Genomic DNA, 57,671 nt, shown 5'->3' on the forward strand with positions numbered 1-57,671 from the left:
TTGCCAGAAAGACGATCTGTTTTTCCAAGACTGAGAAGATGCATGATACTGTGATTGGATTATTCATCAATCGTCATGAGTTCGGGCGAGCAGTATAACGTTATGCCCACACATCTAGAACACTACCCATCAGGGTTACAAAACAACCCCGATCGTCCGATATGCTGTTGAGAATAGTTCTTAGTTAATAGCTATCAATATTGTGTGGTGGCAGAGTTATGGCAAACTATCGATCAATTCTTTTGGCTGGAAGTATAGTTCTACTCGCAACTCCTGGAATTGCAGTCGAGCCAGAGGTTAAAACGTTATCGGAATGGCAGCAACCTGCCACTACAGTTCAGGAATGGCGATCACAGATTCAAGCACAGCAACCAGAGTCTGAACAAGAGCTAGAAGAAGAAATCGTGATTACAGGAGATCAGCAGCCGAGCGGCTATCGCGCTCCGAATGCGTCAACTGCGACTAAAACAGACACCCCAATTCGCGATATTCCGCAATCGATTCAGGTCATTCCGCAAGAAATCCTGAGAGATCAGGGGTTAAATGCAACGAGCAACTCTTTAGGAAATGCAGTTCAAAACGTGAGTGGGGTCAATAATTTAGGGCTTTATCAGGGGTTTGAAAATAGTTTAAAGATTCGAGGATTTAGAGTTTCGGCTTTTGATGGTAATTACTTTCGAGATGGAATTCGATACTTTACCTTTGGTGCTTTAGAAACGGCTGATTTAGAGCGCGTCGAAGTGTTGAAAGGTCCAGCTTCAATCTTGTTTGGAGAAGCAGAACCAGGCGGAATCATCAATCTCGTTTCCAAGCAACCCCTCCGCAATCCCTACTATTCGCTAGAGGGATCAGCAGGGAGCTATCGCGCTGTTCGAGTTGGGGCTGATTTTTCGGGTGCGCTAAACTCAGACAAAACAGCTCTTTACCGATTCAATGGCTATTACAAAGATGCAGGAAGCTTCCGTGATTTTGTGTCGAGTGAAGGGGTGTTTCTCTCTCCTGTCGTACAGTTAGCATTCGGGAAAAACACAACGCTAACGCTGAACGCAACCTATCGGAATGAACGTCGCACTGCGGATGATGGCTTTTTAGCGATCGGGACTGGGATCACAGATTTACCACGCAGTCGATTTCTGGGCGAACCTTTTCAGGAGTTTAGTGTCAATGATTTTAGTGTTGGCTACCTGCTGACCCACCAGTTTAATGAACAATTGACTTTAAGAAACGCATTTCGTGCTCAATGGGTCAATCCAGAGCGATATTTTCCGCTCCGCAATTCATTCGATGAAGCAACGGGTGATCTAGAACTTGCAACCTATTTTGCTGCAGGGGAATATCAGACAATCACGACTCAGACGGATTTGATTGCTAGGTTTTCGACAGGTTCAGTCAATCATCAACTGCTTGTTGGCGTAGACTACGGACGACAGAGGGATAAACCAAAATTCGCGATCGGTGATCCTTACCGCACAATCAATATTTTTGATCCCACCTACGATGGTGTGGAATATCCCAAAGAGGAACTTTATAACTTCTTCCGCGATGACACAATCAACAAACTAGGGATTTATGTCCAAGATCAAGTTGAACTTGCTTCTAATTTGAAACTGCTCATCGGTGGGCGCTATGATAGCTACACTCAAAACCGAAGTACCGAAGGCTTTGGAGAACCAAGACAAGAGTTTGAGCAGCGTGACAGTCGATTGAGTCCTCGATTTGGGATCGTCTATCAACCGGTTCCAGCGATTTCACTTTATGCCTCTTACACGACTGCATTCAAAGCAAACTCTGGAACAAATCGCAATGGAGACGGCTCTCCATTTAAACCGGAAATAGGTCAACAGTTAGAAGCTGGCATCAAAGCTGATTTAGCTCGTAATTTGACAGCGACCTTAGCATTTTATGATTTGCGTAAGAAAAATGTGACTACCGATGATCCCACCTCTAGCGATCCGAACGACCAGCTACAGACTGGGGAACAGCGCAGCCGAGGAATTGAATTTGACCTAGTTGGGGAGATTGTCCCAGGCTGGAAGGTGATTGCTTCCTACGCGCATACTAATGCGTTTGTGAGCGAGGACGAGTCAGACTTCCAGGATAAACGCTTGGACAATACGCCCAGAAATGCAGCGAATTTATGGACGACCTATGAACTTCAGCGCGGCAGTTTGAAGGGATTAGGGGTTGGTTTTGGGATGAATTTTGTGGGCGATCGCTTTGGTGATTTGTCGAATACTTACGAAATTCCAAGCTATGTTCGCACAGATGCTGCTATCTTCTACAACCAAGATAAATGGCGTGCGGCAATTAACTTCCGCAACTTGTTCAACACAAAATACTTTACAGGTTCAGATGAGAGTCGTCTAGGTGTGTATGTTGGCGAGCCGTTCACAGTCACAGGCTCATTGTCTGTTGTATTCTAGGAGAATTGGATGAACCGCGTTGCGAAGCATTTTCCTCAGGGTCACTGTATCTTTTACTTATGCTTGGGGTTAGTTATAAGCGTATTAGCTGTAGCTTGCAATTCCGATCGCTTTGCGATACAGTCACAGGCTCGCGGCTCCTTGGCGGCTTTTCAACCTGCATCAGAGTGCCGTCTAATCCAACATAGTGCAGGGGAAACCTGTGTCCCGCTCCATCCTCAGCGAGTGATTACGCTCGGTTCGCTGAGTTTGGAGAGTGCGATCGCGTTAGGGATTCAACCGATTGCTACTGTCGATGTTGATTTAACATCCCCTCAGCTCAAACGACAAGCAGGCTCAATTCTCAGTGTAGGAAGCAATGGTGAACCGAATCTAGAAAAGATTTTGGCGTTGAAACCTGACTTAATTCTGGGGTATGATTACCAATCTTCCATTTACCGCCAAGCTTCTCAGATTGCACCAACAGTATTAACCAAATTCAACCATAGCGGTGAGTGGAAAGATATGTTCACCTTCGTTGCTAGAACGTTGGGGCGATCGCAGCAAGCTGAACAAGTCATGGCGAACTACTATCAGCGTTTAGCAGAATTCAAAGCGAAAATGGGCGATCACGCGCAACCGCCTAAAGTCTCGATCGTCTACCTCTATCCTGAAATGATTACGGTCTATACGACTTCAGGCTTTAATGGCAGCATTCTCAAAGACGCAGCCCTCGCTCGTCCTGCCTCACAGGATATTGATACAGAAGCAACACAGCGTAAAGGCGGGATCAGTCCCATCCAATACGGAATTTCTAACGAACAATTCGATGCAGCCGATGGAGATGCAATTTTTGTGATTGTTGACCCGACTGATTCTAAAATTGGTAAAACCCGCCAGCGCCTGTTGTCTGATCCGCTCTGGTCAAAGCTGCATGCCGTACAGCAGGGAAAGGTCTATGAGGTTCTAGATTACTGGATTGGCAGCGGTCCTTTAGCGGCAAATGCGGTGATCGACGATCTGTTCAAGTATCTTCTTCCTTGAACTGGGCGTTCAAGCCGTAAAGTGCGATCGCAATCATACTCAGTGAACAACTTGTGTAAATCAAAGCAAATCCTGATCCAGGGCTAGAACCAAACATCCACCGAACTAAACCTGTTGAAGAAGTCATTGCAGGTTCGACAATCTGATCGCCGAGTGGTCCTGCAATCAGTGCCGCGATCGCGGATAAACACTGCCCCAACAATGAATTTGCAGCAAACACTCTGCCTTGCTCTCCTGGTTTCACATTGGTCATCCAAATCGCTGTTTCGGAACTTTCCATCAGTGGAAAGTTACTAGACGAGCAGAACTGAGCCGGGAGCCAAACCTGCGCCGATCGCCCTAGCCCGACGGTCATTTTGCTCAATCCTGCGCCTATCATCGAAACGAGAACGCCTCGTATCGGTTGCCGGAAGCCCCCCCAAAGTGTGACTGCGATCGCACCTGTGACTCCGCCAATTCCTGCTGCAATCCCAATCTGTCCTAAAACTGCTGCACTCCCGCTTGTTCTCGCTAGCACCATTGGGGTATAGAGATTTTCCCCTAAGTCATGCACAAATCCAAACGGCAACGTCAGCAGTAGTAAATTCCTTAAAGGAGGATGACTCAAGAGAAGCCGAAAGCCCGCACTCAGATCTTGCCAAAGATCAACCGGAGTCTCAGCTTGCTCGGGTTGGGGAATTCGGCGCGGCAGTAATGTTGCGAGCGCGATCAAAAACGTGAAGCAATCTATTCCTAAAATGCCATTTATGCCGATGATTGGATAAAGACTAGCTGCGATCGCGGGTGCAATAATCAAGGAACCATAGTGTAATGCGGAACCCATACTACTGACGCGAGTATACTGCTGCACTGGCACAAGTAAGCTAATGGATGCAGAGTACGAAAGTTCTTGTAGTTGGCTGAAAATACTCACGATCACTGTTGTGAAATATAGATGCCACAGTTGCAACGTGTGAGTGAGCGATAGTAAAAGTAGAAACATGCTAGAGAGAACAGCGATCGTATCTCCGAGCAGCATGAGGTGTTTCCGATGAAAGCGATCGACAATTACGCCAGAAACCAAGTTAATCAGAATGCGAGGAGCTTGGAAAAAGAAGCCAATCAAAGCGAGAGGAGTTGCAGAACCAGTGAGTTCCCAAGTCCACAGTTCGAGAGCAAATCCGGTCATGTAAGTCCCGATCGTTGAGACAAGTTGACCCAACCAGAGAATAATAAAAGTACGCACAGAGAAGTCGTTAGTGAATCAAATTGTCGGCTTTGCAGAAGAAAAAGAGCGTTAATTCATAGACTTGGATTCGGGGTGAGCAAAAGAGATGGCAGTTGTTCCAAAATCAGAAAGTTAGCGATGGGTGGCATTGTTGTACCAATCCAGAGGTAATAGTCTACGAAGTAAATGCGCTTTTCTTTCCAGGCTTGCGAAGCGTGGAGTAGAGGTTGATTTGCCCACCTGCGCTGGAGATTTTGGAAAGAGACGTTATAGGTCGATCGACCATCCCAAGGTAGCCAACTATTGACAAAAATGATATCCGCATCAATTTGAGCGAGGGTTTCTAAATCAATTTGGCTCCGTTCTGCCGATGAGGGATCAATCGTGGAGGGAGCCACAGGTTGAAAGCCGATTTCTTGTAGCAACTGGATCGCGTTACCTTCGTAATCCAGACTGATGTGATCCATCGTCGGACTGGTGATCACACTCAAAACCTTGGGATGAGTTTCAACCAATGAAGACAATTGAGTTCGGACTCGATCGAGGGCTTGCTGATGGGAAGTTAAAACAGCTTCAACGTTTTTCTCGCGATCGAGCGCTTGAGCGACGATTTTGAGATTACTTTGCCAAGTCTTTTCGATGTCGATCGAAATGGTTGGCGCGATCGTTGACAGCAATGGATTTTTCCGCCAACTGACATCCAAAATCAAGTCCGGTTTGAGTAACTTCAGAAGTTCTAGAGAAGGCGTATCGCGATTGCCTAGGTTGATCGGTTGACTGGTCACAAATTGACCCGCATAGGGGATTTGCTGGCTCGGATTATCGAACCGGGGCGATCGTACAAGATAGTAATCAGCATAAGCAATCGGCTGAACGCCGAGTGCTAACGCCATACTTAGTAACTTGGGTTCAAGAATGGCGACCTTCTGAGGTTTGCCACAGATTTGAGTCCGACCACCCTCATGTTCGACGTTGCGACAATCGGCTGAAATTGCCGACTGCGGTGTATTTTGCACAACACGAGGCTGGCAGGCAATCAGGATTGTGACCAGAAAAAACAACCCTAGCGATCGCAGAATATGACGCATTACCAACTCCAGCGATAGGTTAGCGTATACGCTCGTCCTCTAGAAGCAGCCCCAAAAGAATCATCAAACCCTGCACTGAGTTGATTTCCAATATTGAGATATTGATTGTTGAGGAGGTTTTTCACCCCCAAACTCAGCGTTCCATTGCCTAATTTGAGGCTGCTGATCAGATCAACGACTAGATAGCTCTCGATCCCAACTGGATCAATGCCTGCATTAAAGGCGCGGTTACGGCGACCGATATAGACTGCCTGAAGTCGATTGTTCCAGCCGGGTAAAGTTTCATTCTCAAGATAAGCAGAGAGCTTTAGCGGCGAGACTTCGTATCCTGTAATGGCGAGGAATTCCTGTGTTTCTGGATCTTCGCGTTCTCCTTCGCTCCAGGTCAACGTGCCGCCCAGTTTCCAGCGATCGCTAGGCTGCCAATCCACCGCGAGTTCTACCCCATAGTTGCGCTGAGGAGAACGAATCACTCGAAACTCATCACCAATATCTGTAAATTCGACGGTCGTCCCTAAACTCGAATAGCTATAAAATCCAGCCAGAGAGGCTTGAACATTCCTCCACCGACCGCGAATTCCTAGTTCATAGCTATCGACTTTTTGCGGTGCAGATAACGTTACATCTTCAGCAAAATTAAACCCTGCTGCGGGTTGCTGTAAAATTCGGGACAGATTTGGAAGAGAAAACCCTTGAGCAAAGTTCGTAAATAAACTCACTTGCGGAGTGAGCTTATAGACAATCCCTGCATTAAACACAACATCGCTGAGTGTCTTGTCTCCACCTTGGGCTGCAAACCCAGTTTCGCCATCAATCCAATTATCGACGACAGAAACATTAAAGTTGTCGTAGCGCACGCCACCGCTGAGAGAAAGCTTTTCGCTCACATCCCATTGAAGTTGAGAAAAGAGTCCCAAATTCTTAATTGTAAAGGGGGCAATCCGAATCGCTGAGCCAATTCTCCGCGCTCTTCTCCCGCCACTGCTATCAAACTCATCGACATCAAAGACATCGTAATTTCCTTCGCTATCTTCGCTAGAGTAGTCTGCACCCCAAAGCAGACTCAGATTAGAAGCTAAGGGCGTTTCTAGCTGCAATCGTCCGCCAAATCGCTCTGATGTGACCACCGATCGCCCAAGTACTAATGGACTATCTGCATCAAAGACGCGGTTATCAAACAGAGAGGCTGCGGTTTTGGTTTCTCGATAGTAGACTTGCGCCTGCAATTTACTATTCAGCACTCGATCGTGGCGATAGTCAAATTGAAAGAGGGTTCCCCGATTAAACGGATCGCTGCTATCAATAAATTCAACGGGTCTATCCAAAAACCGTGCTTTCTGAATCCCAGGGATCGCGCCTACAGTTAGATCGTAGTCTCCATTCTGGCTTTGTGCATCGTTGAAGTAGTTCGCCGTAATCTGGAATCGCTGTTGTGGATCGAGCTGAACTCCTAATTTTCCGAATAGATTCACCGAAGTACTATTCGCTTCGGAGTCTGCAAAGATTGGTGGGCGATCGCCTTCTGCATCAAATGGTGTCCCAAAACTATCGCGAGTAATCGAAGCTGCAAAATCGACATTACCCTGTTGTCCAGAAAATCCGTACTGAAGCAGGTTGCCAAAACTCCCCGATCGCAGATTGCCGACAGAACGCACTCCAATTTCCGCAGTCGAGACAATCTGATTCTGACCCGCGCGTCGAGTAATAATGTTGATTACACCACCGGCTGCGCCATCTCCATAGATTGCGCTAGGTCCGCGCACAACTTCTACGCGATCGATTGAGGCAATGTCAATCCGGCGGAGGTTCGCAACGGAAGTATCGTTATCAATGTTCGAGCTAATCGGCACACCATCAATCAAAACGAGCGGCGGGCGACCTCGCAGCGTTTGCGTAAAGCTTTGCTGAGCTTCGGAGCTTGCCCCTAAGCCTGGAACTAAGGTGCCAAGAATCGAAGTCAAATCTCGATTGACGTTAGACTGTGCCTGAATTTGTTCACGAGTGACCACTGTGACCGATCGCGGAACATTCTGCACCCCTTCCTCTGTCCGAGTGGCGGTCACGACCACTTCTTCTTCTTCGGATTCTTCTTCTTCGTTCAGGGCATAGCTCTGCTGTCCTGTTCTCAAAGTAACGAGCGTTTGAGGCAGAGCATTCTTACCGATGACGAACACTCGAATTTGATTACTCTCTTGGATAACCTGAACCAAGGCAATATCTGCTGTTGGGTTCTCTGCTTGAAAGCTCTGTCCTTCTGGTAATGCCAATCGTGCATTCGGAATTTCAGCAATTAAGCGATCGCGCTCTGCACGAATCGCACCGATTTTAAGAGGGTTGCCATCTGTGGTTTCGAGGATAATATCAAGCTCATTCTCACTGCGCTCTACTTTTACCGCGCTCACTTGAACTGTCGCCGCTTCAATTTGAGCCATCCATTCCGTCACACTTTTTGCAGGTTGACGCGGATCTAGATCGATTTTCTCCGCTGCACGAACAATCTGAGGTGTTGCCAAGATCGAAAGAACACTCCACCCAGCGATCGCCAATAACTGTAACTTCATAACTCACACCATAAGAACATGTCAGATCGCTGCTGCACCTGAACTCGTTTTAGCAGGAATCACTCTCAATAACATACCGAAGTAGGAGTTTATGCCGAAAGCAAAAAACTCCCAAATTCGGATTATTTTCGACCCAAATCCGGATCAGCGAGCTAGGCTGACGACTCCACACTGCTGCTGATACACTTTGGGAGTGCTGCCAAAATGCCGTTTGAACACGTCTGAAAACTGACTTGCTTTGCAATATCCCAGAACCTCTGCGACATCCTTCACCCGCATCGCAGAATCAATCAACAGCGATCGCGCTAATTTCATCCGCTCCGCTTGCAAATAGCCCAAGACCGTTGTACCAAAACAATTCCGGAATCCAGACTTCAATTTATAGTCATTCAGCCCAACTTGACGAGCTAACTCCAGCAGCGAAGGAGGATCACTCAGTTGTTCTAGCAGAATATCTCTTGCCCAATAGATTCGGTCAATCTCGTCTGATTTGAGGGGAGCTTGGGGGATCGGCTTCAATGGCTCACCTAGTGTTGCGAGACGCATTGCAATCAGTTCGATCGCTTTGGCTTCCAAATACATTTTGCGCGTTACGCCCTGATACGGACAATCCAGAATTTGCCGCAGCGTCGTCTGCATTTCAGGAGTCGTCTTTCCCATCTGCCAAAACTCGCGATCGCTCGGTTCTTGCAAAATTTGCACTAAATCGATCGGTAGCAAATCAAAGTCTTCTTCCACCAAACGCTTCAAGAATGTCGAACTGAAATGGATGTCAAACTTGAGAATGCGATCGCCCCCTTTCCACCGCATCATGCTGCCATCAAAAACATCCCAGGAGATACTCAAAAAATTTTGTCCAGCCCGAATTCCTTCATTTCGATTCATTCCCAGTAGGCAAAAACTCAATTCCAACTCCGGTTCAGCACTGTGATCGCTGGCGGAATACTCTACAACCAAATCCTCGACCAGTTGATAGTCATCTACTAACAGATTGAGTCCTTCGCATAAATTACTATCCCATCGGTAAACCCTGCCACATTCAGGATTGTCAAGGCTTAATTCGCGGGTCGTTGGACTAATGAGAGGTACATCATCAGCAGAAATGAGCAGAGGCATGAATCTAAACCGCAGTGAACGTCTGTAGGTTTGAAACAGTCAGCAGAATTTGTACAGGTTAGTGTAGAGTTAAATGCAAATTATTGTCAAATAGTTTGTCAGAAAAAGACTGCAAAGTAGCGGCGATTGCAGTCGAAAAAATCTGAGGGAGAAATAGACACAAAGCCCAATTGCGATCATACTCAATGCATAACTCGTATAAGGCAGTTCTCCTAAATCTGGTTTAGAAAATCCGTTTAGGAGCCAAAAAACTCCCGTTAGCAGTCAAAATCATCTTTCTGTCGCGATCTCAACACGGTAGACTATGCTGTGTTCTTTTTGGCTGTTCCGTTAGTGCGACGATGCAGAATGCTCTTCAACAATACAAACTCCTGCTCGCTGACTATCTCATGCCTCAATGGAAGCGCGTTTTGGGATTAGCGATCGCACTGCTCACCAGTATCGCCCTCCAAATCATCAATCCTCAAATTCTGGGTTACTTTATTGATACTGCTGTGCAAGGCGGATCGCAGCAAGCTTTACTGACTGCAACGATCGCGTTTATTGCGATCGCGCTTCTCACGCAAGGCACTGAGATCGCGGCAACCTTTCTCAGCGAAATTGTCGCATGGACGGCAACAAATGCACTTCGAGTGGATTTAGCAGAACATTGTCTGCGATTGGATCTATCTTTTCACAAAGCACACACGCCCGGAGAAATGCTTGAAAGAATTGATGGGGATGTGAATCTACTTTCTAAATTCTTTTCTGAGCTAGTAATTCATGTACTCGGTAACAGTCTGCTTCTGTTTGGAATTCTCATTGTTTTGTGTTTCGAGAATCGGCTAGCAGGAATGAGCTTGACGGCTTTTGCGATCGTGGCTCTGATTGCGCTATTGGCACAAAGATCAATCGCGATCGCGCCTTGGGCAGAGTATCGCCAAATTAGTGCTGAGTACTATGGCACGATTGGAGAACACATTGCTGGGCGAGAAGACATTCGCGCAAATGGGGCTGTGAACTATGTGATGTTTCGCTTTTATGAACTGCTGCAACGCTGGCTTCCGGTTTATCAAAAAGCGAGATTTGCTAGCACAGTCCTATGGTTTACCAGCGTGGGATTATTTACGATTGGCAATGCGATCGCGCTATTTCTCTCTGCTTATCTTTGGTCGAGAAATGCGATTACGATCGGAACGGCTTATCTCATTTTTCACTATACAAACCTTCTTGCAAAGCCAATCGAACGAATTCGAGAAGAACTTGAGCAACTCCAACAGGTTGAAGCAAGTATTCAGCGGATTCATCAGTTGCTCAACATAGAGGCAGCATTCAATGATTGTGGGCAGGCTGTTTTAAGTTCTGGTGCTTGTGCGATTTCTTTTAAGCAAGTGTGTTTTCGATATGAGTCTGAGAACTGGACATTGCAAAATCTATCGTTTCACCTGCCAGCAGGGCAAATTCTTGGAATATTAGGGCATACAGGCAGCGGTAAAAGCACGATCGCTCGGTTGCTTCTAAGACTATATGACATTCAGTCCGGTGAGATTCGTTTGGGAGATTTTGCGATCGCTGATCTCTCACTTTCAGACCTGCGATCGCGAGTCGGATTAGTAACACAAGATGTGCAGATCTTTCAAGCGAGTGTACGGGATAATCTTACTTTTTTCAACGATCAAATCTCAGATGCCTACATTTTAGAAACGCTTGAATTATTAGGCTTAACACCATGGTTACGATCGCTGCCGGATGGGCTAAACACTCAATTGGGAGCAGATAGCACAGGTCTATCCGCAGGACAGGCGCAGTTACTTGCATTGGTGCGTGTTTTTCTGAAGAATCCTAGTCTCGTAATTCTAGATGAAGCGTCTTCTCGGCTAGATCCGCAGACTGAAAAAATGATTGAAGGAGCAATGGATCGACTGCTTGAACATCGGACAGGAATTATTATTGCGCATCGCTTACCCACACTCCAACGCGTAGATCAGATTTTGATACTGGAACAAGGAAAAATTGTCGAATATGGCGATCGCGAAACGTTAACCCAGCAAGCGCACTCACAATTTGCTCGCTTGCTGAGGATGAGCGCGAATTAGAACGATTCAGCATGAAGTCGATGAATTTGCCGCAGACTCTTACAACCCACATCAAACAATATATCTATGTCAAACAGGACAGGCTCTATTCTTGAGCTTTTGTGATAACTCGACACATGCGCGCTGCCATAGCTAAGAATTAATGGCAAGTATATAGGGGTGAAATTATAATCAGACGCTCGGAACACTTGCCTGATTGACCGGGTTCACAAAAGAGCAAAATTCTGATTAAATCAGACTTAGTTCAATCTAATGACAATTTTTCTCATGTCAAATCCTGCGACACTGATAGCTCGCGATCTTTCTCTTGCTTATGACGGAACAGTGATTGTCCAGGATTTAACTCTTGCGATTCCTACTGGCAAGATCACCGCTTTAATTGGCGCAAACGGATGTGGTAAATCCACGCTTCTACGTGGATTAGCAAGGTTGTTGAAGCCTGTGAGCGGGGCAGTGTACTTAGATAGCAAGTCAATTTTTCAACGACCCACAAAAGAAGTCGCGCAACAGCTAGGATTACTGCCGCAAAATCCGGTTGCTCCTGAAGGACTCACGGTCAAAGATCTGGTGGCTCAAGGACGCTATCCGTATCAAAATTGGCTGCAACAGTGGTCTCCTCAGGATGAAAAGATTGTTCAGCGTGCATTAGAGATTACGGATTTAACCCAATTTGCCGATCGTGCATTAGATACGCTCTCCGGTGGACAACGCCAACGCGCTTGGATTGCAATGGCACTCGCGCAAGATACTGAGATTTTGCTGCTAGATGAACCAACAACATTTTTAGACTTAGCCCATCAGATTGAAATTTTAGATTTGCTGTATGACCTAAATCAGCGGGAAGGAAGAACGATCGTGATGGTACTTCATGATCTCAATCAAGCTTGTCGGTATGCAGATTACCTCGTCGCAGTTCAAGCAGGGCGAATTTTTGCAGCCGGAGATCCTGAATCTGTGATGACCGCAGAGATTGTACGGGCGGTATTTGATTTAGACTGCCAGATCTTTAGCGATCCGATCGCAGGAACGCCCATGTGTGTTCCAATTAGCCAGAAAGCGAAAAATATTGCGCGATCGTAAGCTCTAGCGCGATCGCACATATTTTTCGTAATAATCCTGCATCACTTCACTGATAGAACGATTGAGTCATCGAATGCTCAGTCGTTCTATCAGCAAAATTTGCTACCAGGTGAAACCATAGCGCACACTGAGAGATCGCCCGCGCCCTGCTAAGTATTGGGTGTCGCTCGTTTGCAATTGAGAAACGACTGGGAAGTAATCTGCATTCAATAGGTTCTCGATCGCAACCTGTAGAGTGCCGCTTCCAACTTTGATCTGACTAACAAAATCTACAGTGATGTAATCGTTAACCGCTTGACGACCAAACGCAGTACTATTGTTGAACTGGTTGCGAGTACCAGAGTACAGCAGTTGTAAACGATTGCGCCAGCCTGGAAGCGTTTCATTTTCCACATAAGCTGTGAGCTTCAAAGGTGGAATGCGGAAACCATCTAGGAAGTTTTCGTAATCCCCATCATTGTTAGCATCAATCCGACCTTCTGCTAAACTTGCAGTCAGTCCTAGATTCCAGTTTCGGCTGGGTTGCACATCTAAGGTTGCTTCTACGCCATAAATTTGTTCAGGAGCACGGATAATGTCAACAAAACTGGCAGCGAATGTAGTCCCTAGGTTTGAGGTACTATAGAAGCCCGAAATAGAAGCTTGAACGTTGCGCCATTCTCCACGCAGACCAATTTCATAGTTATTCACTTTTTGGGGTTCAGGTTGCACTCGCTCGAACTGGAAATTGTTGGGTGCGGCTCTTAAAACTCGTCCAATATCGGCAAGTGAGAAGCCTTGAGAAAAACTAGCAAATGCACTGACTTGCGGCGTAATTCGATAAACGGTTCCCAGATTAAATAAGGTTTCATCATAGTTCACCTTGCCGCCTGTGACCGAATTATTTGCAATTGTCGCAAAGTTATCGACACTCACCGCAGCCCGTTCATGCCTGATTCCTCCCCGCACAAGGAGACGATCGCTGAGTCGAGCTTCGAGTTGTCCGAATAACCCCAAGCTATTCGTTGTAATTGGCGGTGTCCAAGTGCGATCGCCTAACTTCCGAAATGCTAAGCCATTGCTATTGTCAAAGGTGGCGGGATCAAAAAACGATACAGGCTGCCGAGAATTTTCATGACTAAAATCCAGCCCCCAGAGTAAGTTTACGGCTTTGTTCGCTGTGAGTGGAGTTTCAACATCAAAACGAGTTCCAAATCGTTGAGATTCAACTCGTGACTGAAAAATCAAACGTCCTAAGCTTGCAGTGTTGCGAGCATCGAAGGGAAAGAAGCGTGCTAAAACATCCCGATAGTAGATTTGTCCACGTACTCGACTCCCCAACACATTTTGATGAGTGTATTCCAAATTGAAAATCGAGTTTTTAGTTCCAGGTTCATCTTCCAGATTCAGCCCCTCTAGAACTCGCGCTCGTTGGCGACCTGCTAGGCGAGCGACGATCGGATCACTGGTAAATGCGGGATCTTGTTGATATTCAAAACGACTGGCTGACAGCACTAAGCGTTGATTTTGGTCTGGCGTGTAAACGAACTTGCCAAATAAATTGATCGAATCTGCATCGGATAGTCCTCCTTGTCCAGTCGGATCGAGTGCAATACGATCGCCATTGGCATCAAAGAAACTACCAATGTTTGCGATTCCAGCACTGAGCACATAGCCAACATTGCCTTCTGTTCCGGAGAAGGTTTGCTGCACGGTTTGACCCCAAGCATTTTCTGATCCCGTCAGCGATGTATTCACTCCAATTTCGGTCGTAGCTGTGAGCCGATTCTGGGCAGGAGTGCGAGTAATGAGATTGATCACACCTCCGGTTGCACCATCTCCATAAAGAGCCGTTGCACCGCGCAGCACTTCGATCCGTTCGATGACACTTGGATCGATCGTTTGCAAATCCCGAAAAACATTAGGGGTCGTTGCTTGAGGAATCCCATCAATTAAAACAGTAACATTCCGTCCTCGTAATGTTTGCCCAAAAATATTGTTTCGCTCGTTGGGTGGCGCAAGTCCCGGAACGAGTTTGCTCAACGCATCAGAAACATCACGAGAGACTGCAAACTGTTGCTGAAGTTGATTCCGATCGATCGTTGTAATCGATTGGGGAACATCGCGACGGGTTTCCTGAGTTCGAGTGGCTGTCACGACAACTTCTTCTTCGTCTTCTGCTGTTTCGGTTGGTGCGACGATCGCTAGTGTAATTCCAGCTTGGCTTGCTCGGATTGTTGCGGTCGGAGTCTCGTTTGCGCTCGTGATGCTTACTTGTACCCGATTCGGGGCGATCGATTGAACAGTGACTCGCTGAATGCCTTCTGCTGGAGCGTCTACCTGATAGGTTTGACCTTGAGGAAGTGCTAAAACTGCATTCTCAAACTCAGCAATGAGAGTCCGATCGCTTGTTGTTAACACAGGTGGAGCAAGAGGTTTTACAGCCTCCAAAACAACATCAACCCCGGTTGCAGTGGGCACGAATCGTACATCTGTAATCTGAATTCTATCGGTTTGGAGTTCTTCAGATGACTGCGATAGTAGTGTTGCCGATCGAGAAACCTGCTCAAATTCTTGAAGCCGTTTCACTGGAGATTCTGCGATCGCAGTTGACTGACACACTAACCAAAACAGCGGAAAACTAGAGTACCACAACGCCCGATTCATACCGCCTCACACAAAACTTTAGTGCGCCCTTATTAGGATTTAGTTCTAATAGTGAGCTAAAAATTAGCTTATCAAAGTCGCTAGAAAAAGTCTTACGCAATCGGGAGCTGACTTAATCAAAACGGAGCAATATTTGCAATAAATAGTGATTGAATCTCGATTAAATAAACTGCGGTTTAACTACGTCGGAATTTGTGTGGACTCATTCCAACTTGTCTGTAGAATGCGTTACTGAAAGCAGGTAAGCTGCTGTAACCAACCTTGGCAGCAATGTCCGTAATATAAAGATCACTTTCTCTCAACAATTGTTTGGCTCGTTCCATCTGGCAAGCTCTCAGATAGCCAAACACTGTCGTTCCGAAGAGCTGACGAAAGCCCTGTTTGAGTTTGCAGTCATTCAATCCAACCTGTTGCGCTAAATCGACCAGTGAAGGAGGATATTCGATCGAGCATTGTAGAATCTCTTTTGCCCGCTCAAGCTTTTCCAAATCCTGAGATTTCCAGGCTGTTGATGGTATGGGTTGTTGTTCATCTTTTGCCCAACGTGCAAGCTGTAAGGTTAGCAGTTCTAGAGATTTACTTTCTAAAAACATCTGCCGCAATGCACCTTGATAGGAACAAGACAAAATCTGCTGAATCATGGGCTGAATGGTACGAGCCGCGATCCCAAAGGTTTGGTGAAAGGGGTCAATCGGCTGTCCGTCTAAGAGTCGCCGAATCAGGAGGGGAAATGTTTGATCGAGAGCGTACGATCGTAAAAATTCAAGACCGACACTCAATGTTAGGCGTTGTAGCGGTTTTTGGGCTGGATAATATTCGATCGAGCGAACATCAGGAAGATAGCAAATACAGCTTTCTCCATTCTCTTCAGAGCGATCTTCCTCTTTCGCTAAACCAGGATTCACAATCCGAAAATCACCGGATAGATAAAACGTTAGCGTGAGTTGAGGAAGTTGATACACATAATCTAAATGAATGGGTCGATCGTAGATCACGTTATCTAACCAAAGCTGAAATCCTTCTCGGAAAACCGTTAATCGTCTTTGCCCTTGTCCCAATGCTTGCGGTAATTGGCGCAGTCCTTCGTGACCTTGCCACGTCCAAACTTGATCTGCTTCTAGTGCAGCTTGCCACAGATCATTGAATTCGCCTTGCGTCACGATGTCCATTTTGATCGCCACAAACTTTGATAGGAACTTAAACGGTAGGAACTTCAACAAATTTGGTTGTTTAGTCTCTCGAAGATTTTAGCTTGTTTTGAGATACTATTCATATTAATTCTCAATAATTATGAAGTCTCAGCCGATTATTACATGTTCCAAGATTGTTTTTATGCCATTTTTGCTCGTTAAACTAACGAAGTGAGTGATTTAGAGTGAGATCAGAATAGATCACATTAATTCTCAAGAAAAGAGAGTAGTGACATGTTTAATCCATCACGTAGCAGAGTAGTTTGACTAGAATTCGGGGAGAAGTCAATGTCTCAGTTTAGTAGGCGGCAGTTTCTTGTTACAGCGCTAGCTTCTGCCGCCGTAGTTTCTTGTACACGCCAAAATCAATCTCGCTCCAACATCTCAACAACTGCAAGCCGTATTGTCGCGCTCGAATGGGTGTATGTCGAAAATCTCTTGGCATTAGGAATTCAACCGATCGGAGTCGCAGACATTCGAGGCTACAAAACCTTTGTAGATATAGAACCAAAGCTAGCAGAATCCGTGGTAGATGTGGGTACTCGTCAAGAACCGAGTTTAGAAGCGATCGCTCAACTCCAACCCGATCTGATCATCGGCACTCAACTCCGGCATGAGACGATCTACGATGCTTTATCCGCGATCGCGCCAACACAGCTTTTTAACCCTTATCCAGACTCTAATGCTCTGTCCCAGTTTGATGAGATGCAACAGACGTTTAGAGCGATCGCACAACGAGTCGATCGGCGGGAAGCTGGTGAAACGGTGTTACGTCAAATGCAAGATACTTTTCAGGCAGCCAGCGATCGTCTGCGTTCTTCAAAGCAACCCACTCGCTCTTTTATTCTAGGGCAGTTCAACGAAGCAACTCCCCAGATTCGGCTATTTACAGATAATGCAATGGCAGTACAAATCCTCAACCAGATTGGATTAAAAAATGCGTGGAAAGGACAAATCGATCGCTTCGGGTTCAATACTGTCGGAATTGAAGCATTCCCCAAAATTGAGCAAGCAAGCTTTCTCTACATTGCTGGAGAGAATAACACTCACCTCAAGCAATTGCAGGAGAATCCAGTCTGGAAAGGATTAAAGTTTGTCCAGGAGCAACGGTTGTACCCTATTGGCGCAGAAACTTGGGTATTTGGTGGCCCTAAAAGCGCTCAATTATTGGTTGAAAAAGTGACTGCTACACTCACTGGAACATGAAGATTCAAATCGTTTCACCTCTTAAGGTCTTTGGTTTAGGAACCATGCTGTTGCTGGTGCTATTCATGATTCACATTACCCAAGGACAAGCAAACTTAGATCTTGCTACCGTGATCGAGGCTATTTTTTCACCCAATGATACGCCCGAACACAACATTGTTCGCTATCTTCGGTTGCCTCGCGCCACACTTGGCATTCTTGCAGGAGCTGCTTTAGGAATGGCAGGCACTGTTTTACAAACGATGACTCGTAATCCTTTAGCTTCACCTGCGACTCTCGGAATTAATGCAGGTGCTTATCTTGCTGTTACGCTGGCTGTCATCTTTTCACCTGGATTATTTTCAATCTCACCCACCCTGATCGCTTTAGTTGGGGGATTATTTGCTGCAAGTTTAGCTTATGTGATCGCAGGAGCAGTCAGAGCCACTCCCATCCGCCTAACACTTGCAGGAGTAGCAGTCTCTCTCGCATTGTCCGCCTTCACTGCTACTCTACAACTCATCTACGAAAATGAAACCAGTGATTTATTCTTCTGGGGAGCGGGTTCTTTAGTTCAAATTGACTGGAGTAAAGTTCAGTATGCGGCTCCTAGAGTCGCAATTGCCGCAATTTTATTACTGGGAATGGCAAGATCCTTAGATGTGTTGTCTCTTGGGGAAGAAGTCGCCCGATCGCTCGGTAACACAGTCCAACTCACCCGTATCTTCAGTACCTTGCTAGCTGTATTCTTAGCCGCGATCGTCGTCAGTATATCCGGCCCGATTGGCTTCGTGGGGCTTGTTGCTCCACATATGGTCAAACTCATGGGATGTCGAAAACACAAATTATTACTGCTCGGTGCGGCACTATGGGGCGCAATTATGTTAGTCGGATCGGACATTATTGCTCAAAGTTTGACCACCAACTTGAACGATCTCCCAACCGGAAGTATTACCGCGCTCATCGGTGCTCCTTTCCTCATTTGGCTAGCTTCTACGTCAAAACAATTAGGAGGTGATACGCCTTCTATCTCTACTCAGCAGCAAACTTCTTCCCGTCGATTCTCCTATCCGGCGTTGCTGTCGGGTTTGATGGGGCTACTGTTCATCATTGCGATCGCAGGACTCCTACTCGGCAATCGCACGATCGGTGTTGACCAACTCATCGATCTGGTATCCGGTCAAGGCACTGCCTTATCTCAAACCGTGATTTTAAATCTTCGTTTACCTCGATTGTTAGTTGCGATGGTTGCAGGTGCAACATTAGCGGTGAGTGGATTGCTGCTTCAAGGAGTCGTGCGAAATCCGTTAGCCGGACCTGAAATCGTTGGCGTAACATCAGGGGCAGGATTAGGAGCAATGATTGTTCTGGTTTTCGTTCCCAATGCGACTCCTGAGAGTCTTTCATTGGCTGCAATCGTTGGGGCTGTCAGTGCTTTTAGCTTGGTCTACTTACTATCTTGGAAAAAAGGAGTACTGCCAGCGAGGTTAGCACTTGTTGGGGTCGCCGTTTCTGCATTTTGTTCTTCTGGGATCAACGTGCTAATAGTCCTAGCGAAATTACGAGTTGCACAAGCGATCGTGTGGCTGTCAGGGAGTACTTACGCTCGCCAGTGGGATGAACTGTGGCGATTGATCGTCTTACCTGTTTTACTCTTGCCGATCGTATGGTTGTTTGCGCGCCGATTAGATGTTTTGGCGCTAGGAGAAGATGTGCCTCGAACTCTAGGAATGTCTCTGCAACGAGTTCGTGCAGCCATGATTGCGATCGCAGTGGTTCTGTCAGCCGTTGCCGTTTCCACAGTTGGCACAATTAGCTTTGTGGGATTGATTGCACCTCATGCAGGTCGGCTATTAGTTGGAGGTCGTTACCGTCAACTTGTCCCTTTAGTTGCCATTTTAGGCGCAATTCTAGTCAGCCTTGCCGATGTGATCGGAAGAACTGCGATCGCGCCTAGAGAGATTCCTTCAGGGCTAGTAACCGCCATGATTGGAACACCTTATTTTTTGTGGTTGATTCTAGTCAAGCGAACAAAGTAGTCCCATAACTTATCTCATCAATTATGGTGTGGACGGCTCCGCAGGCGGTTGCGCAGGCGGGGCTTCTGCGGGAGCAGGTTCGGGGGGTGGAGCTTCTACGGGTGGGGCTTCTGGAACAGGTTCGGGGGGTGGAGCCTCTACAGGCGGGGCTTCTGGAACAGGTTCGAGTGGAGCTTCTACGGGTGGAGCTTCTATGGGTGCGGGTTCAGGGGATGGAGCAGCAGGAGTCGGAGAGGGTGAAGTCGTTGGGGGTGGTTGGATGGGTTCAGTTGCAGAAGCAGGGGGTTGTTGCTGTTGGGCTTCGCGTTGAATACGCTCTCGCTCTAAGCGTTCTTGTGCCGCGCGTTCTGCTTCTTGTGCCGCGCGTTCTTGTTCTTCTTGGCGACGACGACTAGCATTTTGCCGCTGGAAATCGGAGCCTTCTTGTTCAGAGGTGACGCGAATGCGTTGACCTTGAAAACCACTTTCTGAAGCTTCATATCTGCGCCGACGAATGGCTTCTTCCGCTTTACGATCGACTTCTGCATTCCCGCTCGATTGTCTCAAGCGGACATTGGTCACATTGCCATCTTTATCAACATCAAAATCAAATCGGGCTGAACCTTCTGCCCCAAGATATTCATCTAAGCCGCAGTTGTTTTTGCACTTTGGACGATTGCGGCGAGAACGAGCGGACGGGTCAGAGTCTTCACGCGGCGGAGCTTGGCGAATCGCAACAGGTTGAGGTGAAGGACTCGGGCGACCTTGCTGTCCGGAGCCTGTACTGTTGCCAGTTCCGTTACCCGTGCCATTGCCGATCCCGTTACCCGCACCCCGATTTCCGATCCCGTTACCCGTGCCATTGCCAGTTCCATTGCCAGTTCCATTGCCGATTCCGGTGCTAGTTCCAGGCGTTTGCTTGCTTGCTTGTGTGGTGGGTGAGGTCGTTGGACTCGATGCAGGACTTGCAGAGGTGCTCGGAGTCGGGGTTGAACTCGGCGTTGGACTCGGACTGGGTGCAGGGGTCGGAGTTGGACTGGGTACAGGAGTCGGTGTTGGGCTTGGTGTTGGGCTTGGCGTTGGACTTGGCGTTGGACTTGGCGTTGGACTCGGTACAGGGGTCGGAGTTGGATCAGGAACGGGAGTCGGTTCTATAATTTCTGGCTCTACGGTCGGAGCAGGCACAAGAACAGGTTCGGGGATCGCTTGTGCAATTTCATTCGGTGGAGGGGTACTAGGATTTGGGTTAAAGAGTGAGAACTGTTCTGAACCACCTCCACTCCCTCCTGCTTCTACTGATGTAGAAGCATCTGTTTCAGGGGGAGCTTCATCAGGTTGATCCTCAGCAATGATTTCAATTTCCTGTTCTGCAATCGTCGCTTCTAAATTTGGTTTCCAAAACATCACCAACAACGGGATCAAGATAAGATGCAATGCGATCGCGCCCGTAAAACTAAAGGGCAAAAACCGCTTCAGTCCTAGTGCTTCTTTCTGACGCTGCTCGGCGATTTCTGGAACAATGCTCATAAAATATTGACAATAAATTGCATCAGATGATTTTTCTGATCTCAGGCTAGTAGCTCGCCTAACATCTGTCAATGGTTGATCAAGAATGAAATCATACTCTAAGAATGCCTGTTTTCAAATAAAATTTGGCGGTTTTCAGATCCGCAAGCAGGTAAAAATACTTGACAATTAGTTTCATTTGGTTCTACGCTGCTCTATGAATATTTTGCCGCTTCAGCACAGTTTTTCGCATTCACAAGCCTTTGAACAGTTATCAGAGTAGGTTGGAGTTTAGGAATGAGTAACGCGATCGAGATTCTGAAAGCAGGCGGGGTTGTTATGATCCCCTTGCTATTGTTTTCCATTACGGCGATTGGCTTGATCATTGAGCGATCGCGCTATTGGAGTCGCATTATCAAACGTCAACCGAAGATGATGCAGCGCGTGTTGATGCTCTATCAGGAAAATGATGTGGCAGAAGCGATCGCGGTTTTGAAAAAGAACCTTGATCTGCCTGCGGCTCGGATTTTGCTATCGGCACTCTCGCTTGATCGTCCTACTCCAGAACAGTTTAGTTTGGCGATGAAAGCAGAAGCACAGGCAGAAGTGCCAGGAATGAAGCGATTTACCAACATCTTCGATACGATTGTGGGCTTATCTCCATTGTTTGGATTGCTCGGCACAGTCACGGGATTAATCGTTTCCTTCTCGTCGCTGAACATCGGCAATGTTGGCGGGAGCCAAACCGCAGGCGTAACGGGTGGGATCAGTGAAGCTCTAGTTTCGACTGCATCAGGACTGATTGTCGCGATCTTTAACTTGTTTGCAGTTAGCATCTTTCGCGGGTTCTTTACTCGCCAGACAGCGCTGATTGAGGAATATGCCAATCGATTTGAACTCATCTACGATCGCCGCTACGAAACCCGCCGAGTCTCCTAACTGAATGAAGTCTTATGCTATTTCCTGAAGAAAACGATCAACCGCCTCAGATCAATATTGTGCCGATGATTGATGTGGTGTTTGCACTACTCACTTTTTTCATTGTTTCGACTTTGTTTTTAACCCGATCAGAAGGCTTACCGGTGAATCTTCCCCAAGCAGCAACCGCTAAGATTCAGCAGCAAACAAGAATTGCTGTTAGCATTCAGCCGGATGGAGAAATTGCGTTAAACAAGCGCCCTGTCCAGATTTCAGACCTCCAAGTCGGGGTAAAAACTTTGGTGCAAGCGAATCAGCAAGCGGTGGTCGTGATCAATGCCGATGAAAAAGTGCAGCATGGTCAACTTGTGGCAGTCATGGACGAAATTCGCAAAATTGATGGGGTAAAAATGGCGATCGCAACGAAGAAGAAGTGAACTTGATCACAGATTGTGAATCTACTACGCTGCGTCGTTTGACAGTCAGTATGCTCATCCTCTATATAGACAATAGTTTTCGATTGACTGACGTTAAAACTTAATTTTTAGGTACGGCGATCATAGATTCAATCACGAGCATCAGGCGATAGTCCGTCGATTCAAACATACTGATGCTGTCTTGTCTCACCAGTTCTAAGATGCAAAATAGAGCAAGCCTCGCAGTTATAGTTTTCTAGCGTTCTAGGATTTCACACAATTAGCGATCGCACAATTAGCAGATTCGCCAATTGTGCGATCGCTAATTGTGCAGACCACCTTACGTACAGATCTACTTGAGGGTTGTTTTCATGAATTTCAGACCGCTCTGAAATTCTGTAAAAGAATTCGGTGCTGGCAGAGTTGCTGAATTTTTCCGGCTCGTCTTAACTCGCTTAAAGACCGGGTCACAGTTACCCTCGTCGCGCCAATTAACTCGGAAATACATTGGTGGGTAAGCGGAATATCAATAAGATATCCCTGCTCATCCAATCTGCCAAATCGTTGTGCTAACCATTCTAAAAGCTTGACCAATCGAACCATCGTCTGCTTGATGCTCGTCACATTCAGCAAGGTCTCTACCTGGTGGAGGTGAGATAGAAGCAAGTGAGTGCAATCATCCGACAAGGGAATTTCTCTGACTAGCACTGGAGTCAAACATTCAATCTGGTAAGGAGTAATCGTTGAGAGCTGATGCCCGACAACCTCTCCAGTTCCCCATATCCCTAAAGCAGAGATCGTCCCTTCATCATCCCAAGTAATCGTTCGGACATAGCCTGATTCAATTCTCCACAAACCATCCCGAGTAAAGGGCAAGTGTTCTCGATACCGAAACGATCGCGCTTGAGTGACATCACAGGGAGGGATCAAGGAGAAATACCGTTCTTCAGAATGGGTCTTAGCGGTAGCGGTTGAAAGAGTAAAGAGCATGTTTCTTAGGTCTGGAAATAGCTGGACTCACAAAGCAGGGTTCAAAATCTCGACACTGGATAGCAGCCTCAGTCAGAGCTTCACAGGGTCGAACTGTGCATTTCAGGTTGTAATCTCCGGTGAAGTAAGCACAGCGACTACAAGGAATTCGATGCAGCCTCCTCAATCGCCTCATTCCGTCTTGTCCTGCCCAACTAAGACTAAAAAGGAAACCCGTTAACAGTGCAAAAATGCAAAAGCAGCAGAAGAAAACCTGGCAAAGTTGAACGAGATAGTTCATGATGGCTGTGTTCCTGACTAGCATTCACCCACTCAATTTTCGGTCTATGGTTCATCGGGTCTTCCTAAATCATGGCTGAAGTACGATCGACGGAAGAGGAACAATCCTCCTCCATCATCAGAAATCAAGGTCTAGACTTGCACTGAATTCAATGCTTTCTCAATTCGCTTGAAGTCGAAGCCCATGGCTCGAAGGGCGTGCCAGAGATGCCCTTGTAAGAAGAAGAACGCCAAGAAGAAATGAGCATTTGCTAACCAAGAGCGGGGAGTATGAGCGCCCATGGGTAACTGAACGGTATCCGCAAAGTAAGGCGTGATTCCGAGCTTAACTTCGAGTGCAGGTCCGTAGAACTCAACCGGATAAGCAAGTGTATTCACTGCACAGAAGTAAGCCGCAACAAATCCAGCAAGCGCAATTCCACCCAAAGAATACGAGAGAATCGCCTCACCCGAAAAGATCAACAGATTTCTTGCCCACTTTAATGGTGGAACAAGAATATGCCAGATTCCACCGCCGATGAGCAGCAATCCAACATAGACATGTCCTCCGACCAAATCTTCCAAGTTATTTACACTAGCAAAATGCGTTTGATATCCATAGATGATTGCTGGATTCAGCGTTGGCTCAGTCACGACACGAACATCTTGAATCGTCGCATCATAGATTCCACCGAAGAACATTGCTTTGGTAACGAGCAACAATGCGCCGATCCCTAACAACAAGAGATGATGACCTAAGATAAACCCGAGGGTTTCAGGCTTTTCCCACTCAAAGTGGAACTTCCGTGCTTGTCCTGTTGCTTTTTTGAGATCTTGCGGCGCTCTGAAGGTGTGGAACAATGCTCCTGCTCCCAATACCGCAGAAGAAATCAAATGAACTGCACCCACAACAAAGTAAGGATAGGTATCGACGATTTGTCCCCCTTTACCGACTCCTAACCCCAAAGTTGCAAGGTGCGGCAGTAAGATCAATCCTTGTGCACCCATGGGAAGCTCTGGCGAATAGCGCGAGATTTCAAATAGCGTAAACGCTCCAGCCCAAAACGTAATGAGGGCAGCTTGAGCAACGTGAGCTGCAATGAATAAGCCCGATAGATTGGCAAACCGGGCATTTCCTGCCCACCAATCATATTGAACTTCCGAATTTCCGTAACTTTGCATGATTTATTTTTCTCCTAAGTTAGAGTGTGCTGAGATCTTCAGCATGAACAACGGATCACTCGACTAAATGCCAAAGTCTGTTTTCAGTTGAGTGACCCAAGCTTGAACGCGATCGTCTGTGAGATCGGATGGGTTATCTTCATCGATTGCGAGTCCGCAGAACGGATTCCCTCTCACCGCTTTCGATTGACTATGCTCATAGCCTGCGTTAGAAATATCCAAATCCACAACTGAATCGCCGCCAAATTTCTTTGAACTGTGATGCTAGTCATTCCATCTACCTCATTGAGGAGAGTCAAAAAATGTCAATTTATTGACTATAAGTCTCAATAATTTCAAAACAGAGTTTAGCATTTTTACTGCGATAAATCCTCAATAGTTAATCATTAAATAATATTAAGATGGGTAGTATAGCAGCGAATAAATACAAAAAAGCTCCGGTTGTAGCGTGAGGGAGGAGAGTACCCTACAACCGAAGTGAAATTAGATTGAGCTGAATATGCTCATCTACGGTCAAATCAGTTGGGTTGGATTCTTGTTCCAGAATCAATAGAAATTTGCGTCTGTGCCTTTTCTCCTTAAATAACGAATTGCGAATGAACGATCGTCCGCACAAATTCAATAGCAAGCTATTGAGAATTAATCTCAGATTAAATGAGAGACTGTAGAATGACAAGTATTGAGTGTGACAATTTCAGTTAGCTGTTGCAGTCAGAGTCAAAATTGAAGATTAAAAGTTGGAGATGGACTGTTTATGGTTAAAAAGGACTTGCGAAAAGGGGAGCCGAATTCTGCTAATTCGCGAGCTTTTCAGCACCATTCTGCTACGTTTAGAGCGCTCTTGCTCACCCTTGGACTGATCATCGCATTAGTTCTCACCATGATTCTTGCCCTGTCCCAAGGCGCTATCAAACTGAATGTTATTGAACTATGGCAAGCTTTATTCCGACAAGGTGAGGCAACACAGCAAACAATCATCTGGGATTTGAGAATTCCTAGGATTATGTCAGGCGTGTTAGTTGGTGCTTCACTGGGTATGTCGGGAGCGATGCTACAAGGAATGCTCCGAAATAGTTTGGCAGACTCCTTTGTGTTAGGCATTTCATCTGGTGCTGGTCTGATTGCTGTTATTCTGATTACAGTCTTGAAAGCGCAGGCACTCGTTCCCATGGGTGCTTGGATAGGTGCGCTCATTTCAGTGACGATCGTGTTTGCCCTGGGCTATCAAGGAGGACGAATTGTGAGTGAGCGATTGATTCTGGGCGGAATCGCGATCGCGACTCTATCCGGTTCTGCTCAAACGTTGCTGCTGCTATTCGCAGATGAAGGACAGGTACAAGGCGTTCTGAATTGGTTAATCGGAAGCTTGAATGGGCGCGGCTGGGCAGAACTTCATCTGGTTGCGCCCTACGTTGTGATCGCGCTGATCAGTGGATGTTTACTGGGTAAGACGATCAACTTACTCAATTTAGGGAACGAGATGGCAGTGAGTTTGGGCGTGTCATTAGTTCGATCGAGAATTTTAATTGGAGCCACTGCAAGTCTACTAGCGGCAAGCGCAGTGAGTATTTCGGGATTGATTGGATTTGTCGGATTAGTTGTGCCGCATGGGGTGCGATTGATCATTGGCAATGATTATCGTTGGGTGTTGCCAACGAGCGCAATCGCGGGTGCATTAGTTCTGACATTGGCAGATTTACTTTGTCGAATTGGCTCGATTGAATTTCCAGTCGGTGCTGTGACTGCCTTGCTCGGCTCCCCGTTGTTCATTTGGTTACTTTACCGCCGTCGCCAAGGAGTATTTTGATGCAGATTCCACTTTTAGAAACTCAGCAACTGACCGGGGGATATGGTGATCGCACGATCGTACAGGATATTCACCTGTCTCTGATTGCGGGAGAATGGTTAAGCTTAGTCGGTGCAAATGGTTCAGGTAAATCTACTCTATTACGGCTGCTCAGTCGAATTCTTACACCGACGCATGGAGCCGTTTTGCTTGATGGTAAAGCAATTCATCAGCAACCACCGCGTATCGTTGCTCAACGGCTTTCTCTCTTGCCTCAACAACAAACCATTCCCGAAGGACTGACCGTAGAACAATTAGTCGCACTAGGACGTGCTCCCCATCAGGCTTGGTGGCAGTGGGAGCTAAACGCTTTAGACCAGCAAAAAGTAAGAACTGCGATCGAGCAAACTCAGCTTCAAGGTTTTATCGATCGTCCCGTCGAAGAACTTTCAGGTGGAGAACGACAACGCGCTTTTTTAGCCTTAGCATTGGCACAAGAACCTAAGATTTTACTGCTAGATGAACCAACCACTTATCTCGATGTCCACTATCAGTTAGAACTATTAGAACTTTTACGCAGGTTGAACCGTGATCATCAAATTACAATCATCACGGTTCTGCATGAGTTGAATCTTGCAGCGAGATATAGCGATCGTATTGGTTTGCTGAAAGAAGGTTATTTGAATGCAATGGGTCAGCCGAATCAAGTGTTCACTGTCGATCGCTTAGCAGAAGTGTTTGGGATTCAAGCTCTGATTTTAGACACTCCTGTAGGACTGCAAATCTGCCCATTGCATTCTCTATCACCGGAAAACAGTCTCTTTTAGTTTTTTGCAAGCTTCTTCGATCTCGCGAATACTTCCAGGATTGACTAATCCAAAGTAATCCATTGTATAAACCTGCTGCTGCTGGACTGCTTTTAACTGACTCCAAAACGATTGCGATTTGAGTTGATTGATCTCACCTTCTCCCGTATCGATGAGGATGATTTTCTCTGGATTGATCTGAAGCAGCTTCTCCGGTGAGAGCGTCACATAACCATTAAATTCAGATGACCCCTGCAACTCCGCGGTTACGTTTTTAACAGCAAACTGATTGAGTAGATCGCCTGCCCAGCTTGACTTATTGGGCGAAAGGATCGGTTGCCGACTCGCTAAAACTAACACAGATGAAGTTTGAGCAGGCTTAGGCTCTAGCAAGGCTTGATAGCTTTGAATTAAGGGGTCGGGATTCGCATTCAGCGCTGTTGCGATCGTGCGAGTGAGTTCAGAAAGCGATCGCCAACTATTCACTTCAGTTGCTAAGGTTTGAATCCCAGATTCTTGTAGCTTTGCCAATGCTTGATCGTGAAATCCTTTTGCGCCAATTACTAGATCCGGTTTGAGGGCGACAATCTTTTCTAAGTTCGGTGGCGTCCGTCCTTCACTGACTCGCGGCAATTGAGCAAAGTCAGGGTTTTGATTGACCAATCGACTCCCAGAAATCGCAACTAGCTTTGTTTTATCCAACCGATTTACAATATCTGCGGATAAGGAAGTTAGAGCAACCACCTTAGAAGCCGTTTTGATCTCAGGCTGAGTTTGAGACGTTGGAGCCTGGCTGACAGGCGGCGCGGGTGCTTGACAAGCCGCTAGCAGCAGGACTAGGAGCAAGGGAGTAAATTTCATAGGTTAAAACCGATAAGTAAAGCCTGCACGAACACTTGTACCGGGTTGAGCGAATCGATCGAGATCTCTCGGTGCAGCAGCATTGATTAAGGTTCTCACATCCTGATATTCAAAATATTCTGCATTGAATAGATTGAACACTCCAACATTAAAGCTAATTAACGGCGTGATATTGTAGAACCCCGTCAAATCGACTACCGTATAAGCAGAAGGTGTAAATGAGCTAGCAGGACGACTGTCACTGAGTCTTGGCTTTGCGACAAAGCTCCCAATCAACTCTGCTCCCCATCGATCCTCTGGCGCACGATAGCGCAATCCAACAACCGCTTTAAAAGGCTCTACACTGTCTAAGGGTTGATCCGTGGTTAGATTATCTCCCACAGTCCATCCTAAACTCGCGAGTAAGCTTAATCCGTGAGGTTTCGGGCTGAAGCGATACTGTCCACTGAGTTCAACCCCGTAGATTCTAGCTTTTGCTATATTACGAGACTGAAACAGAGCAACAGGTAATCCCGGTACGATCGTCAAACTTTGCCCCACATTTGCTAATCGCTCAATGAAATTGTCATAGCGGTTGTAGAAGCCTGTCAAACTAAAGTTAAACTGCGAAAATCCACCCCGCAAGCCGAGTTCAAACCCATTGCTTGTCTCTGGTTCTAGATCAGGATTTGAGAGCGTTTTATAGCGAAATGTTGGGCTAGTGAGATTCGTGAATCCAGCATTAATCTCACTGTAGAGCGGAGCACGAAATCCTCGCGCATATCGACCCACGATCGCAAGTTGAGGGGTGGTCTGCCAAACAAATCCTAAGCTTGGCGAAACCGAAGACGAGGAGAGATCCGCAGAGACAGCACCCGGATTCCGGGCATAGAGCGCATCTGGGCGAGTCTCTAATCGATAAGCATCAAATCTTACACCCGGAATCAGGGTAAAAGCCTTACCAAATTCAATTTCGTTCTGAAGATACGCTCCAAATCGAAAAGTATCGGAATCGGGAAAATCCTTAACCGGAAAGTTATCCGCACCAATCACATTCGTCGTTGCGATCGCAGTTCCAACTGCATTAAATCGCTGCTCAATCCCGTCACGAGTCCGCTCATTTCGAGTCGTTGAAACATCAATCCCATAGGTTAACCGATTTGCAACAGTGCCAAGATTGAACTGGCTCTGAAGCTGCACACCGCCACCCAACACTCGATCGACAAATAAATTCTCTAAGTTCCGCAATCGTCGTCGATCGACTCCCGCGCCTGTGCGTACAAAGTCCTGAACACGCTCCTCTTCAATTTTCACATTCTGATAGTAAAGCTGGAGCTTTGCTCCACTTAAAAAGCTACGACTGTTCGGATCATCAAAGTTGTAAGCTAAGCTGAAGCGCGATCGCGATGTCGTATAAGCGATCGTCTCATCCTGCCCCCGAAATCCGGTTGGGCTGATCAAATCTCGAACCGTCAACGGACTGACATTAAAGTCATCAAAATTCAGAAATCGCTCTACAGTAAAGTCAAGGCTACTCGTCTCACTCAAACGATAAACTAGCTTACCCAGATAGTTATTTCGCCCCACTCCTCGATCGTCTACAAAGTCGTTATTTCCTGGAACTCTTGCTTCTTGACTATCGCGACGAGTATACCCGAGCAAAAGCTCTAAGTTTCCGATCCGATTCGCAGTCAAACCATTAAAGACAAAACCGCGATCGGCACTATCAAAGCTCGTTGATAAAACAGACAGCGAATCCCGCTTACCAAACTGATTCAGCAGATCTGAAGGCTCGATCGTTCTAAACGTCACGACTCCACCCAATGCATCACTGCCATACAGCGCCGAAGCCGCTCCCCGAATCACTTCTGCTCTTTGCAAAGTTTCAAGCTCAACATAGTCCCGCCCGACTGAAGTTGTCCCAAAAGTAAACTGACTCGGAGCGCGAATCCCATCAGTCTGAATCAGAACTCGATTGCCACCTAGCCCCCGAATCGTAATATCCTGAATCCCATAGCGCCGATTGCTTCCGACTCCAACATTTGGCTCATAGCGAAATAAATCTCGCAAGTCTTGAACTAAGTTTTGATCAATTTCCTGATTCGTAATCACATTCACCGTTGACGGAGAGAGCCTTACAGAACGAGGGGTTCGGGTTCCTGTCACTGTAATCTCTTCTTCAGGGACTTCTGAAGAATTAGCTTCAAGCTCGATCGAGCTTTGAGAAAGTTGCTGCGCTTCAGTAATTGGGCGATCGAACTCTGATAGCTGCGTCGGAATTTTTCCCTTCTCAAGAGCTTCCTGATGCTGATTCTCATCTAGAGCAAGTACAGGGGCAGCAAGAAGCGCACTCAGAAGCAGCCCGTTCAACCCGATTAGATTGAATTTCATGGAGTAAATTAAGTTCAGTAAACGACTGTAAGACAAGCATCTGAGGAAATTGAATAGCGCAGTGTGGAGAAGCACGATTCTTGCAGATCGGCTCCTCTTCCCTCCTTAATAAATGAGAAGAATTTTCATCAACTTAAACACAGAATTTCACAAATGAAACTAAATGTCAATAAGCTGTATCGTATTCGCTTCACTGACGTGAATTATTCGAGTGTCCGATGGTCTGTATGCATATCCTCATCAGCTATAAACGTAAACCTAACAAAGTTCTCTGCCCTACGATCATTACCCTAATCAAGGTTGAGTTATCCTATGGTATTTAAAGTATTCGCGCCTGTACTTTTAGCTGGATTGGTAGCAGGTGCAGTTTTGCCTGCAACGGCTCAAGTCTTACCCAAACCCATGACTTGCGAAGCCACGATTCTGCTCGATCAAGGCAGTAGTTTAATCTATCGACTCAATGGCATCGTGCCAAATCCCACGTCTGATCGCCCTCAAAATCCGATCGGAACCTCGATCAATATGACGGTGCAGCGTCGTGATCGCGCAGGAAACCTCCAAACTCTCTTGAATCGCGTCCGAGTCAATAATCTGGAGGACATTGCTCCAGATGCGGACTATTCTAAGTTCCCCTTTACAGGTGTGTTTCGCGGTCAATCTAACAATGGGTTTCGGCTTTATTCTGTTAGCAGTTCTACACATGGACTCTACGCCAGCTTGCGTCCTACTCGTGGACAGCCCCAGCAAATGCAAATCGTTCACTATTTGAGCCGGGGAAATTTTGTACGATCGACTGCAGGCACTTGTCGTTGATCAGATGTTGCGTAATCTATCACTGAGGTCAATTTATGAAAGCGATCGTTCAGACCCAATATGGTTCATCCGATACCCTGAGCTTACAGGAGGTCGATTCACCGACGATGACGGATCAGAGTGTACTCGTTAGAGTTCATGCGACATCCGTCAATTCGGGCGATTGGCATCTGATGCGGGGTAGTCCTTTTCTAGTTCGTTTTATCTATGGATCGCTACTCAAGCCCAAGTTCAAGATTCTCGGTTTTGATGTTGCAGGACGCGTAGAAGCCGTGGGCAAAGCAGTTACTCAGTTCAATCCGGGAGATGAAGTGTTTGGGGATTTGTCGGAGTGTGGATTTGGGGCATTTGCTGAGTATGTCTGTTGTCCTGAAACGGCATTAGTGCATAAGCCGATCACGGCAAGCTTTGAAGAGGCTGCGACTGTGCCCGGAGCTGCGTTAACCGCTTTGCAAGGATTGCGGGATGTGGGACAGCTTCAGCTAGGGCAGCGAGTGTTAATTAATGGTGCGTCTGGTGGGGTTGGATCGTTTGCGGTTCAGATTGCGAAAATTCTGGGGGCTGAAGTGACGGCGGTTTGCAATTCGCAGAAACTAGAAAAAGTGCGATCGCTTGGGGCTGATCACGTCATTGACTATACGCAAATCGACATTACTCAAGCGAGACAGCAATACGACTTGATGCTAGATGCTGCGGGTTTCCGCTCTGTTTTCGACTATTTACCAGCATTAGTTCCTCAAGGGACTTATGTGATGGTCGGTGGTTCAACAGTTCGACTGTTCCAGGTGCTATTGTTTGGATCTATCATTTCCAGCATCAGCCGTCGAAAAGTAAAAGGTTTTGCGGTCAAGCCAAATCAAACCGATCTACTCACTCTGAAGGCATGGATGGAAGCTGGAAAGCTCATGCCTCTGATTGATCAGTGTTACCCATTGAGCGAACTTCCTACCGCGATTCGCCGTCTCGAACAGCGACAAGTAACCGGGAAAGTTGCGATTCGAGTTTGAGCGAGAAGGGCATGGAACAACTGAGTAATGAATCAAACCGACGCAATCAGGTCGATGCTCGATTAGAAAAAGACGCTCAACAGTCCAAAACCCCAAAAGCCTACCAAAGAGATCATTGATTCGCTGAATCGCTTTGTGCTTTTCTCAATCATGCAATGGAGGAAACTTCAGAACTAGAATGGTCTTTGCCCGCCATTCTAGAATCGATCCAAAAACCGACCTTGACCGCAAGCACACGTCTTATGATTCAATCAGATGGGACTAACTTAATTGAGGAAGAAGCCAAAGCACAATCGACTTATCTCATTGCTCAAGTCATTGGAGCTTGGAGCGAGACATTTACGTTAACACTCAAAAGCTTTGATCCTGAAAGTGGCATTCTATTAGATTCTCTAAGCCTGCCGCCCGTTGTGTTTCAACTGTGTTTCAACCTTACTCAGGTCTGTTGCGATGTTATTGAAAATCTGGCGTGTTGAGCAAACTTGTTTATTCGAGCTAGTCTGGAATGAGGCGCACACGCTCAGCGCGAAACTCATCTATCCAGAAACCCTGACGACGCTCTATCAAACCTGGAAAAACACTTACCTCCAGTTTTATCGCTCAACCTTACGTGCCCGTCCCGGTCTCGTGCTGAACTTAGAAGAACCTGAGATTGATTGGCGCACTCGCCTGGTTCAAGCAGAAGCCACGTTTTTAGCAGAATTTCACTACTGGGTAAATAGCGCAGAACTACTAGAAATTCGACGACAAATTACTCGTTCTAAAACTTCAACCCTCTATCTGCGTTGCGATTCTCCAGAGATTGTTAAACTTCCTTGGGAATCTTGGCAGATTGGCTCAGAATTCGGCTCTGGTCAACCGATTCATGTGATCCGAACTTCAGTTGCTCTCTGTGCTGAACAAGCGAAACCCGTTCGTCGAACTAGAAATCGGATCTTAGTCATTCTTGGCGATGAAACTGGCTTGAACTTTGAAGCTGAACGTGCTGCCTTACAGCAGTTAGATCATCGCACTGAAATTAGCTTAGTTGGGTGGCAACCAGCGATCCGAACACCTGAGTTATTGCAACAGATTAAGACTGCGATCGCTGATCCCGAAGGTTGGGACATTCTCTTTTTTGCAGGACATAGCAACGAAACCGCGCTCACGGGCGGAGAACTCGGTATTGCTCCAAACACTTCAATTCTCATGAGTGAAATTGCACCGCAGCTAAAAACGGCTCAAGAACGCGGATTACAATTTGCGATTTTCAACTCCTGTAACGGTTTGAGCATTGCAGAATTGCTGATCAATCTAGGACTGAATCAAGTTGTCGTGATGCGTGAGCCAATTCGTGATGATGTTGCAAAAGACTTTCTGATTCACTTTTTAAGATATCTATCGAGTCGTCAGGATGCTCAAGAGGCAACGATCTCGGCGTGTCAGTTCCTCAAACTAGAGAAGAATTTAACTTATCCTTCAGCCTATCTCATTCCATCTTTATTTTCTCATCCTCAAGCGAAACCTTTTCGGCTCTTCACACCGAGTTGGAAGACACAGCTTAGACGATGGAAACCGAAGTGCCGAGAAGCGATCGTACTCAGCTTATTCGCAATTCTAAGTAGTTGGCTCCCGATCCAAAGTGCCCTGATTGATCAACGTCAACTCGCACAAGCCTTGTATCGCCAGATTACTCGCCAAGGAATTCAGGCAACCGCCCCTTCGACTTTGCTCATTCAAATCAATGAAGAATCCCTACAAAAAGATGGCATCAAATTAATTGAGCAGAATCTCGATCGCCGATATCTTGCGAAAGTCATCGATCGCATTTCTCAATCAGAGAGTTCTGTCATTGGCATTAACTATCTATTGTTTCGGCATCAACCGAGTAGCGATCGCATCTTCGCAAAATCTCTTCAATCAGCGACTAAATCCGGTAAGCAAATCGTTTTCTCAGCCACTCAAGATGTTCAATCCTATCAAGCTTGGGTAACAGCTTTACCAGAGTTCACGAAATTTGGTAGCAGTGGAGATATGGACTTGCTAGGCGATCCAGCCTTTTATGCACGACTGATTGGTGACACTTCAGACCAAACTGAGATGCTCCCTTTCGCTTATCAAGTCGTGCGATCGTGTAATCCAAAAGCACTCAATCGACAAAATGAACACCTCTATTTTCATCCCATCACTCAATTCTCTGCTTTATTTGGGCAAACCTGGCTTCACCCTTTAGTCGATTTCTCAATTCCGCCCAATCAAGTCTATGATGCAGTTCCAAGCTGGCAATACTTACAGAATCGAGATAATCCAAACAATGAAATTGTCTTGGTCGTTCCTGGTGGACAACTCGATGCAGGAGTTCTGCCTGGGGAAGATTATTTTAGTGCTCCACTTGCCTTCAAATTTTGGCAGCCGAACGCAACTAGAAAGATGTCAGGAGGAACAATTCATGCTTATTTGATTCATAGTTTAGTAGCTCACCGTATGATTCTTCCAATTCCTGATCTTTGGATTATCATCATTGCTGCGATCGCTGGTAAAAGCACAATCATTTTAATCACTCAGAAAAAACTCAACTGTAAATGGTTTTTCATTGTCCCAATTCTCTATGGCTTAGTTAGCTTACAGTTCTACATTTCTTCCCAAGTTCTGATCCCGTTTCTACTACCCACGCTGACCTATCTTGCATTTCTAGCGCAACTCAATCTCAAACCTCAGTCAAATGATTAAACAAACTCTAGTTCTGATGAGCTTTCTGGTCGCATCTCCGGTTGTTGTGCTAGCGGATGCTCCTGTTCATGCACAACAGCGCTCAAATTGGCAAGAATTCTTTCAGCGAATTGTCTCCCGTTCTCCGCTTCCTCGCAAAAGAGGCGGCGGTCGTGAAGGTCTTTTGGGTTGGCAAGTGCTGACTCCTGGCAGTTTGTCACAACAACTATGGACATTGCAACCGATTTTAGTGTGGCGATCGCAGCCTAATGGAAAACTAGTTCCCGATCGTGCTGAAATTCTTCCGGCAGGTTCAGGCTCTCCCATTTGGAGCCAACGAATCCAGCCAAGTCGGACAACACCGATCACAGCTAAACTGGAGCCTGGTAAAACTTATGTCTTGCGATTCTCAAAGTGGAATGCTGACCTGAAGAAAGATGAGGTGATCATCGGGTGGGACATTGAAGTCATACCAACCGCACAACGCCAGAAAGTCGCCGCAGCGCTCAATCGCTTCAACAAAAATCTCAAGCCTGTAGAACGATTGCAGCGAAGAATTGAGGTGCTTGCATCCTTCGGATTATGGTCTGATGTCGTTCAAGAGATTGAACAATCAAAGGTGTCTGCCCGCGATCGTCAGACCGCAATCAATGATCTACTCACACAGCTAGAAGATTCGGCGGGTTCAACCCGTATCAGAAAGTAAGTTCGCTGGCGGTTTTGAAAAGAATGATCTAATGTCCATATTGTCAATCGAACCAAATCGTCAAACACGGACACTGCACGGGAAAAAAGCGGTAGAATTGCATGAATTTCGGATTCATGATCCCGAAGATGGGTGAGAATTGGGCGCTGAAGTTGCGAAAATACGCACTATGCTCAAAGAAACGTTTTGTACCCATCACTGAAGCGCCCTTGCAGTCGCTTCGTTTTGATGTCTCAAATGATCTCAAATGAGAGAGAAAGAACTGCAACATCATCACTACTTACTTTGTAGAAAGAGCTTTCTGGCTGTCGATCGAGATCCGAAAGAAGATTGTCAATGGCATCAATTCCTCGCTGATCTGCAATCGTAACTGGAGTACGATTCGATTCTTCTGCTAGCGTTCTCATTTGCTGATAGGTTCTCGTCAATGGATTACGACTTGCAACGATTAAAGCTTCACCCCGTCCAGCAGCCGGAGGTGCGATTCGGAAAGATTCGCTTGGGTCAGGGATCAGTCGATTCGCTTGGGCAGAAACTTCACCACTTAAGCTTTCACGAATGTAGTCATTGGGGAAAATGATCGAGAAGCGACCATTTGGACTGATCAGGGCAATGAGTAAATAGAGCGGTACACGATCGCGGTTCGTAATTTGAAGTTGGCAAGGTGTTCTCGCAGGAATTGGCTGACTTGGTGTTGGCAAATTTCTGTAAGTACTCGCTTTTGCAATAATCTGCCCTGGTTGACTTTGAGGATAAAGTGAAACTTCGAGCTTCAATTTAGAACTGTTAGGGTTAAGGGTTTGGCGAATTAGATGTGCGGCGAAGAGTCCCTGGAATTTTGGGGTAAGACGGACAATCGCCTTTGAAAGCGATTCTCCAGGGTGCCCGAAAGAATCAGGGAGAAGTTCTAAGCTTGGTGAAAACAGCGCAATACTATTGCGAGGTGCAGAGGTCGTTTGAGCAGTGACTCGACTGAGAATGTAATGTACCGATTGAGGATAGGAACCATCAGGGCGAGCAGGAATAAATTCGATTCGGGAACCTTGACCTTGAGGAGCCTGATTGCCTAGCGATGAATCTAGACCAATTCGGAGTTTTGTCGTCTTCGAGATCACTCTTGACGTTTCTTTGAGTAATGCACCCGGAACAAGATTTCCGGTCAGCGTTGCAGTTGCGATTAAGCCTTTTCGCTGAGTAATCGTAGCCGTTGCTGTTCCTTCTAAAGTTGAAAACTGAGACTCACTGCCAAATGCTTCGAGCGTTTTTTTATCTAACCCTCCAAGCCAGAGGGTTGCTTGATTGCGTTGAATCGATCGAACAACTGCTTGAGCCGCTTGGTTTACAGGAGAAGTGAAGTAGATGGGCTGTGTTTTCACTTCTGGCTTGGAATCGAAAACAGGCTCTTGAAAGCCTGTAGCAGTGAGTAGAGATCGTGTAATCATTGCCTCTGCATCGGTTAAACTGCTTGTCGTTTCCCAAAGATATTGAGTCAGACAGTAAGTAAATAAGCCTGAAGAAACATCCGCTACATCGCTTTCTTTAGCAATTTGATTTGCAGTTGCAGCCGCTAAGACAATGCCTTTTGCTGTTCCTGCTTTTCTACGATCGCGCAATTCCTGTGATGAAATGCCTAATTTTTTCATCCAGTTTTTCTGATAAGCAATTTCATCAGCACTCGGTTGATAGAGAGCATGACTTGCATCGGCTCGAACTCTCTCACTGCCACGAGTTCCGCCACCTGAGTAGCAGCAATCCAGTACTGCGGTAACATTCTCTGTTTTTAGGGCTGACATGAGTAAGAACAATGTCTTACCCATGATGTCATCGACGCTCTGATCGGCATTGCGATAATCGGCTCTAGCAGGGACGAAAGCGCTATTTGCTTGATCTGAAGTGATCGCATCCGAATCAAAGAGTCGAGAACCGTGCCCTGAGAAATGAAAGACAACAATATCGCCAGGTCTTGCTTGCTGGATGAGGTGCGCTTCAAAGGTTTGGAGAATATTGCTGCGGGTTGCATCTTGGTTGATTAAAATTTTGATATCTGAAGGCTTGAAGCCGAATCGATGGATCAGCAGTTCGCGTTGAAGTTGGACATCGGTTTCGCAACCTGTTAGGGGGGAAAGTCCGCGATGATTATCCTGCCTAACTCCGAAGGAATTACTCGTTTCCAAATAGCTATTAATTCCAACTAAGAACGCGAGTTTGCGAGAACTTGATTGTGCCAAAACTTGACCATATCGGCTTGCCTGAGCAAGATATAGCGCACCTGCTGCTTGAAGAAAATGACGACGTTTCATAGTCTTTCTCGACTCAACGTTAAGAAGAGTGCGTTGGTGAGTGGATTGATTCGACTCAAGCATGTCAGAAAACGGCACATCGTCAGATATTCCTTAATCGGTTAGACAGGTTAGTATCAAGATTTTATTTTCCTTTCTTCTCACTTGAATTACGGAATTCCGAAAAGTTGTCGAGAATCCTTGCAATATGCATAACTTCCTCCGGGAAGTATAATTTGATTTCTCTGATTGCTAGGAATTGAGGTGAGTATGGATGATCTCGTCAAATACTGGACACTAATCTGCATCAACCCGGCAGGCGGTTACCGAACAGAGAAAAGCGCGATCGCACACCGCTATATTACCCAGAACTATTCGCACATTTCCGAATCGCAACACTTACAGCAGCAGTTGGTTTACGCCTATCAACAGGGCTTCACAGAAGCAGAACTTTGTCTTCGCTGCTTTATCTCACATTGCACACTGGAAGAATGCAGCTCTATCGCACGCCAGTTTGGTGAGTACTATCAATTTCATCAATTCGATCTGCTGAGCTATGTGCTAGATGATGATGGTTCACTCTCGACTGAATACAGCCCATTGTCTAAAAGAATTCTAGCAAGCTACAATCCAGCGATCGCAACATTGAATACTTGGGCAACTCGATTGGTTCGACAACATCCAGAACTGAATCAATTTTTTAAGCAGCAGGGTTTATTCTTAAAAAGCGATTGGGCAATTCTCAACAGTACAACCTCAAAACAATTGCAGCGCATCTTAAAAGAACGATTTTACTGGTCAGCAGAAACGATTCAAACTGCCATTCTGTATCTTGAAAGCTATCATGCGGTGTATTTGAACGATCGCATTGCTGCAGGAAGTCAAGGCAGATGTAAAGAGCCAACTTCTGAGCAATTGCAGCGAATGGTAGAGTATTTGCAGCCGAAGATCGTTTCTCCCAATCAAATTTTGAATCAGTTACTTGCGATCGCGCATTGTCTTCGGCAACATCGTCTCAATCGGTACCAGACTGAATCGATCGAGGATAAAGCAATTCAAGCGAAGGCAGAACATCCGAGTCATTCGGAGGCTGATCCCGCAGAAGAATTTTTAAATTACTATCGCGCTCAATTCTTAAAATGTTTGAATGCGTCTTTAGAAATTGTGATTCACGATTACACCAGTCGTTTAAAAGGTCAAAAAGTTGATCAATTCTTGACAGCATTGAAACTGCTTTATTGCCAGCGCGTAACCATGACCCAGATTGCTGATCAGCTGGATCTCAAGCGTCAAGACAACGTTGCACGACTTTTAAAATTAAAAACGCTGCGTGCTGATGTCGGGTTGCATATGCTCAAAGGGCTGAAACAGGATATCCGAGAGACGGCGCAAACCTTCATCGATCCAGAGCGACTGACTCAGTTTGCAGAAGCGATCGATCTCGCATTGCGCGATCAAGTCGATGCTCTGCTAGAAAAGGATGCTCAACAATCCAAAACGCCAAAAGCCTATCAAAGCAATAATCTGTTTGCTGAACAACTTTGTGCCTTGCTTAATCATTCCGGAGCATGATCATGATTCCGTTAAACGCTGCTTCTACCCCACTTGACCTCACATCAGACCGAATTAATCGAGCGATCGCATTTAGCCAGACGCTCCCGAATTCTCTCACTCGCTGGCAATCTCATCTTGCTTTACTCGCTCTAGAAGGTCTGGCGCAATATTTTAGTGAGCGATCGACTCCGATTCAGTTCGATCGAACTCAGGCAAGATTACTTGAGCCTTCAGAATTTGGCATACCCGCTGCGATCAATTCGATTTATGCCGATCAATTTCACCTTGCTTTATTTGTCGTAGACAACGAAATTGAGTTTCCGATGAGTTTAATGCAAAATCCAGCTCACTTCTATATTGCTGCTAGTGTGAATGAGGAAGCGAATCAAATTGAATTTTATGGGTTTTTAAGAGGAGATCGACTGAATCTAAGTTCTACTTCTGATGCAACTTGTCTCATTCCGGTTTCTCAACTTGAAACAAATTTTGAGCACTTGTTTTGGTACTTAGCAAGTTTGGAATTGAGTGCGATTCCGTTACCATCGTCAAGTTTAGCCATTTCTGCTCAATGGCTGATTCAACCGCTTGTCAATGCGGCTCAATGGGTTCAGACTCAAATTGATGAATGGTCTTGGACACTGTTTTCGTTGGAGCTAGCGCCTGCCGGAATGAGAGCTTCAGCAAATGCGTTTAGCGCAGACTTGAGTTCTGTGTTTACTGAGATCGAGCGGTCTGGACTTCAAATTCCGTCAACAGCACAATCGGGTTATCGATCGATTAAACTCAACCAGCATACATTCCGACTTTACATCACGACTTGGGCAGTAGAAGAGGCAGAATGGTCTTTACTGGCAATCTTAGAATCAATTCAGTCTCCCACTTTGCCAACTGGGACACAACTGGTGATTCAAGCAGGCGAAACGGTGTTGGTCGAGGAAGAAGCAAAAGCGCGATCGGCGTATCTGATTGCTCAGATCATCGGAGATTGGAATGAACAATTTACATTAACGCTCAAGAGTGTTGATCCTGGCGATCGCATGACTATCGACTCTCTGAGCTTACCTCCGATCGTTTTCCAACCGGATTAATGCCCTACTGCTCAGAATCTAGCGCGTCGAAAAACTTATCGATTCGAGCTAGTCTGGAATGGCTCACAAACTCTCAATGCATCAGAACTGCATAACCTGCAAAGCTGTGAAACCTAGACCGTCCTAGAGGCAAAAATAAACTTTCTGCCTCTGCATCGCAAATCTCGTGACTTTTATCCGACAGACCAGGTATAACAGCAATGTGCATCTCGGAGTCCTTCACAAAGTGCAGCAATGTCCTAAGCAGAAGCTGTACATGCACGTCCGAAAGTGGCGATATCGAGATCGTCGCACTGCCGAACTCATCTGCATCCTGATGAACTTGGCAAACCTAACAATTACAGCAATAAAGTATGATTGAAATGTCATTGAAGCCATTGAATTTCTTTTTCATGCTGGCGGCTATCTCTGTCGCTGCACTTGTCCCTTCACAAGTTCGTGCCGAGGGAAACTGCCCACCGGGTTTTTACCCGATCGGGGGTGGCAGCGGTGGTTGGGTCGGCTGTGCTCCGATGGATGGCGGTGTAGGCAGCGGACAAGCACAACCAGCTAATAATCCACCGCCTATGATTAACAATGGTGTCAGGCTGCCCGGGCTTTCTACCTATGATCCTCAAAAGTGGGCGGATTTCTTTGAACACCTGCGCCAGTCATCACTCAGAGACCAGAGAGAATTGATCGTTAAGCGCAATGGTGAGGCTGCTGGTAAAACTTTTGACGAGCTTGCTGAAGGAGTGTGGACGGTGGGTCGCTCTCCTGCGGGGCAGAGTACACTTGCTTGTGCGGCAACATTTTGGACGCTGAACGGTGGGGTTGTTTTGATGGACTGGAAAGGAGAGCAATCCGGCACAGCGATGATGTTCTTTGCCAGGTCTATGCCGCCTGAGAAAAAAGCGAAGCGGATGCGGGTCAGTCTTGTGCAATCCGGGGAGACACAAACTGTCGAGGTCTTGGCATCACATTTCCCGCTGGCTCCCAAGATGGGCATGATTTTCTTCAAGGTTCCATCAAGCGAAGCACTGCTCGGATCGATCGAAGACACCCAGGACTTTGCCGTTCATCTGGAGAGCCGTAAACTTTTGAGCGGTGAATGGCACAGTGCCGCTCCAATGCGTAAGGATCTAGCCGAATGCGTGGCTCAGATTACGCGGGAAACCTCTCAGCCCAGAGGTAAGAGCGAACGATAGCACAGACATGATTCAGTAATTCAAGAGTTGACTTTACGATGCGTTTAATAGTTTCTCAATCTTGGTTGTTCGTATTGACAGCGATTTGGTTTGTTCCTTCTAGTATTCGTCCTGCATACTCAGCAGAAATTCAGCTTCCGATGATTCAGACAAGTTGCACAACCGATTCTCATCGACTGCTCGCGCCCATGCCTTTGAGGCTACCACCAACAGCTGTTTACGTTAGATCTGAGCAAGTGGCTCAGGCTAGAAAGCTTAAGACATTAATTGCAGCGAGACAATGGGAGCAGGCGCTGCAAGAGTTTCAGAAAGGATCGAGTTGGGTACAAGATGAGACAGCGCGATCGCTCTTTGTTGGACTGGTTCGAGCCAATGAAACGGCTCGTGCATCTCGGTTTGTGATTGAGCAGTTTCCGCCACAGTCTCGACAACGAGCGCGGGGAATCGGCGCGATCGCGGCTGAACTAACGGGTCGCAATCAATTGAATGATGCGATCGCACTCCTCAAAAAATTGCCTCAGACTTCCGAATATCTCAGTGATGCTGTGATTCCAGTTGTGGATACGCTTGCAGCAACCCATCAGATTCAAACCATTCCGCAAGTCATGACGTTGTTTCCCGTAACTGAGAAATGGACAATTTGGACAGATGTTGCGAATGCAGTACTATTTGAGCCAGCGCAAGCGAAAGCAGTTGCAGGCATGATCGAAGGGGAATATCTACGATCGCTCACCCTAAAGAATATGGCAACAAAATGGTTATCTGAAAACCGCCGTGAGGTTGTCAAAGCTTGGACAATTGCAAACGATATAGAAGATTGCTCAATCCGTATAGAAGTTTTAGTAAACGCCTTTGAACAACTGAATGCTTCAAACTTGAATGTGTCTAATCCTCAGAAAGCGAAAGCACTCGATCAGATAGAAGCTTTGATTGCAGTACTGCGTGATCCGAACTTAAACTATCAAAGTGATCTGATCAACTACCAAGTTTCGCTAGCAGGTCTAAATATCCGAAGCGGACGTAAAGCACATGGTTTGAAGTTACTCGAAAACGTTCAGAAAGGCTTGAAACAATTTGATTCGGATACCTACCGAGCAGAGACTTTGATCAAACTTGCGACTCAGTATCAGTCGATCGGAGATAACCGAACTGCAATTCAAATGCTAGATAATGCCGCGATCGCAGTTCGAGATGCATATAATCCAAAACCTCGAACGAGTGGTCAATTTATCTTACCTCCGTTAGTTCCGACTCCTTACTGGCGCGAGGAGAAGCTATATAAAATTGCTGAACGCTATCGATCGCTCAACCAAATCCGAAAAGCAGAGGCAATTGAGCGAACGTTGCCGCAGCGCGCAAAAATTACGCTTCCCAGTCATTTCAAGCAACGGGCTAATCCCGTTCGCAGGGTTCAGCCTTCTCAAGTTCCATCCTTAAAAGTTCCAGAGAGTCGCTAGGATGCGATTCACTGTGTTAATAGGCGCGATCGCAGTTTTGGGAGCTTCGATCGCGCTGAACGTTATCCTATTTAGTCAGGCAAAAAAGTACTATCTCGAACTGAATGAAACGCGACTTGATCCGGTTGGATTGAGCACTTATTCTACTTCTCCTAGTCCCAGTCAGAATCGACCTCGCGTCGTCTTTTTTGGAGACTCTAGGGCTGAGAATTGGACATTTCCAGAGATGAGTCAGTATGAATTCATCGATCGTGGAATTAGCTCACAAACCTCAGTGCAAGCCATTCAACGATTTCAACAGCATGTCCGACCCTTACAGCCTAGAGTCATCATTGTTCAGGTTGGAATTAATGATCTCAAGACGATCGCATTATTTCCAGAACGAAAAGCTGAGATCATCGAAAATTGTCGATCGAATATTGAGCGAATTGTTCAAGAATCGAAAGCTTTGGGCGCGATCGTGATTCTGACTACGATTTTTCCAGTCGGAGATGTGCCCCTTCAGCGTCAGCCTTTTTGGTCAGATGAAATTGGTCAAGCTGTGCAAGAGATGAATCGTGAGCTAGCAGCACTAGCTAGCGATCGAGTGATGATTTTTGATGCGTTTTCAATTCTCGCTGACTCACAAGGCAAGCTACGCTCAGACTATCGAATGGATGAATTGCACCTGAATCAACAGGGATACTCAAGGTTAAATCAAGCGCTGATTGAACCGCTTGAAATGCTCAAACTTTAGATTTTTGTTCTACTTTTGAAGCTGAATTGATTCAATTTGATGTTACGCAATCCTTTGAGGAGCAAGTTCTCAGCTTTTTACCTTGAGTTTATCTTTAGAGATTTTTGCGATCGTTTTTCATAGCACTTTTACAGGTTATTCAATCGTGCGTAATAGTCTACGGTTTTAAGTCTGAGAGGTTATGCAAGAGCCTGTTCAGTTGCATATGCTCAAAACCACAAACGCTACAAGCTAATGTCTTCAGCAAGGATTGCTCAGGCACACGCTTCTCAACTCACAATAACCATGACGAAAACAACAGAGAACAAGTTACCCGGTTCTAAAGGTGAACACCTAGCCCAAGCAAAATATGGCACAACTCGACGAGCCTTAGCATTTTACAACAAGCAAATGCTAACCTATCTCAATCCATTAATGTGTGAGTTTATTGGACAGCAAGAACTGCTATTCATCGCAACATCTGATGCACAAGGAGAATGTGATTGCTCGCTTAGAGCAGGTCATTCTGGCTTTGTTAAAGTGCTAGATGAGAAAACCCTCGTATATCCAGAATACCGAGGAAATGGAGTCATGGCGAGTGTCGGCAACATTCTAGAAAATCCTCATATCGGCATGATTTTCATTGATTTTTTCCAACATACAGTTGGCTTACATGTCAATGGAAAAGCTTGTGTTGTTGAGAACGACGAGCTAGCTCATCTTCCGAATGTATCTTCGGAGGTTATTGAAGCAAGCAAAATTTGTGGCGGTCGTAGCCCTGAACGTTGGATCTTAGTTGAAGTAGAAGAAGCCTACATTCACTGTTCTAAACACATTCCATTGCTGCAAAAGCTCGATAAAAAGATTCATTGGGGCACAGATGATATGAAGCACAAAGGGGGAGACGCTTTCAAAGCAAAAGATTGTTCGCGTCCCTGGAATCAAAAGGTCATAGAATCTGATATTGATCAGTGTTGTTGACCGTTTTCTCGGTGTGGACATTCTGAAGCGTAATCAATGTTTGAATGCTCTTTAAATAGATTTCATACTCAAACGTAAGAGTATTCAACAGCTAGAGTGCTTTAGCTTTCTACTCATTGAACGCTTCAGCTTTAGTCTTGAGGTCTACTATGATTGATTGTCAGATCGTGATCTTTTTTGTTTGGGTAGAATGGCTTCTTTTCAGAGAGTTGATAAAAGAGCGTGCCATGAATGCCGTGAACTTCCGACTTTTTTACACGCCTCTTCCACAGTCGAGCTAAAATTTGCCGCACTTCTTCATCGTCTTCAATGTCTTCGTTAAATTGAATATCTTGCCCTGGATTTGGGAAAATCTTGAGAAATTCCTCATCGGTTGCACTGTAGATATCATAAGCGCAGTTGATTGCTCGATCGATGATTTGAATGTTTTTCATGGGGTGTCCTGCAAAAGTAAAAGTGCTGATTCTAGAAGCAAAAGGGCTTCTTGAGGTTGATTTGCTTGAGAATACAGTTTTGCGATCGCAACTAGGTGGGATCGAACAAACTCAGAATTTTTCAGATTTGCTCGTTTTGATAAGCGATCGCTGTTTTGCAAGGCATCGAATGCTAGCGCCAAGCGTCCCGCTTTCATTGCTTCTGTGATCAAGTGATTCCAAGCCCTCATCTTGTGAGTGCAATTGGCATCTGGAATCTCAGCCATCAAAGTATAGGCTGTCGTGAAATCACGTGCAGAAGCGTAGGAATTGGCAAATGCTGCTAGTACAGCAATTCGATCGGATTGCCTGTTAGCTTGAGAAGGCGAAATCGGAGAAATCTTGAGTGGAGCTTTCCGCGTCTGTTTTGTACGGAGAGGTGGATCTTTTGTTACAGGAATATATTGAGCAGCAGAAAAGAATTCTTCGAGCGGAGAGCGGGGGACAAATCGTGGAACTGGTGTTGGAAACGGATTGATGTTTAGGCGAGCCAGATTATATTGATTCTTCTGAACTTCGTATTCTGCATTGAGCAAGCGTCTTGCAGTCGCAAAATCCTCAATTTTGATGTATTTACTAGCAAGGTTGAATCGATTTTGATTTGAATTCAGTGATTTGAGCAGTGCTTGAGCAAGTGTGCGATCGCCGACTTCAATCAGCGCATCAATGACTTGAATAATATTGTTATCAGGCAAATCAGAAGAACGAATTTGGCTGATTTCCTGAATGATTTGCTGGCTCACAGCCGATTGATTAGCTTGAGAGGCAATATGCGCGATCGCGGCAAGTGCTTGTAATTTATCAAGTCCATAAGTTGCTGAATTGGCAATGTGTCGAGCAGCTTCAAATTTTCTAGCCTTTGCAAAAATCTCTGCGACTTGGCTGACGCTATCCCGAACGTTCCAGGCTTCTCGAATTAAGCTGAGAGCTTGTTGGGCAAACTTTTCATCACCCAGTTCAGCGGCTTGTTTTGCTAATTCAAAATATCCAAGCGATGCGTCATATTTCCTGAGGGTTCCAACGAGTTGCAATCCTTTGGATGATTGCCCTGCTGCGGCATAAGCTAGAGCCAGAGAGCGAGTGAACTCTTGCGAGTTTAGCCGACTTTTGTACTGCTGAAAACGCTGCTCAGCTTGAGTAATGTAAACAAGACCTTGCTGAGCTTGTCCTGATCGTGCAAGCTGATGACCCAGATCTAACCAATCTCTAGTCCCTCGATCGATTTGCGCTTGAGATGAGGCTGTGATGCGATCGGGCACGGAGGCTAGCAGCGATCGAGCAATTTCAGGTTGACCTGCTTTGCGGTAAGCGGTAGCAACATTGATCCAAGCTCTTGCAGGTGCTTTGTCTAAGTGCGATCGCGCTTTTTTGAGAAGATTTAATGTTTCAGTTTGATTGTTAGCTTGTTGATAGCTATCCGCAAGGTCTAGTATCCAGTTGATTGTTTGAATTTGAAAAGCTGGATCACGGTCTGACCATTGCTCTACTGCTGCAAGAATCCATTCTTTTCGAGCGTGCAACGGAAGTCGCTGAAGCTGGAGAGAGAATGAATTCGCATAGAGCGAAGGATTTGTGATGAACGGAAGTAGGGAATTCGCATTTTTGCCAGCTTCTAAGTTCTGAATCGTTTCAAGCACAGCTTTATCAGCGGGTGAAAGCTTTAATCGGGATTGAATCTGCCGATTCAGTTCACTGCTGCGAGCAGGACGATTTGCACGGAGAAATTCGATCGCAATCTCAGCCTGCCGAGTTGCCCAAGTTCTTTCACGATCGATAGGATGAGTCGGTAGCGCGATCGAGTTGATGCTGTCAACATCCTTGCAGGCAGGTTGTTCTGCGCTTGCTGGAATGCCGATTGAAGTCACGAGATATAAGCTCAGGAAACCGATCGTAACGCTCTTAGTCATTATAAATTTGCCTTCGGGTTGATTTGTTGATCACGTGCTCCCGCACAGGGTTTAAAACCCTGTGCTAACTGTGCGAAGTCCCTAAAGGGACTGAATCGCTGTATTCTGTTAGTCCCTTTAGGGACTTCGCACGGTTAGACCGTGATTGAAAATCACGGGCGGGAAAGCGCAATCAACGATCAACCGAAAATTTAGAGGTGGGAACTTTGATCGAGGCGACGTTGTACATTCCAAGATTTAACGGGAGTGATGACTACTGTTTTTGGTCAGGTTCGGATTGTGAAGGTTCGGATTGTGAAGGTTCGGATTGTGAAGGTTCTTGTTGTGAAGGTTCTTGTTGAGTGACCCAACCTTCTTTAGAACAGATCGCTATCCCTGTTTTCGGCTGCATTGTTGATAAGCACCAATAATCGTTGCCATCATAGACAACACCAGGTTTGATAGCTTGAAGTGAGGAAAGCGATCGCCATTCTTGCACACCTCCCTCAGTTTCATAACGGAAGCGAGCAGGTCTACCTGTGCCGGAGGCATCGCCTTGGACTTCTAGTGCCTGATCAGTTCCGCCGATCCAATATCGCCCTTCTACAATCTCTTCTACAATCTGAGGTGCTTCAGATTTGGTAGACTCTTTTACTTGGGCATTGATTTGAACATCGGGTTGAGTCGCTGCTTGAGTTGGAACGACTTTGGCATCGAGTTGAAGATTAGGTTGAGTTGCTGCTTGGGTCGGAGTGACTTTGGCATCAATTTGAGCGTTACACCCTACGATCGCAAAACAACTCAGAAGCAAAACAAAACTGAAGTGACGCATTGGAATAAACCTTAGAAAGTCATGTGCTTTTAGCAATAGGCAACAGACATGGAATTTTTGATCTTGACCCATTCTCGCATTGCAGCACGTTCATTTGGGCGAATCGGTGCGCCTCTTCTTCCAGGGTAGCGACTGTGAAAGACGGCATCTGCAAGACGCTCTTTTAGTGCCTCATCTTTATTAGGAAACGTCCAATCTGGCTCACCACATGCGCCTCCATTTGGACCGACTTTGGAGTAGCGCAAGCCACCTTGGTCAATCACACGGCGGATCGCATTCCATTCTCGAATATAGCCATGCTCATAATGCTGCAATCGGCGGCGATTTAGCCCAGGATTCAAATTCCCAAACAACCAATCTGTGACACTATCCACTGATTGCTGGCGGGTTTCAGCATGGACACTGCTTGGACTACTCAGAATCAAAGGAATGCTTCCAGTACAAGCGATCGTCATTGCAAGAGTACTTAACGTAAAGAATTTCGAGATTGATTGCAAGTGTTGATTTTGCATGAGAAAAGCTCCAATTTAGTTAGCTACAAGGTTTTTCTATGATAGGAGAGTGGGGAATTCGACTGATCACTTTGAAGGATAAAATTGCTGGCGGAGGGTGTTGAGCCGTTGAGTAAATTGTTGTGCTTTACTCGAATGACCTTGAGCCGTGTAGATTGCAATGAGTTTTTCCAAAGGGGCAATCTCACTCAGATAGGTTTTTGCAGATGTCTTTTCGAGTAGACTCAACGCACGCAGATAGACAGTTTCTGCTTTATCGTATTGTCCTTGCTCAAAGTAGAGATCTCCTAGATCATGCAGTGCCGGAATTAAGTTTCGACTCTCCTGGCTGAACTTTGCCTCAGTTGCTTGAATCAGTTTTAAGAGCGTTGCTTCTGCTTTATCGTATTGTTTCGAGCCGCGATAAGCTTGAGACAAATGATGATAGCTTGTGACGATCGAGGGATGAGTGATCCCGAGAACAGATTCACCCGTTGCGATCGCAAATTGTGCTGTCAATACAGCCGCCTCATATTCTTTTCGCGTCAGCAGTTCCACAACTTGCTGATTGTGATCATTGACCAGATTCTCGGTAACGACCTCATACCTGGGTAGAATGCACTCCTTCGCGTGAATCGGAATTTGATGAGCTAAACCAATGACGATGCCTACGGCGATCGCAATTGTGCTTTGAATGGGATGCGTCATGACTGATCACTCAACGTCTCATATAGGTTTAGGATTAACCACGATCGAGGTTATGCAATTTGCAAGAACTCCATCGTCATCCTAAATGCGCGAACGATAGACTGCCGATCTCTCGATCGCTGAACGTTGAGCATTATCGCCATCTTCTCTGGTGGTAGTCATTTGAACGCGAGTAATCCTCTAAACGAATAGTTCGAGTTTCGCCATTCTTCGTTGAAGTAAAACGATAGCGTTTGCCAGGAGTAAAGCTGCTAGATGAACTGAAACGAGAGCAGTCCTTGCAGGTCGTATTAAAGTAAAGCGATTGAGAGGAATCGGATTCATAGGTTCTAATGACTGCATATTCTCCTGGAGCGAGTCGATATTCTCGATGCTCAAATCGGAAGTTGAGCGTTTCTCCAGTGTCGTTGTAAACGCGGCTGACAATTTCAGGGTCATCAGGAGTCAATTCAGATTGCAAAATTCGCCCATCTTGGCATTGTCGAGCACGACGATCGCGAATATCAGCACAGACATCGAGTGAGACGGATCGATTGGCGCACACTTTGTCTCGAACCCAGGTTGCCGTCCGTTCTTCTGTGCGTACATTCGTTGTAATGTCGGAAGTAAAAGTTCCCGTTTCTAGAACCTTGTCCCGTTGCTGAATTGTGTACTCAAAGGTATTACTGCCTTCGAGTACTCCAAATTTCCGCATCTGATGTCGATTTGAGAAGGTCATTTTGGCAACTTCAGAAGTCGGGCGACGTTCGTCGTATTCACGATTAGTGTAGGGATGGGGGTTAGTCGAAACGCCTGAAGTCACATTTTTGATCAAGACGCGAGTATGAGGGGCAGGCGGAGTCTTTGCAGAGATAAAGGTGCCTGTAAGGTCTGGGAAGAATGGCCCTGCAGCACATTCTCCTGTGTACTTCACACCATTGAGCGTAATCTGATTGGGTGTGGTTTGTCCGTTAAACAGCCAACCTGTCGCGACGGGTTGAGCGATCGCAAAACTACCCGTTAAGATCATTCCTGTTGTTAAACAAGCAATGACAGCAGGATGCAGGCGAAATGAGTGGAAAAGTTGCTGAATGCGGGATAGATTGAGCCGTTTCATAAAGGTTCAAGAACAATGTCAAAGTTACGAAGGATGCTGAGGGTTACTCGATTCTGATGAACAAGTCACCTCGAACCCATCCAGAGACTTGATTGGGGAAAGTTACGCGGTACCAGAAGTAATTGCCTTCTCTAGTCATGCTTCTGTCATCGATTTCGATCACATCTCCGCCAATACCATAGTGTGCAATGCTTGATGAAATGCTAGGAGCCGATCGGACATTGATCCGGTTTTCTCGATCGCCCCGTAGCACTGCATGTCTCCAGTTACTTGGTGTGAAGCGAATCAAATCACTCCGCACCCAACCTTCTTCAGTCCCTTCGATTTCTGAGCGGACATAGTACCATTTCCAGCCATCCTTACCTTGGACAATGTTGAGGACTTCAACTGTGCCATTGGGTGCAAGAAGTTCTCGCACTGGAGCATTGAGAGATGCACCCGATCGAACATTAGCATGTGTCGTAACGATTCCAGGACGCGCCATTGCAGGCAGGGAAGTCATCAGAAGTGTGCCAAAACTGATCAGACCGAGAAGTTTTGAAACAGAAGAGAGTTTTGCGACGGGTTTCATCATTGAATTCAGAAGCTTGATGAGGGTTGATTCAGTGCTAAGTGGTATGTAAATCACCCTGAAAATTAGACCACCTGTAAATTTCGAGTTGATTTGTCGATCTCGCTTTCCCGCACAGGGTTTAAAACCCCGTGCTAGCTGTGCGAAGTTCACTGAAGAGACTGAATCGCCATATTCTGCTAGTCCCTTTAGGGACTTCGCACGGTTAGACCGTGATTTTCAATCACGGGCAGGCAAGCGCAATCAACGATCAACCGAAAATTTAGAGGTGGAAATTAGATACAACTACAGCAGCAATTTCGGATTTTCGGAATTTTTTCTCAGTAGAGAGGTGGAGTGTAGTTGGAAGATAGTTGCTCTCGTTTGCGTCCTGCCCTGAATTGATTCCGGGGCAGATGAGCAACGAAGCGAGAGAATTCGCCGAACTGATGTTTAATTTTTTTGTGCCTGCTGCTTTTGAATTGCAAGCTCTGAGATGACAGCAACTCTCGCGAGATCCTCAGAAATCTCTTCTGCGGCTTGACGTGCTTTCACCGACTGTCCTGACCGAGCAAACCCATAAGCAATGCTAGTCAAAAGACGATCGCGCTGAGGAGGCAAATCCCAAAGACTGCTCTTTTTTAGGAATAATGCTACTTCTAGCGATCGATCAAGTTGTCCAAGTTTGACCTGTTGAGCGGCGATCGCTAACAGAAGAGGATGTCGATTTCTATCCTCTTTCAGTTTAAGAGAGAGTTGTAGGGCTGGCTCAACTTGTTTCAGCTCCACAAATTGCATCGCAGTCTCAACTAAAATTTGTGTCTGTGCATCTGATTGTCCGTCTAGTTTAGCAATCAAATTGAGGGCACGATCGCGTTGTCCAATTGCGACTAACTCAGGTGCAGATTCAGGAGTCAACGCGGGGATCAATTTCTCAAACAAGGCATCTGCTTGAGCCGTGAGTCCAATTTTTTGCAAACGCTCAACGATCGCGAGTTTCGTTCTCGTTTTCATGGTGGCATCCGAAACAGAGCTTGCGACTTGCAGAGCTTTGTCGAGTTGTCTCGTGTGAGCTAGTTGAGCCGCAATTTCTTTACGAGCAATATCTTGCCGAGCAGGAGCACCTGCGAGTAACTGTGTCACTTGCAAAGCTGCTTCAAATTGTCGATTTTTAGCCAGTTTAAGGGCAATTTTTTGCAAGTTCTCCTGCCCCATTTCGACTAACAATTGTGGATAGATGGACATTCGAGTGTCATCTTTGATCCTGGAGAGTGTCGAGAGTTCAGTTGTGATCGATAAAGCGAGTGGGATTTCTCCTAAATCAATCAGTTTCTCGGCAAGCTCATGCCAAGTCATTAATCGCTCGACTGGATCGCCTGAAACATTCGGTGCTTGGGGCATTCGTTTAGCACTATTCCAAGTTTGTTGAAGTTGCCCAACCGTTCTCAGGTTGCTCAGAATCCCCAAGTAAGCCCAAGCTTGATAATACTGGGCTGAATCTCCTGATGCTGAGTTACAGCCCCATATCGTTTCAGCAACTTGTAATGCTTGATCTAATTCTGAGACTAAGCTCAAGCTTTTGGCAATGTCTGAGAAAACTGCAAACTTCTCATTTCCACAACTGCCATTCGATTCATAGGCATAGTCTTCTGTGTCGCCTTTTACTGATCGCACAGCTTCACTCAATAGTTCTCTAGCTTGTTGAGTTTTGCCTTGATGCGCGATCGCGACTGCAATTTTGTTGAGCGCTTGCCCTTTCCGCAGTTTTAAAGAAATCTTAGTTCTGACAAACTGGAGGGCACGCTCAACCTGCCCGGCTTCTGCAAGTTGAGCGCTGATGATGGCTAAATCTTCCTGTTGTCGCTCTTTGCCATATTCATCTGTGGCTCGCTCTGAAGCGTGAGCAAGTGCAAGTTGAATCACACGTTCAATCAACTGCTGGGATCTTGAAGTTTGGTTGGCTTCGCGAAGCTTACGAGCAATGGTGAGCAAAGCTTGACTCCGCTCTGTGAGCGGTTGTATCGTTTCTGCGATCTGAAGTGCTCTCTCAAATAGTGCTTCAGCAGGTTGAGGATTTGGACTTGCAGCGACTTGAGTTCCAAGCGCTGCTAATGATTCAGATAGAGCCTGTGAGGAGAGATCAGGATTAACCTGAACTGCGAGAGTGCCTTGAGCAGGCTGACTAAATCTAAACAGCAAAAGTAGGGCAAGTGGAAAATGGATGGCTGATTTTGAGAAAGCTAACATCGTTATCACTTTTAGTGTGTAAATTTAAGTCTGACATCAATGATCTTCTAATCTTTAATCAAATCGCAGAGAACTCAAAACCGCACAGCTTCCGAGCCAGAACCGCATTCAATCGCCGGAAAGGCTCTGTCAATGTGATGAATGACAGGCGTCACAGGTGCGATCGTAGAAGGGCGAAACGATTGGCAAAGATTTGCTATCGCAAGGGTTTGTGTTGTCTTGTCTTCCCGAAAAGGTTGAGTAATTGTAATTCCAATGTAACTTCTCAAGCCTGCTTTTTTCGGACGAGCAATGAGAGTTAATCGGTCATTTTTCACAGTCATCTCAAAGCGATAGTTCTGTGTGGAAGTATAACTTAACCCAAGTTGGGTCAACGTTATTGGAAACTGACCTGTTTCAAGTCGATAGATTGAGGCAGACCGAACTAAAGTAGTCATGACAAACTTTCCTTCACCCTCTTTGGATTGTTCTGCTTGGATCAATTGAGTGGCAACGGCTCCTTCACCTTGAAACGCAGCAACCATATGGTCTGAAACTCTGCTCAAATTCAACTCATCTAAAAACTCTTTTGGACGATCGCCGTTTAGACGAGTACCAGAGAGTTGAATTTTCAAATTTTGCGGCGTTGTAAATTGTGCGATCGTCGGCACAATCGTATTCGCCCCCATTGGCTTAAAGTCTAGGTCTAGGAATATTGGTTTCGGTTGTGGATTCAAGCTGTAATCAAATGTGAATCCTTGCAAGCCCTCTGAAGGAACAGTGAGAATGATTGCCTTCCCCTTAGGTGTGAAGCGAAGCGTCACCGGAGTCGCTTCGCCAGCTCTTCCCAATATTCCTGTGCTGTCAATCCCCTCCCAGCGTCCGATGATTTGTTGACTATTCAAAGATTGTTCACGAGTTTCGGCACTCCTACCTTTTATCCCTCCAAATACCGAGATTGCTGTACAAACGCTCATGATGAGAAGCATTGCAATCGGTTTATTCCTGTGATGCGGCATAGTAAAGGCTCTCCAAATAAAAATTGCGATGTAATTGATTCAATGTGTTTGCAGGCGGCTCCTTTTGTACGATCGTGTTTCTTGAATTTGATCCAGTTGTCTACTCGCTTGCTGAAATCTATGCAGTTTTTTAGAGTCCCATCTTTGCCAGGATATGCAACTGTAAGCGGAATATATTGAGTACGCAGTTGATGTTCTGAAACAGACAGAAGCATTTTGGCAAATTTACGGAATTCCGCAAATTTAGCGAGAAGAATGAAAAATAAAAAACCGCAAATAGATTCTCTTTTAAGATGGACTGCGGACGATCAAGGACTCATGATGCAACGCTCTCTCAAACTTCTCGCGATCGCGCTTCTCTGTATCGGCACAAATCCATCATTCGCGCTGACTCAAACGATTGCTCAAGTACAACCGAGTCAGCGCAAATTAGCAGCCGATCGCTTAGCAAAACAAGGACATCAGCAGTACAAATCTGAGCAGCATGAAGCTGCGATCGCCTCTTGGGAAGCAGCACTCAAAATTTATCGAGAAATTGGCGATCGACAAAATGAAGCAGAGCTTTTGAATGATCAAGGACGCTCTTATACACTGCTATCTCGTTATGCAGAAGGAATTCGTGCCTTTGATCAAGCACTCTCGATTTTTCAACAACTCAATCGGCGCAAGGATGCCGCAGTCGTTCTCATGAATCGAGGAAGTGCCTACTCTATGATCTCTCGTCATGAAGATTCGCTGCGATCGTTTGATGAAGCACTACCGATTGCTCGTGAAACGAACGATCGCGATCTTGAAGCAAAAATCCTGCTGAATCGCAGTATCACTTATGCTTACCTTTCTCGCAATGACGAGGCGATCTCAGGTTTCGGTGCTGCCTTCGCAGTTTTCCAAGCGCTCAAGGACTGGGATAATGCAGCTTCAGCGTTGATGAATCGAGGAATTGTCTATCGTTTTCTCTCTCGTTACGATGACGCGATCGCAGCTTTCAATCAAGCCTTACCGATCTTTCGAGAACTTAAAAATCGTCGTGCTGAAGCTTCAGCATTATCTAGCTTGGGAGATACGTACCGTTTTCTCTCCCGATTTGAGGAAGCTTTAACCGTCTTCGATCAAGCCTTACCGATCTTGATCGCCATCAAAGACCGAAAAGGAGAAGCAGGGGTCTTGATGAATCGGGGAGTGGTCTATGATTTGCTCGATCGCAATGATGAAGCGATCGCAGCTTATACGGAAGCTTTGTCGATTTTTCGATCAATTCAAAATCCTCAAGGTGAAGCAGAAGCACTGAGTAACTTAGGAATTATTTATGGTGCAATGTCTCGGCACGCTGCTTCAATTCAGGCACATACAGAAGCTCTCAAAATCTATCGAGCGATCAGAAGTCCTGATGGAGAAGCGCTAGCATTGATGAATCGTGGAATTTCCTATGTTGCAGTCTCACGCTATGAGGATGCAATTCGAGCTTACACAGAAGCTTTACCCCTTTACCGAGCACTCAAAAACCGCAACGGGGAAGCGCAAGTTTTATTAAATCAAGGCAATGCTTATCAAGCTGTGCAACGCTACGAAGATGCGATTCGCTCATACAATGAAGCATTGCCGATTTATCGATCGGTCAAAGATCGATCTGGGGAAGCACGAGCCTTATACAATCTAGGCGCTCTTTACCTCAACATTCGTCAGTTTGCTTCAGCAGAAAAATCCCTGAAAAGCGCGATCGCAGTGTTTGAATCGATTCGATTGGATCGACTGTCTGAAGCAAACAAAATCTCATTCTTTGAAACTCAAGCTGTGAGCTATCGCATCTTACAAGAGGTGATGATTGCCCAGAAGAAATTTGAAGCAGCACTAACAATCTCAGAATGGGGACGAACGAAAGCGTTAGTCGAACGGTTAAGCCAACAGTTACAGCCGACGAGTTCACCTTCTCAGGCAGCACCGAGTGTGGATCAACTTCGACACATTGCGCGATCTCAAAATGCCACCCTGGTTGAATATTCGCTCAATGAACGCAAGCAAGAACTTTACATTTGGGTCATTCAGCCGACGGGCACAATCGACTTTCGACAGGTGAAGCTTACAGATGTTTTACCGCAACAATGCGCTTCTATCACACAATTAATTGGGAATAGTCGGCAATCGATCGGGGTTCGGAGTGCCCAATCGGATTGGTTAATTGTAGAAGAAACAACTCAGAAAAATCCTTGTGCTCAGTCTGATCAAGACGCAAATTTTAGAACCCTTCACCGATTGCTGATTGAACCGATCTCATCTCTACTTCCGACTGATCCAAACCAACACATTGTTTTTATTCCGGATGGAACTCTCTTTCTCGTTCCTTTCCCTGCTCTCAAAGCTGCAAACGGTCAATTCTTGATTGAGCAGCATCCCATTCGGACTGCTTCTTCAATTCAATTGCTAGATAAAACTCGTGTGCTGAACTCTCGCGCTCAAGGCAATAGTACTTTAATCGTTGGCAATCCATTGATGCCGATCGATCCAAATTCTGCACAAGCAAAACGACTCTCGAATTTACCAAATGCAGAGCAAGAAGCTATTGCAATTGCGTCTTTATTTAACACCCAAGCACTGACTGGTCAGCAAGGAACTAAAAAAACAATTCTTCAGAAAATCTCTGATGCCAAAGTCATTCATTTCGCAACTCATGGATCATTCTCCGATCTCAATGGTTTCAAAAGTTGGCTAGCCTTTGCCCCCTCTGAAAATGATAGTGGCATCTTAACTGCTGAAGAAGTCTCACACCTAAAGCTAAATGCTGATTTAGTCGTCTTAAGCGCATGTGATACTGGTCGGGGGCGCGTGACAGGAGATGGTGTGGTGGGATTATCTCGATCGTTTATTGCCGCAGGAGTTCCGAGCGTAATTGTCTCTCTCTGGGCTGTGCCTGATGCTCCGACTGCTGAACTTATGCAGGCATTCTATCAACAGCTCAACCGCAATCCTGACAAAGCACAAGCTCTGCGTCAAGCGATGTTAGCTACGCTCAAGACGCATCCCAATCCCAAAAACTGGGCAGCCTTCACTCTCATTGGAGAAGCATGGTGAAATACCTGAATCATGAATCGCTACCTTCGAGATATTGGCTAGATTTTCAAATCCTGAAGATTGTTTTGCGTTACACCAGTAGGTGGTGTTTGAATGTTGGCTGAAGCCTGTGAAATTAAACTATAAACGCTTAGGACTCCTGGT

General features: G+C 46.0%; 46 protein-coding genes (1 of these 46 running past the window's edge). 24 read left to right on the forward strand and 22 right to left on the reverse strand.

The window, feature by feature from the left end:
• The 3 genes from J0L70_RS09365 to J0L70_RS09375 all read left to right on the forward strand — a co-directional run.
• Positions 1 to 98: IS1 family transposase (locus tag J0L70_RS09365; RefSeq protein WP_502711026.1), on the forward strand; the 98-nt coding region annotated here is incomplete at its 5' end.
• A gap of 120 nt (positions 99 to 218) precedes the next feature.
• The gene (locus J0L70_RS09370) at positions 219 to 2,423 is read left to right on the forward strand and encodes a TonB-dependent siderophore receptor (protein ID WP_287454187.1); all 2,205 of its coding nucleotides are present in this window, start codon (positions 219 to 221) and stop codon (positions 2,421 to 2,423) included.
• A 9-nt stretch (positions 2,424 to 2,432) separates the two neighbouring features.
• Positions 2,433 to 3,446, forward strand: a complete 1,014-nt coding sequence (locus J0L70_RS09375) for an iron-siderophore ABC transporter substrate-binding protein (protein WP_287454189.1) — start codon at positions 2,433 to 2,435, stop codon at positions 3,444 to 3,446.
• Here the strand turns inward: J0L70_RS09375 and J0L70_RS09380 are convergent.
• The 4 genes from J0L70_RS09380 to J0L70_RS09395 all read right to left on the reverse strand — a co-directional run bounded on the left by J0L70_RS09380 (position 3,427) and on the right by J0L70_RS09395 (position 9,418).
• Complete coding sequence (locus J0L70_RS09380; RefSeq protein ID WP_287454191.1) at positions 3,427 to 4,671, reverse strand: MFS transporter; 1,245 nt, start codon at positions 4,669 to 4,671, stop codon at positions 3,427 to 3,429. The two genes, J0L70_RS09375 and J0L70_RS09380, sit on opposite strands and share 20 nt — an antisense overlap.
• A gap of 56 nt (positions 4,672 to 4,727) precedes the next feature.
• Positions 4,728 to 5,741: an iron-siderophore ABC transporter substrate-binding protein gene (locus J0L70_RS09385; RefSeq protein WP_287454192.1), complete on the reverse strand. Its 1,014-nt coding sequence runs from the start codon at positions 5,739 to 5,741 to the stop codon at positions 4,728 to 4,730.
• Positions 5,741 to 8,302: a TonB-dependent receptor domain-containing protein gene (locus tag J0L70_RS09390; RefSeq protein ID WP_287454194.1), complete on the reverse strand. Its 2,562-nt coding sequence runs from the start codon at positions 8,300 to 8,302 to the stop codon at positions 5,741 to 5,743. The genes J0L70_RS09385 and J0L70_RS09390 overlap by 1 nt, the downstream gene beginning before the upstream one ends.
• A gap of 144 nt (positions 8,303 to 8,446) precedes the next feature.
• Positions 8,447 to 9,418: an AraC family transcriptional regulator gene (locus tag J0L70_RS09395; protein ID WP_287454195.1), complete on the reverse strand. Its 972-nt coding sequence runs from the start codon at positions 9,416 to 9,418 to the stop codon at positions 8,447 to 8,449.
• Positions 9,419 to 9,759: 341 nt separating this feature from the next.
• On the opposite strand from J0L70_RS09395, the gene J0L70_RS09400 reads away from it, so the two are divergent.
• A complete protein-coding gene (locus J0L70_RS09400) occupies positions 9,760 to 11,493 on the forward strand; it encodes an ABC transporter ATP-binding protein (protein WP_287454196.1) in 1,734 nt (577 codons plus the stop codon).
• A gap of 267 nt (positions 11,494 to 11,760) precedes the next feature.
• A complete protein-coding gene (locus J0L70_RS09405) occupies positions 11,761 to 12,573 on the forward strand; it encodes an ABC transporter ATP-binding protein (RefSeq protein ID WP_026148399.1) in 813 nt (270 codons plus the stop codon).
• Between the two features lie 102 nt (positions 12,574 to 12,675).
• Here the strand turns inward: J0L70_RS09405 and J0L70_RS09410 are convergent, their stop codons facing one another.
• Together J0L70_RS09410 and J0L70_RS09415 are read right to left on the reverse strand one after the other, a co-directional pair.
• Entirely contained in the window at positions 12,676 to 15,219 is a 2,544-nt protein-coding gene (locus tag J0L70_RS09410; RefSeq protein WP_287454199.1) for a TonB-dependent receptor domain-containing protein, read from the reverse strand.
• Positions 15,220 to 15,395: 176 nt separating this feature from the next.
• On the reverse strand, positions 15,396 to 16,388 hold the full coding sequence (locus J0L70_RS09415; RefSeq protein ID WP_287454201.1) for a helix-turn-helix transcriptional regulator: 993 nt from the start codon (positions 16,386 to 16,388) through the stop codon (positions 15,396 to 15,398).
• Between the two features lie 309 nt (positions 16,389 to 16,697).
• Here J0L70_RS09415 and J0L70_RS09420 point away from each other — a divergent pair, with 309 nt between their 5' ends.
• Positions 16,698 to 17,615 (forward strand): ABC transporter substrate-binding protein, encoded by a 918-nt coding sequence (locus tag J0L70_RS09420; RefSeq protein ID WP_287454202.1) that lies wholly within the window; start codon positions 16,698 to 16,700, stop codon positions 17,613 to 17,615.
• The gene (locus tag J0L70_RS09425; protein ID WP_287454203.1) at positions 17,612 to 19,633 is read left to right on the forward strand and encodes an iron ABC transporter permease; all 2,022 of its coding nucleotides are present in this window, start codon (positions 17,612 to 17,614) and stop codon (positions 19,631 to 19,633) included. Before J0L70_RS09420 ends, J0L70_RS09425 begins: the two co-directional genes overlap by 4 nt.
• 21 nt (positions 19,634 to 19,654) lie before the next feature.
• Here the strand turns inward: J0L70_RS09425 and J0L70_RS09430 are convergent, their stop codons facing one another.
• Positions 19,655 to 21,139 carry an energy transducer TonB family protein gene (locus J0L70_RS09430; RefSeq protein ID WP_287454205.1) on the reverse strand — a complete coding sequence of 495 codons (1,485 nt, stop codon included), beginning with the start codon at positions 21,137 to 21,139 and terminating at the stop codon, positions 19,655 to 19,657.
• A 276-nt stretch (positions 21,140 to 21,415) separates the two neighbouring features.
• Between J0L70_RS09430 and J0L70_RS09435 the strand changes: the two genes are divergently transcribed.
• On the forward strand, positions 21,416 to 22,057 hold the full coding sequence (locus J0L70_RS09435; protein ID WP_017286197.1) for a MotA/TolQ/ExbB proton channel family protein: 642 nt from the start codon (positions 21,416 to 21,418) through the stop codon (positions 22,055 to 22,057).
• A 14-nt stretch (positions 22,058 to 22,071) separates the two neighbouring features.
• On the forward strand, positions 22,072 to 22,473 hold the full coding sequence (locus J0L70_RS09440; RefSeq protein WP_017286198.1) for an ExbD/TolR family protein: 402 nt from the start codon (positions 22,072 to 22,074) through the stop codon (positions 22,471 to 22,473).
• Positions 22,474 to 22,830: 357 nt separating this feature from the next.
• Here the strand turns inward: J0L70_RS09440 and J0L70_RS09445 are convergent, their stop codons facing one another.
• From J0L70_RS09445 to J0L70_RS09455, 3 genes are all read right to left on the reverse strand, one after another.
• Positions 22,831 to 23,442: a Crp/Fnr family transcriptional regulator gene (locus J0L70_RS09445; RefSeq protein ID WP_287454206.1), complete on the reverse strand. Its 612-nt coding sequence runs from the start codon at positions 23,440 to 23,442 to the stop codon at positions 22,831 to 22,833.
• Between the two features lie 411 nt (positions 23,443 to 23,853).
• The gene (locus J0L70_RS09450; RefSeq protein WP_190652403.1) at positions 23,854 to 24,882 is read right to left on the reverse strand and encodes a chlorophyll a/b binding light-harvesting protein; all 1,029 of its coding nucleotides are present in this window, start codon (positions 24,880 to 24,882) and stop codon (positions 23,854 to 23,856) included.
• Between the two features lie 63 nt (positions 24,883 to 24,945).
• A complete protein-coding gene (locus J0L70_RS09455) occupies positions 24,946 to 25,104 on the reverse strand; it encodes an NADPH-dependent FMN reductase family protein (RefSeq protein WP_172412512.1) in 159 nt (52 codons plus the stop codon).
• Between the two features lie 532 nt (positions 25,105 to 25,636).
• Here J0L70_RS09455 and J0L70_RS09460 point away from each other — a divergent pair.
• Together J0L70_RS09460 and J0L70_RS09465 are read left to right on the forward strand one after the other, a co-directional pair.
• The gene (locus J0L70_RS09460; RefSeq protein ID WP_287454208.1) at positions 25,637 to 26,689 is read left to right on the forward strand and encodes a FecCD family ABC transporter permease; all 1,053 of its coding nucleotides are present in this window, start codon (positions 25,637 to 25,639) and stop codon (positions 26,687 to 26,689) included.
• Positions 26,689 to 27,495, forward strand: a complete 807-nt coding sequence (locus tag J0L70_RS09465; RefSeq protein ID WP_017286203.1) for an ABC transporter ATP-binding protein — start codon at positions 26,689 to 26,691, stop codon at positions 27,493 to 27,495. Before J0L70_RS09460 ends, J0L70_RS09465 begins: the two co-directional genes overlap by 1 nt.
• On the opposite strand, the gene J0L70_RS09470 is transcribed toward J0L70_RS09465, so the two are convergent.
• Complete coding sequence (locus J0L70_RS09470) at positions 27,472 to 28,335, reverse strand: ABC transporter substrate-binding protein (RefSeq protein WP_287454210.1); 864 nt, start codon at positions 28,333 to 28,335, stop codon at positions 27,472 to 27,474. The two genes, J0L70_RS09465 and J0L70_RS09470, sit on opposite strands and share 24 nt — an antisense overlap.
• Before the next feature lie 3 nt (positions 28,336 to 28,338).
• Entirely contained in the window at positions 28,339 to 30,705 is a 2,367-nt protein-coding gene (locus J0L70_RS09475; RefSeq protein ID WP_287454212.1) for a TonB-dependent hemoglobin/transferrin/lactoferrin family receptor, read from the reverse strand.
• 312 nt (positions 30,706 to 31,017) lie between these two features.
• Between J0L70_RS09475 and J0L70_RS09480 the strand changes: the two genes are divergently transcribed.
• The 5 genes from J0L70_RS09480 (at position 31,018) to J0L70_RS09500 (ending at position 35,919) form a co-directional block, all read left to right on the forward strand.
• The gene (locus J0L70_RS09480) at positions 31,018 to 31,518 is read left to right on the forward strand and encodes a hypothetical protein (RefSeq protein WP_017286206.1); all 501 of its coding nucleotides are present in this window, start codon (positions 31,018 to 31,020) and stop codon (positions 31,516 to 31,518) included.
• A gap of 35 nt (positions 31,519 to 31,553) precedes the next feature.
• Positions 31,554 to 32,525 carry an NAD(P)-dependent alcohol dehydrogenase gene (locus J0L70_RS09485; RefSeq protein ID WP_287454213.1) on the forward strand — a complete coding sequence of 324 codons (972 nt, stop codon included), beginning with the start codon at positions 31,554 to 31,556 and terminating at the stop codon, positions 32,523 to 32,525.
• Between the two features lie 242 nt (positions 32,526 to 32,767).
• Positions 32,768 to 33,001, forward strand: coding sequence for a hypothetical protein (locus J0L70_RS09490; RefSeq protein WP_148664746.1), 234 nt, complete (start codon positions 32,768 to 32,770; stop codon positions 32,999 to 33,001).
• Positions 32,976 to 35,234, forward strand: a complete 2,259-nt coding sequence (locus J0L70_RS09495; protein ID WP_287454215.1) for a CHASE2 domain-containing protein — start codon at positions 32,976 to 32,978, stop codon at positions 35,232 to 35,234. Before J0L70_RS09490 ends, J0L70_RS09495 begins: the two co-directional genes overlap by 26 nt.
• A complete protein-coding gene (locus J0L70_RS09500; protein ID WP_287454216.1) occupies positions 35,227 to 35,919 on the forward strand; it encodes a hypothetical protein in 693 nt (230 codons plus the stop codon). The genes J0L70_RS09495 and J0L70_RS09500 overlap by 8 nt, the downstream gene beginning before the upstream one ends.
• Before the next feature lie 233 nt (positions 35,920 to 36,152).
• Here J0L70_RS09500 and J0L70_RS09505 read toward each other — a convergent pair whose 3' ends face one another.
• A complete protein-coding gene (locus tag J0L70_RS09505) occupies positions 36,153 to 38,219 on the reverse strand; it encodes a caspase family protein (protein ID WP_287454217.1) in 2,067 nt (688 codons plus the stop codon).
• A gap of 249 nt (positions 38,220 to 38,468) precedes the next feature.
• Between J0L70_RS09505 and J0L70_RS09510 the strand changes: the two genes are divergently transcribed.
• From J0L70_RS09510 to J0L70_RS09535, 6 genes are all read left to right on the forward strand, one after another.
• Complete coding sequence (locus tag J0L70_RS09510) at positions 38,469 to 39,770, forward strand: hypothetical protein (RefSeq protein WP_287454219.1); 1,302 nt, start codon at positions 38,469 to 38,471, stop codon at positions 39,768 to 39,770.
• Between the two features lie 2 nt (positions 39,771 to 39,772).
• On the forward strand, positions 39,773 to 40,840 hold the full coding sequence (locus tag J0L70_RS09515; RefSeq protein WP_287454220.1) for a DUF1822 family protein: 1,068 nt from the start codon (positions 39,773 to 39,775) through the stop codon (positions 40,838 to 40,840).
• Between the two features lie 362 nt (positions 40,841 to 41,202).
• Positions 41,203 to 42,027, forward strand: a complete 825-nt coding sequence (locus tag J0L70_RS09520; protein WP_268183120.1) for a hypothetical protein — start codon at positions 41,203 to 41,205, stop codon at positions 42,025 to 42,027.
• A gap of 38 nt (positions 42,028 to 42,065) precedes the next feature.
• Positions 42,066 to 43,484, forward strand: a complete 1,419-nt coding sequence (locus J0L70_RS09525; protein ID WP_287454222.1) for a hypothetical protein — start codon at positions 42,066 to 42,068, stop codon at positions 43,482 to 43,484.
• Between the two features lies 1 nt (position 43,485).
• Complete coding sequence (locus J0L70_RS09530) at positions 43,486 to 44,220, forward strand: SGNH/GDSL hydrolase family protein (protein WP_268183124.1); 735 nt, start codon at positions 43,486 to 43,488, stop codon at positions 44,218 to 44,220.
• Between the two features lie 285 nt (positions 44,221 to 44,505).
• Positions 44,506 to 45,180, forward strand: coding sequence for a pyridoxamine 5'-phosphate oxidase family protein (locus tag J0L70_RS09535; protein ID WP_287454225.1), 675 nt, complete (start codon positions 44,506 to 44,508; stop codon positions 45,178 to 45,180).
• Positions 45,181 to 45,311: 131 nt separating this feature from the next.
• Here J0L70_RS09535 and J0L70_RS09540 read toward each other — a convergent pair whose 3' ends face one another.
• The 9 genes from J0L70_RS09540 to J0L70_RS09580 all read right to left on the reverse strand — a co-directional run bounded on the left by J0L70_RS09540 (position 45,312) and on the right by J0L70_RS09580 (position 54,461).
• A complete protein-coding gene (locus J0L70_RS09540; RefSeq protein WP_190652389.1) occupies positions 45,312 to 45,614 on the reverse strand; it encodes a DUF8220 family protein in 303 nt (100 codons plus the stop codon).
• A complete protein-coding gene (locus J0L70_RS09545; protein WP_287454226.1) occupies positions 45,611 to 47,560 on the reverse strand; it encodes a hypothetical protein in 1,950 nt (649 codons plus the stop codon). Before J0L70_RS09545 ends, J0L70_RS09540 begins: the two co-directional genes overlap by 4 nt.
• A 253-nt stretch (positions 47,561 to 47,813) precedes the next feature.
• Positions 47,814 to 48,371 (reverse strand): hypothetical protein, encoded by a 558-nt coding sequence (locus tag J0L70_RS09550; protein ID WP_287454228.1) that lies wholly within the window; start codon positions 48,369 to 48,371, stop codon positions 47,814 to 47,816.
• A 29-nt stretch (positions 48,372 to 48,400) separates the two neighbouring features.
• Complete coding sequence (locus J0L70_RS09555) at positions 48,401 to 48,883, reverse strand: hypothetical protein (protein ID WP_017286222.1); 483 nt, start codon at positions 48,881 to 48,883, stop codon at positions 48,401 to 48,403.
• A gap of 66 nt (positions 48,884 to 48,949) precedes the next feature.
• A complete protein-coding gene (locus J0L70_RS09560) occupies positions 48,950 to 49,570 on the reverse strand; it encodes a tetratricopeptide repeat protein (RefSeq protein ID WP_017286223.1) in 621 nt (206 codons plus the stop codon).
• Between the two features lie 133 nt (positions 49,571 to 49,703).
• Entirely contained in the window at positions 49,704 to 50,666 is a 963-nt protein-coding gene (locus tag J0L70_RS09565; RefSeq protein ID WP_190652383.1) for a hypothetical protein, read from the reverse strand.
• Positions 50,667 to 50,709: 43 nt separating this feature from the next.
• Entirely contained in the window at positions 50,710 to 51,240 is a 531-nt protein-coding gene (locus J0L70_RS09570) for an SH3 domain-containing protein (protein WP_198421427.1), read from the reverse strand.
• A gap of 429 nt (positions 51,241 to 51,669) precedes the next feature.
• Positions 51,670 to 53,463: a tetratricopeptide repeat protein gene (locus J0L70_RS09575; RefSeq protein WP_287454229.1), complete on the reverse strand. Its 1,794-nt coding sequence runs from the start codon at positions 53,461 to 53,463 to the stop codon at positions 51,670 to 51,672.
• 74 nt (positions 53,464 to 53,537) lie between these two features.
• Positions 53,538 to 54,461: a type IV pilin-like G/H family protein gene (locus J0L70_RS09580; RefSeq protein WP_287454230.1), complete on the reverse strand. Its 924-nt coding sequence runs from the start codon at positions 54,459 to 54,461 to the stop codon at positions 53,538 to 53,540.
• 318 nt (positions 54,462 to 54,779) lie between these two features.
• Between J0L70_RS09580 and J0L70_RS09585 the strand changes: the two genes are divergently transcribed.
• Entirely contained in the window at positions 54,780 to 57,527 is a 2,748-nt protein-coding gene (locus J0L70_RS09585) for a CHAT domain-containing tetratricopeptide repeat protein (RefSeq protein WP_287454231.1), read from the forward strand.
• Between the two features lie 109 nt (positions 57,528 to 57,636).
• Positions 57,637 to 57,671, forward strand: partial view of an alpha/beta fold hydrolase gene (locus tag J0L70_RS09590; RefSeq protein ID WP_287454232.1) — the 5' end (the start) only. 1,420 nt of this gene lie beyond the right edge of the window; the window shows 35 of its 1,455 coding nt (coding positions 1-35); the start codon lies at positions 57,637 to 57,639; the stop codon falls past the right edge of the window.

It is taken from the genome of Leptolyngbya sp. UWPOB_LEPTO1 (assembly GCF_017302695.1).
In the GTDB taxonomy this organism is placed as follows: domain Bacteria; phylum Cyanobacteriota; class Cyanobacteriia; order Leptolyngbyales; family Leptolyngbyaceae; genus Leptolyngbya; species Leptolyngbya boryana.

Bases quoted from the DNA above. Each gene is read 5' to 3' on its own strand.
- J0L70_RS09370 (WP_287454187.1), top strand. From the start codon at position 219: ATGGCAAACTATCGATCAATTCTTTTGGCTGGAAGTATAGTTCTACTC.
- J0L70_RS09375 (WP_287454189.1), top strand. From the start codon at position 2,433: ATGAACCGCGTTGCGAAGCATTTTCCTCAGGGTCACTGTATCTTTTAC.
- J0L70_RS09385 (WP_287454192.1), bottom strand. From the start codon at position 5,741: ATGCGTCATATTCTGCGATCGCTAGGGTTGTTTTTTCTGGTCACAATC.
- J0L70_RS09390 (WP_287454194.1), bottom strand. From the start codon at position 8,302: ATGAAGTTACAGTTATTGGCGATCGCTGGGTGGAGTGTTCTTTCGATC.
- J0L70_RS09395 (WP_287454195.1), bottom strand. From the start codon at position 9,418: ATGCCTCTGCTCATTTCTGCTGATGATGTACCTCTCATTAGTCCAACG.
- J0L70_RS09400 (WP_287454196.1), top strand. From the start codon at position 9,760: ATGCAGAATGCTCTTCAACAATACAAACTCCTGCTCGCTGACTATCTC.
- J0L70_RS09405 (WP_026148399.1), top strand. From the start codon at position 11,761: ATGTCAAATCCTGCGACACTGATAGCTCGCGATCTTTCTCTTGCTTAT.
- J0L70_RS09410 (WP_287454199.1), bottom strand. From the start codon at position 15,219: ATGAATCGGGCGTTGTGGTACTCTAGTTTTCCGCTGTTTTGGTTAGTG.
- J0L70_RS09415 (WP_287454201.1), bottom strand. From the start codon at position 16,388: ATGGACATCGTGACGCAAGGCGAATTCAATGATCTGTGGCAAGCTGCA.
- J0L70_RS09420 (WP_287454202.1), top strand. From the start codon at position 16,698: ATGTCTCAGTTTAGTAGGCGGCAGTTTCTTGTTACAGCGCTAGCTTCT.
- J0L70_RS09425 (WP_287454203.1), top strand. From the start codon at position 17,612: ATGAAGATTCAAATCGTTTCACCTCTTAAGGTCTTTGGTTTAGGAACC.
- J0L70_RS09430 (WP_287454205.1), bottom strand. From the start codon at position 21,139: ATGAGCATTGTTCCAGAAATCGCCGAGCAGCGTCAGAAAGAAGCACTA.
- J0L70_RS09435 (WP_017286197.1), top strand. From the start codon at position 21,416: ATGAGTAACGCGATCGAGATTCTGAAAGCAGGCGGGGTTGTTATGATC.
- J0L70_RS09440 (WP_017286198.1), top strand. From the start codon at position 22,072: ATGCTATTTCCTGAAGAAAACGATCAACCGCCTCAGATCAATATTGTG.
- J0L70_RS09445 (WP_287454206.1), bottom strand. From the start codon at position 23,442: ATGCTCTTTACTCTTTCAACCGCTACCGCTAAGACCCATTCTGAAGAA.
- J0L70_RS09450 (WP_190652403.1), bottom strand. From the start codon at position 24,882: ATGCAAAGTTACGGAAATTCGGAAGTTCAATATGATTGGTGGGCAGGA.
- J0L70_RS09460 (WP_287454208.1), top strand. From the start codon at position 25,637: ATGGTTAAAAAGGACTTGCGAAAAGGGGAGCCGAATTCTGCTAATTCG.
- J0L70_RS09465 (WP_017286203.1), top strand. From the start codon at position 26,689: ATGCAGATTCCACTTTTAGAAACTCAGCAACTGACCGGGGGATATGGT.
- J0L70_RS09470 (WP_287454210.1), bottom strand. From the start codon at position 28,335: ATGAAATTTACTCCCTTGCTCCTAGTCCTGCTGCTAGCGGCTTGTCAA.
- J0L70_RS09475 (WP_287454212.1), bottom strand. From the start codon at position 30,705: ATGAAATTCAATCTAATCGGGTTGAACGGGCTGCTTCTGAGTGCGCTT.
- J0L70_RS09480 (WP_017286206.1), top strand. From the start codon at position 31,018: ATGGTATTTAAAGTATTCGCGCCTGTACTTTTAGCTGGATTGGTAGCA.
- J0L70_RS09485 (WP_287454213.1), top strand. From the start codon at position 31,554: ATGAAAGCGATCGTTCAGACCCAATATGGTTCATCCGATACCCTGAGC.
- J0L70_RS09490 (WP_148664746.1), top strand. From the start codon at position 32,768: ATGATTCAATCAGATGGGACTAACTTAATTGAGGAAGAAGCCAAAGCA.
- J0L70_RS09495 (WP_287454215.1), top strand. From the start codon at position 32,976: ATGTTATTGAAAATCTGGCGTGTTGAGCAAACTTGTTTATTCGAGCTA.
- J0L70_RS09500 (WP_287454216.1), top strand. From the start codon at position 35,227: ATGATTAAACAAACTCTAGTTCTGATGAGCTTTCTGGTCGCATCTCCG.
- J0L70_RS09505 (WP_287454217.1), bottom strand. From the start codon at position 38,219: ATGAAACGTCGTCATTTTCTTCAAGCAGCAGGTGCGCTATATCTTGCT.
- J0L70_RS09510 (WP_287454219.1), top strand. From the start codon at position 38,469: ATGGATGATCTCGTCAAATACTGGACACTAATCTGCATCAACCCGGCA.
- J0L70_RS09515 (WP_287454220.1), top strand. From the start codon at position 39,773: ATGATTCCGTTAAACGCTGCTTCTACCCCACTTGACCTCACATCAGAC.
- J0L70_RS09520 (WP_268183120.1), top strand. From the start codon at position 41,203: ATGTCATTGAAGCCATTGAATTTCTTTTTCATGCTGGCGGCTATCTCT.
- J0L70_RS09525 (WP_287454222.1), top strand. From the start codon at position 42,066: ATGCGTTTAATAGTTTCTCAATCTTGGTTGTTCGTATTGACAGCGATT.
- J0L70_RS09530 (WP_268183124.1), top strand. From the start codon at position 43,486: ATGCGATTCACTGTGTTAATAGGCGCGATCGCAGTTTTGGGAGCTTCG.
- J0L70_RS09535 (WP_287454225.1), top strand. From the start codon at position 44,506: ATGACGAAAACAACAGAGAACAAGTTACCCGGTTCTAAAGGTGAACAC.
- J0L70_RS09540 (WP_190652389.1), bottom strand. From the start codon at position 45,614: ATGAAAAACATTCAAATCATCGATCGAGCAATCAACTGCGCTTATGAT.
- J0L70_RS09545 (WP_287454226.1), bottom strand. From the start codon at position 47,560: ATGACTAAGAGCGTTACGATCGGTTTCCTGAGCTTATATCTCGTGACT.
- J0L70_RS09550 (WP_287454228.1), bottom strand. From the start codon at position 48,371: ATGCGTCACTTCAGTTTTGTTTTGCTTCTGAGTTGTTTTGCGATCGTA.
- J0L70_RS09555 (WP_017286222.1), bottom strand. From the start codon at position 48,883: ATGCAAAATCAACACTTGCAATCAATCTCGAAATTCTTTACGTTAAGT.
- J0L70_RS09560 (WP_017286223.1), bottom strand. From the start codon at position 49,570: ATGACGCATCCCATTCAAAGCACAATTGCGATCGCCGTAGGCATCGTC.
- J0L70_RS09565 (WP_190652383.1), bottom strand. From the start codon at position 50,666: ATGAAACGGCTCAATCTATCCCGCATTCAGCAACTTTTCCACTCATTT.
- J0L70_RS09570 (WP_198421427.1), bottom strand. From the start codon at position 51,240: ATGATGAAACCCGTCGCAAAACTCTCTTCTGTTTCAAAACTTCTCGGT.
- J0L70_RS09575 (WP_287454229.1), bottom strand. From the start codon at position 53,463: ATGTTAGCTTTCTCAAAATCAGCCATCCATTTTCCACTTGCCCTACTT.
- J0L70_RS09580 (WP_287454230.1), bottom strand. From the start codon at position 54,461: ATGCCGCATCACAGGAATAAACCGATTGCAATGCTTCTCATCATGAGC.
- J0L70_RS09585 (WP_287454231.1), top strand. From the start codon at position 54,780: ATGATGCAACGCTCTCTCAAACTTCTCGCGATCGCGCTTCTCTGTATC.